General features: G+C 61.0%; 56 protein-coding genes and 1 pseudogene (2 of these 57 cut by a window edge). 36 read left to right on the top strand and 21 right to left on the bottom strand.

Going from position 1 to position 56,734, the window contains the following annotated elements:
- A protein-coding gene (locus LZK81_RS28415) for a class II aldolase/adducin family protein (RefSeq protein ID WP_233957343.1) crosses the window boundary here: on the top strand, window positions 1-761 show its 3' portion. Its footprint begins 52 nt before the window's first position; the window shows 761 of its 813 coding nt (coding positions 53-813); the start codon falls outside the window, past its left edge; it ends in the stop codon at window positions 759-761.
- Between the two features lie 101 nt (window positions 762-862).
- Here LZK81_RS28415 and LZK81_RS28410 read toward each other — a convergent pair whose 3' ends face one another.
- The 5 genes from LZK81_RS28410 to LZK81_RS28390 all read right to left on the bottom strand — a co-directional run bounded on the left by LZK81_RS28410 (window position 863) and on the right by LZK81_RS28390 (window position 5,955).
- Complete coding sequence (locus LZK81_RS28410) at window positions 863-1,846, bottom strand: Bug family tripartite tricarboxylate transporter substrate binding protein (RefSeq protein ID WP_080952516.1); 984 nt, start codon at window positions 1,844-1,846, stop codon at window positions 863-865.
- 83 nt (window positions 1,847-1,929) lie between these two features.
- A complete protein-coding gene (locus tag LZK81_RS28405; RefSeq protein ID WP_233957342.1) occupies window positions 1,930-2,907 on the bottom strand; it encodes a Bug family tripartite tricarboxylate transporter substrate binding protein in 978 nt (325 codons plus the stop codon).
- A gap of 72 nt (window positions 2,908-2,979) precedes the next feature.
- The gene (locus LZK81_RS28400; protein WP_233957341.1) at window positions 2,980-3,963 is read right to left on the bottom strand and encodes a Bug family tripartite tricarboxylate transporter substrate binding protein; all 984 of its coding nucleotides are present in this window, start codon (window positions 3,961-3,963) and stop codon (window positions 2,980-2,982) included.
- 36 nt (window positions 3,964-3,999) lie between these two features.
- Window positions 4,000-5,505 carry a tripartite tricarboxylate transporter permease gene (locus LZK81_RS28395; RefSeq protein WP_046605987.1) on the bottom strand — a complete coding sequence of 502 codons (1,506 nt, stop codon included), beginning with the start codon at window positions 5,503-5,505 and terminating at the stop codon, window positions 4,000-4,002.
- Between the two features lie 3 nt (window positions 5,506-5,508).
- Window positions 5,509-5,955, bottom strand: a complete 447-nt coding sequence (locus LZK81_RS28390) for a tripartite tricarboxylate transporter TctB family protein (protein WP_046605988.1) — start codon at window positions 5,953-5,955, stop codon at window positions 5,509-5,511.
- 469 nt (window positions 5,956-6,424) lie between these two features.
- On the opposite strand from LZK81_RS28390, the gene LZK81_RS28385 reads away from it, so the two are divergent.
- Entirely contained in the window at window positions 6,425-7,645 is a 1,221-nt protein-coding gene (locus tag LZK81_RS28385) for an FAD-dependent monooxygenase (RefSeq protein WP_233957340.1), read from the top strand.
- A 79-nt stretch (window positions 7,646-7,724) separates the two neighbouring features.
- Window positions 7,725-8,903 carry an alpha/beta hydrolase gene (locus LZK81_RS28380; protein WP_233957339.1) on the top strand — a complete coding sequence of 393 codons (1,179 nt, stop codon included), beginning with the start codon at window positions 7,725-7,727 and terminating at the stop codon, window positions 8,901-8,903.
- Window positions 8,904-9,334: 431 nt separating this feature from the next.
- Here the strand turns inward: LZK81_RS28380 and LZK81_RS28375 are convergent, their stop codons facing one another.
- On the bottom strand, window positions 9,335-9,868 hold the full coding sequence (locus LZK81_RS28375) for a VOC family protein (RefSeq protein WP_233957338.1): 534 nt from the start codon (window positions 9,866-9,868) through the stop codon (window positions 9,335-9,337).
- 124 nt (window positions 9,869-9,992) lie between these two features.
- Here LZK81_RS28375 and LZK81_RS28370 point away from each other — a divergent pair, with 124 nt between their 5' ends.
- The 9 genes from LZK81_RS28370 (at window position 9,993) to LZK81_RS28330 (ending at window position 19,867) form a co-directional block, all read left to right on the top strand.
- The gene (locus LZK81_RS28370) at window positions 9,993-10,784 is read left to right on the top strand and encodes a helix-turn-helix transcriptional regulator (protein WP_233957337.1); all 792 of its coding nucleotides are present in this window, start codon (window positions 9,993-9,995) and stop codon (window positions 10,782-10,784) included.
- Window positions 10,785-10,810: 26 nt separating this feature from the next.
- Window positions 10,811-11,539 carry an SDR family oxidoreductase gene (locus tag LZK81_RS28365; RefSeq protein WP_046605992.1) on the top strand — a complete coding sequence of 243 codons (729 nt, stop codon included), beginning with the start codon at window positions 10,811-10,813 and terminating at the stop codon, window positions 11,537-11,539.
- A 112-nt stretch (window positions 11,540-11,651) separates the two neighbouring features.
- On the top strand, window positions 11,652-12,515 hold the full coding sequence (locus tag LZK81_RS28360) for a p-hydroxycinnamoyl CoA hydratase/lyase (protein WP_046605993.1): 864 nt from the start codon (window positions 11,652-11,654) through the stop codon (window positions 12,513-12,515).
- 12 nt (window positions 12,516-12,527) lie between these two features.
- On the top strand, window positions 12,528-14,669 hold the full coding sequence (locus LZK81_RS28355; RefSeq protein WP_233957336.1) for an acetate--CoA ligase family protein: 2,142 nt from the start codon (window positions 12,528-12,530) through the stop codon (window positions 14,667-14,669).
- Between the two features lie 48 nt (window positions 14,670-14,717).
- Window positions 14,718-16,163 (top strand): NAD-dependent succinate-semialdehyde dehydrogenase, encoded by a 1,446-nt coding sequence (locus LZK81_RS28350; RefSeq protein ID WP_233957335.1) that lies wholly within the window; start codon window positions 14,718-14,720, stop codon window positions 16,161-16,163.
- A 25-nt stretch (window positions 16,164-16,188) separates the two neighbouring features.
- Window positions 16,189-17,031: a p-hydroxycinnamoyl CoA hydratase/lyase gene (locus LZK81_RS28345; protein WP_233957334.1), complete on the top strand. Its 843-nt coding sequence runs from the start codon at window positions 16,189-16,191 to the stop codon at window positions 17,029-17,031.
- Window positions 17,032-17,267: 236 nt separating this feature from the next.
- Window positions 17,268-18,425 (top strand): acyl-CoA dehydrogenase family protein, encoded by a 1,158-nt coding sequence (locus LZK81_RS28340; RefSeq protein WP_233957333.1) that lies wholly within the window; start codon window positions 17,268-17,270, stop codon window positions 18,423-18,425.
- 11 nt (window positions 18,426-18,436) lie between these two features.
- Window positions 18,437-19,639 (top strand): acyl-CoA dehydrogenase family protein, encoded by a 1,203-nt coding sequence (locus LZK81_RS28335; RefSeq protein WP_233957332.1) that lies wholly within the window; start codon window positions 18,437-18,439, stop codon window positions 19,637-19,639.
- Between the two features lie 69 nt (window positions 19,640-19,708).
- Window positions 19,709-19,867, top strand: coding sequence for a YqaE/Pmp3 family membrane protein (locus tag LZK81_RS28330; protein ID WP_046605997.1), 159 nt, complete (start codon window positions 19,709-19,711; stop codon window positions 19,865-19,867).
- Between the two features lie 48 nt (window positions 19,868-19,915).
- Here the strand turns inward: LZK81_RS28330 and LZK81_RS28325 are convergent, their stop codons facing one another.
- Complete coding sequence (locus LZK81_RS28325; RefSeq protein ID WP_007771449.1) at window positions 19,916-20,152, bottom strand: hypothetical protein; 237 nt, start codon at window positions 20,150-20,152, stop codon at window positions 19,916-19,918.
- A gap of 335 nt (window positions 20,153-20,487) precedes the next feature.
- Between LZK81_RS28325 and LZK81_RS28320 the strand changes: the two genes are divergently transcribed.
- From LZK81_RS28320 to LZK81_RS28310, 3 genes are all read left to right on the top strand, one after another.
- A complete protein-coding gene (locus LZK81_RS28320; protein ID WP_233957331.1) occupies window positions 20,488-21,273 on the top strand; it encodes a DUF1194 domain-containing protein in 786 nt (261 codons plus the stop codon).
- Window positions 21,274-21,362: 89 nt separating this feature from the next.
- Window positions 21,363-22,259: a TIGR02587 family membrane protein gene (locus LZK81_RS28315; protein ID WP_233957330.1), complete on the top strand. Its 897-nt coding sequence runs from the start codon at window positions 21,363-21,365 to the stop codon at window positions 22,257-22,259.
- Window positions 22,260-22,272: 13 nt separating this feature from the next.
- Window positions 22,273-22,683 (top strand): TIGR02588 family protein, encoded by a 411-nt coding sequence (locus LZK81_RS28310; protein WP_233957329.1) that lies wholly within the window; start codon window positions 22,273-22,275, stop codon window positions 22,681-22,683.
- Window positions 22,684-22,717: 34 nt separating this feature from the next.
- Here LZK81_RS28310 and LZK81_RS28305 read toward each other — a convergent pair whose 3' ends face one another.
- Together LZK81_RS28305 and LZK81_RS28300 are read right to left on the bottom strand one after the other, a co-directional pair.
- On the bottom strand, window positions 22,718-23,425 hold the full coding sequence (locus LZK81_RS28305; RefSeq protein WP_233957328.1) for a phosphatase PAP2 family protein: 708 nt from the start codon (window positions 23,423-23,425) through the stop codon (window positions 22,718-22,720).
- 19 nt (window positions 23,426-23,444) lie between these two features.
- Complete coding sequence (locus LZK81_RS28300; RefSeq protein WP_233957327.1) at window positions 23,445-24,272, bottom strand: DUF1206 domain-containing protein; 828 nt, start codon at window positions 24,270-24,272, stop codon at window positions 23,445-23,447.
- Window positions 24,273-24,542: 270 nt separating this feature from the next.
- Between LZK81_RS28300 and LZK81_RS28295 the strand changes: the two genes are divergently transcribed.
- Both LZK81_RS28295 and LZK81_RS28290 read left to right on the top strand, forming a co-directional pair.
- Window positions 24,543-25,076 (top strand): DUF992 domain-containing protein, encoded by a 534-nt coding sequence (locus LZK81_RS28295; protein WP_046627168.1) that lies wholly within the window; start codon window positions 24,543-24,545, stop codon window positions 25,074-25,076.
- Between the two features lie 191 nt (window positions 25,077-25,267).
- A complete protein-coding gene (locus LZK81_RS28290; RefSeq protein WP_046606004.1) occupies window positions 25,268-26,173 on the top strand; it encodes a S1C family serine protease in 906 nt (301 codons plus the stop codon).
- 48 nt (window positions 26,174-26,221) lie between these two features.
- On the opposite strand, the gene LZK81_RS28285 is transcribed toward LZK81_RS28290, so the two are convergent.
- Window positions 26,222-27,478 (bottom strand): glycerate kinase type-2 family protein, encoded by a 1,257-nt coding sequence (locus LZK81_RS28285; RefSeq protein ID WP_233957326.1) that lies wholly within the window; start codon window positions 27,476-27,478, stop codon window positions 26,222-26,224.
- 151 nt (window positions 27,479-27,629) lie between these two features.
- Here LZK81_RS28285 and LZK81_RS28280 point away from each other — a divergent pair, with 151 nt between their 5' ends.
- Together LZK81_RS28280 and LZK81_RS28275 are read left to right on the top strand one after the other, a co-directional pair.
- The gene (locus tag LZK81_RS28280) at window positions 27,630-27,962 is read left to right on the top strand and encodes a hypothetical protein (RefSeq protein ID WP_233957325.1); all 333 of its coding nucleotides are present in this window, start codon (window positions 27,630-27,632) and stop codon (window positions 27,960-27,962) included.
- A gap of 97 nt (window positions 27,963-28,059) precedes the next feature.
- Complete coding sequence (locus LZK81_RS28275) at window positions 28,060-28,482, top strand: hypothetical protein (RefSeq protein WP_233957324.1); 423 nt, start codon at window positions 28,060-28,062, stop codon at window positions 28,480-28,482.
- Here the strand turns inward: LZK81_RS28275 and pcaQ are convergent.
- Entirely contained in the window at window positions 28,466-29,392 is a 927-nt protein-coding gene (pcaQ, locus tag LZK81_RS28270; RefSeq protein WP_233957323.1) for a pca operon transcription factor PcaQ, read from the bottom strand. The two genes, LZK81_RS28275 and pcaQ, sit on opposite strands and share 17 nt — an antisense overlap.
- 93 nt (window positions 29,393-29,485) lie before the next feature.
- On the opposite strand from pcaQ, the gene pcaD reads away from it, so the two are divergent.
- The 5 genes from pcaD to LZK81_RS28240 are packed head-to-tail and all read left to right on the top strand — an operon-like array spanning window position 29,486 to window position 33,159.
- Window positions 29,486-30,280 carry a 3-oxoadipate enol-lactonase gene (gene pcaD / locus LZK81_RS28265; protein ID WP_233957322.1) on the top strand — a complete coding sequence of 265 codons (795 nt, stop codon included), beginning with the start codon at window positions 29,486-29,488 and terminating at the stop codon, window positions 30,278-30,280.
- Between the two features lie 2 nt (window positions 30,281-30,282).
- On the top strand, window positions 30,283-30,699 hold the full coding sequence (gene pcaC, locus LZK81_RS28260; protein WP_233957321.1) for a 4-carboxymuconolactone decarboxylase: 417 nt from the start codon (window positions 30,283-30,285) through the stop codon (window positions 30,697-30,699).
- Complete coding sequence (pcaH, locus tag LZK81_RS28250) at window positions 30,696-31,436, top strand: protocatechuate 3,4-dioxygenase subunit beta (protein WP_037084842.1); 741 nt, start codon at window positions 30,696-30,698, stop codon at window positions 31,434-31,436. Before pcaC ends, pcaH begins: the two co-directional genes overlap by 4 nt.
- Before the next feature lies 1 nt (window position 31,437).
- Complete coding sequence (gene pcaG, locus LZK81_RS28245) at window positions 31,438-32,055, top strand: protocatechuate 3,4-dioxygenase subunit alpha (RefSeq protein ID WP_233957319.1); 618 nt, start codon at window positions 31,438-31,440, stop codon at window positions 32,053-32,055.
- A gap of 33 nt (window positions 32,056-32,088) precedes the next feature.
- Window positions 32,089-33,159 (top strand): 3-carboxy-cis,cis-muconate cycloisomerase, encoded by a 1,071-nt coding sequence (locus tag LZK81_RS28240; RefSeq protein ID WP_233957318.1) that lies wholly within the window; start codon window positions 32,089-32,091, stop codon window positions 33,157-33,159.
- 58 nt (window positions 33,160-33,217) lie between these two features.
- Here the strand turns inward: LZK81_RS28240 and fabF are convergent, their stop codons facing one another.
- Window positions 33,218-34,516 (bottom strand): beta-ketoacyl-ACP synthase II, encoded by a 1,299-nt coding sequence (fabF, locus tag LZK81_RS28235; protein ID WP_233957317.1) that lies wholly within the window; start codon window positions 34,514-34,516, stop codon window positions 33,218-33,220.
- A 182-nt stretch (window positions 34,517-34,698) separates the two neighbouring features.
- Window positions 34,699-35,286: a TetR/AcrR family transcriptional regulator gene (locus LZK81_RS28230; RefSeq protein WP_233957316.1), complete on the bottom strand. Its 588-nt coding sequence runs from the start codon at window positions 35,284-35,286 to the stop codon at window positions 34,699-34,701.
- Between the two features lie 98 nt (window positions 35,287-35,384).
- On the opposite strand from LZK81_RS28230, the gene LZK81_RS28225 reads away from it, so the two are divergent.
- From LZK81_RS28225 to LZK81_RS28195, 7 genes and pseudogenes are all read left to right on the top strand, one after another.
- Window positions 35,385-36,500: an efflux RND transporter periplasmic adaptor subunit gene (locus LZK81_RS28225; RefSeq protein ID WP_233957315.1), complete on the top strand. Its 1,116-nt coding sequence runs from the start codon at window positions 35,385-35,387 to the stop codon at window positions 36,498-36,500.
- The gene (locus tag LZK81_RS28220) at window positions 36,500-39,610 is read left to right on the top strand and encodes an efflux RND transporter permease subunit (RefSeq protein WP_233957314.1); all 3,111 of its coding nucleotides are present in this window, start codon (window positions 36,500-36,502) and stop codon (window positions 39,608-39,610) included. Before LZK81_RS28225 ends, LZK81_RS28220 begins: the two co-directional genes overlap by 1 nt.
- An 8-nt stretch (window positions 39,611-39,618) precedes the next feature.
- A complete protein-coding gene (locus LZK81_RS28215; protein ID WP_233957313.1) occupies window positions 39,619-40,239 on the top strand; it encodes a TetR/AcrR family transcriptional regulator in 621 nt (206 codons plus the stop codon).
- A gap of 408 nt (window positions 40,240-40,647) precedes the next feature.
- Window positions 40,648-41,673: an MBL fold metallo-hydrolase gene (locus LZK81_RS28210; protein WP_233957312.1), complete on the top strand. Its 1,026-nt coding sequence runs from the start codon at window positions 40,648-40,650 to the stop codon at window positions 41,671-41,673.
- An 81-nt stretch (window positions 41,674-41,754) separates the two neighbouring features.
- Window positions 41,755-42,672, top strand: a complete 918-nt coding sequence (locus LZK81_RS28205; protein ID WP_233957311.1) for a hypothetical protein — start codon at window positions 41,755-41,757, stop codon at window positions 42,670-42,672.
- A 488-nt stretch (window positions 42,673-43,160) separates the two neighbouring features.
- Window positions 43,161-43,301, top strand: a pseudogene (locus LZK81_RS28200) (transposase); the annotation flags it as partial.
- Between the two features lie 239 nt (window positions 43,302-43,540).
- A complete protein-coding gene (locus tag LZK81_RS28195; protein WP_046606016.1) occupies window positions 43,541-43,795 on the top strand; it encodes a hypothetical protein in 255 nt (84 codons plus the stop codon).
- Window positions 43,796-44,464: 669 nt separating this feature from the next.
- On the opposite strand, the gene LZK81_RS28190 is transcribed toward LZK81_RS28195, so the two are convergent.
- A protein-coding gene (locus tag LZK81_RS28190; protein ID WP_233954196.1) for an IS630 family transposase occupies window positions 44,465-45,416 on the bottom strand; the annotation gives its coding sequence in 2 pieces (ribosomal slippage) (window positions 44,465-45,079 and window positions 45,081-45,416; 951 coding nt in all).
- A 266-nt stretch (window positions 45,417-45,682) separates the two neighbouring features.
- Entirely contained in the window at window positions 45,683-46,417 is a 735-nt protein-coding gene (gene hutC, locus LZK81_RS28185; RefSeq protein WP_233957310.1) for a histidine utilization repressor, read from the bottom strand.
- Window positions 46,418-46,622: 205 nt separating this feature from the next.
- Here hutC and LZK81_RS28180 point away from each other — a divergent pair, with 205 nt between their 5' ends.
- The 5 genes from LZK81_RS28180 (at window position 46,623) to LZK81_RS28160 (ending at window position 51,570) form a co-directional block, all read left to right on the top strand.
- Window positions 46,623-47,105, top strand: coding sequence for a hypothetical protein (locus tag LZK81_RS28180; protein ID WP_233957309.1), 483 nt, complete (start codon window positions 46,623-46,625; stop codon window positions 47,103-47,105).
- A gap of 140 nt (window positions 47,106-47,245) precedes the next feature.
- Window positions 47,246-48,283: an ABC transporter substrate-binding protein gene (locus LZK81_RS28175; protein ID WP_233957308.1), complete on the top strand. Its 1,038-nt coding sequence runs from the start codon at window positions 47,246-47,248 to the stop codon at window positions 48,281-48,283.
- A gap of 105 nt (window positions 48,284-48,388) precedes the next feature.
- Complete coding sequence (locus LZK81_RS28170) at window positions 48,389-49,246, top strand: ABC transporter permease (RefSeq protein WP_046606020.1); 858 nt, start codon at window positions 48,389-48,391, stop codon at window positions 49,244-49,246.
- Complete coding sequence (locus LZK81_RS28165; RefSeq protein WP_233957307.1) at window positions 49,239-50,069, top strand: quaternary amine ABC transporter ATP-binding protein; 831 nt, start codon at window positions 49,239-49,241, stop codon at window positions 50,067-50,069. Before LZK81_RS28170 ends, LZK81_RS28165 begins: the two co-directional genes overlap by 8 nt.
- Window positions 50,062-51,570, top strand: coding sequence for an HAL/PAL/TAL family ammonia-lyase (locus LZK81_RS28160; RefSeq protein WP_233957306.1), 1,509 nt, complete (start codon window positions 50,062-50,064; stop codon window positions 51,568-51,570). The genes LZK81_RS28165 and LZK81_RS28160 overlap by 8 nt, the downstream gene beginning before the upstream one ends.
- 281 nt (window positions 51,571-51,851) lie before the next feature.
- Here LZK81_RS28160 and LZK81_RS28155 read toward each other — a convergent pair whose 3' ends face one another.
- From LZK81_RS28155 to LZK81_RS28130, 6 genes are all read right to left on the bottom strand, one after another.
- Window positions 51,852-52,085 (bottom strand): hypothetical protein, encoded by a 234-nt coding sequence (locus LZK81_RS28155; protein WP_233957305.1) that lies wholly within the window; start codon window positions 52,083-52,085, stop codon window positions 51,852-51,854.
- Window positions 52,086-52,480: 395 nt separating this feature from the next.
- On the bottom strand, window positions 52,481-53,188 hold the full coding sequence (locus tag LZK81_RS28150; RefSeq protein WP_046606111.1) for a GntR family transcriptional regulator: 708 nt from the start codon (window positions 53,186-53,188) through the stop codon (window positions 52,481-52,483).
- A gap of 94 nt (window positions 53,189-53,282) precedes the next feature.
- Window positions 53,283-54,080 (bottom strand): alpha/beta fold hydrolase, encoded by a 798-nt coding sequence (locus LZK81_RS28145; protein WP_233957304.1) that lies wholly within the window; start codon window positions 54,078-54,080, stop codon window positions 53,283-53,285.
- Window positions 54,081-54,084: 4 nt separating this feature from the next.
- Entirely contained in the window at window positions 54,085-54,930 is an 846-nt protein-coding gene (locus tag LZK81_RS28140) for a carbohydrate ABC transporter permease (protein WP_046606023.1), read from the bottom strand.
- Between the two features lies 1 nt (window position 54,931).
- Complete coding sequence (locus LZK81_RS28135) at window positions 54,932-55,876, bottom strand: carbohydrate ABC transporter permease (protein ID WP_233957303.1); 945 nt, start codon at window positions 55,874-55,876, stop codon at window positions 54,932-54,934.
- 120 nt (window positions 55,877-55,996) lie between these two features.
- Window positions 55,997-56,734, bottom strand: the 3' portion of a protein-coding gene (locus tag LZK81_RS28130) for an extracellular solute-binding protein (protein ID WP_233957302.1). 189 nt of this gene lie beyond the right edge of the window; 738 of the gene's 927 nt are visible here — the last part of the coding sequence; its start codon lies beyond the right edge, outside the window — the gene reads right to left on this strand; its stop codon occupies window positions 55,997-55,999.

Below are 56,734 nucleotides of genomic sequence, written 5' to 3'. Positions count from 1 at the left end.
AAGTCATTACCGAGTTCGACCGCGCCTCGGTCACCGACGAGGAATGGGCCGTCCGTGTCGATCTCGCCGCCGCCTATCGCCTCGCCGCACTCTACGGCTGGGACGACCTCATCTACACCCATATCTCGGCCCGCGTCCCGGGCACGGAAAACCACTTTCTGATCAACCCGTTCGGGCTCGCCTTCGACGAGATCAAGGCGAGCAACCTCGTTAAGATCGACCACGAGGCGAAGATCATCGGCAAGTCTGACTACCCGGTGAACGGCGCCGGTTTCGTCATCCACCACGCCGTGCACAAGGCGCGTCACGAGCTGAATTGCGTCATGCATCTGCATACCGAGGCAGGCATGGCGCTTTCCATGCTCGATTGCGGCCTGCTGCCGCTCTCCCAGCATTCGATGTTTTTCTACAACCGCATCGGCTATCACGGCTACGAGGGCCTGGCCCTCAACATGGAAGAGCAGGAAAGGCTGATCCACGACCTTGGGGACCACAAGAACATGATCCTCAAGAACCACGGCACGCTGACGTCGGGCGAAAGCGTCGGCGAGGCGTTCGTGTGGACCTTCTGGCTGGAAAAGGCCGCCCGCGCCCAACTCGCCGCCATGGCCGCCCAGCCGCAGGGTCTCACGGTTCCGGCAGAGAAGATCGCCGAACTGACCGCGCATATGTACGAGATGTCGCCGGCCAAGCCGGGACTGAAGGAATGGCCGGCGATGCTGCGCAAGCTGGATCGGATCGATCCGAGCTATCGGGACTGACACGGGGATCTCCTTGCGGGAAGATGCAGGTCTTCCCGTCATTCTCCGCAACGAAAAAAGCCGGCGTTTCCACCGGCTTTTTTTATCTGCTTCAGCAAGTCTTACTGCTGCGGAATCTGGGCGATCGCGACGTAGTCCTTCCACTCCGCGATCGTCTTGATCATCAGAGCCTGGGCTTCGGCCGGGGTAGAGATGTAGGGGTCGCCGCCCTGATCGGCGAGGAATTTCTGGGTTTCCGGCGCCTGCAGAACGGTGTTGAACCAGCCGTTGATCTTGGTGGTGATGTCTTCCGGCGTGCCCTTGGCAACCATGGCACCCCACCAGCCGAGCTGGTCGACGTCAAAGCCCTGTTCCTTCAGGGTTGGAATGTTCGGAGCGCCCTTCATGCGTTCCGGCGAGCCGACGGCGAGAAGGCGGAAGCGGCCTTCGCGCTGCTGGGCGAGGGCAAATACCGGATCGTAGGAGCCGAAGTCCATTGCGCCGCTGGTGATGTCGTTGAGCGAGTCGGCGGCGGTCTTGTACTGGACCGAAACGGTCTCGAGGCCGGCTTTCTGCTTGTAGACTTCGGCCATGACCTTGCCCGAAGTGGCGTTGACGGCATAGGAGCCACCGTCGCCCTTTTCCTTCATGGCTGCGGTCAGTTCCTTCAGGTCCTTGTAGGGCGCGTCCTTGGCGACGGCGATCATGAAGGCCTGCTTGTTGATGGTCGCGATCGTCATCAGGTCCTTACCGACGTCGATCGGCGGCTTCTTCATGATCCACATGTTGCCGGCGATCGAGTTGCCGGAATGGACGAAGATCGTGTAGCCGTCGGGCTTGGAGCGCGACGTGTATTCAGCGGCGATGTTGCTGAGCGCACCCGGCTTGTTTTCGACGATGATCGTGGCGCCGGCGACCTTGGACACCTTGTCCGCGAAATAGCGGACGAGAACGTCGGCGCCGGAGCCTGCAGGGAAGGCGCAGACGAAGGTGATCGTCTGCTCCGGATAGGCGGCCTGGGCGGGCGTAACGTTTGCAATCTGTGCGACCGCCAGCATCGCCATGGCGGCGGTGGCTTGCGCGATCTTCTTAAGCCATTTTGTCACTTTTCATCTCCTGTGGCGGTTCGTAAGGGTCCCTGCGAAAGAACCTGCCGCACTATGGCGAGAGGGTCTTTCGAATCGGTTGATTAATTTTGCGGAATCTTGGCCATGGCCACATACGTCTTCCACTCCTCGACGGTCTTGGCGAGCAGTGCCTGACCCTCGTCCGGGGTGCCGACATAGACGTCGCCGCCGAATTTCGCGAGGAAGGCGACGGTATCGGGCTGGGCCAGGACTTCGTTGAACAGCGCGTTGATCTTGTCGACCACCGGCTTCGGCGTCGCCTTCGGAACGAAGGACCCCCACCAGCCGAGCTGGTCGATGTCGTAGCCCTGTTCCTTGGCGGTTGGGATGTTGGGCAGCGACTTCAGCCGGATCGGCGAACCGGTCGCAAGAATCCGGACGCGCTTCTCGTTGGCCTGCGAGAGGGAGAAAACCGGGTCGTGGACGCCGTAGTCGAGAGAGCCGCTCAGCAAGTCGTTGAGCGAATCCTTGGCGTCCTTGAACGAGACTTCGACCGGATCGACACCGGCGACCTGCTTGTAGATTTCTCCGAGAACCTTGCCGGAGGTGGCAGCCGTGGCGTAGCTGGCGTTGTTGCGCTTTTCCTTCAACACCTTGGTCAGCTCCTTCATGTCCTTGATCGGGCTGTCGTAAGCCACCACGAACATGAAGGCCTGCTTGTTGATGAAGGAGGTGGTCTGCAGTTCCTTGACGACGTCGATCGGCGGAGCCTTGAACAGCGACATGTTGGCTGCCGTCGAGGTGCCGGAATGGACGTAGATCGTATATCCGTCCGGCTTGGCACGGGCGGTGTACATGGCGGCGATGTTGCCGGCGGCACCCGGCTTGTTTTCGACGATCACCGTCTGGCCGGAGACCTTGGCGAACTTGTCGGCAAAGAAGCGGACCAGGACATCGGCGCCGGAGCCCGCCGGGAAGGCGCAGACGAACGTGATCTGGCCGTTCGGATAAGCGCCCTGCGCAAACGCACCAAAAGGCGCGAGCGCGGCCGCCGCGGCAGTCGCCATCATCAGGTTTCTGCGTGAGATTTCAGTGGTCATCGGCACAAGTTCCTCCCTTGAACGCCCCAGTCATTCCCATAAAAGCTTCCCGCGAGGCCCGTTGAACAAGCCTCAGTTTTGCGGGATCTTCGCCAGCGCCACATAGGCACGCCACTCCTCGACGGTCTTCGCAAGAAGCTCGTCGACCTCCTTCGGCGTACCTTTGTAGACGTCCCCACCGAACTTGTTCAGGAAGGCTTCCGTTGCCGGCTGGTCGAGCACGTCCCGGAACAGCGCGTTCAGCTTCAGAACGACATCATCCGGCGTCTTGGCCGGCACGAACACGCCCCACCATCCGAGCTGGTCGACATTGAGGCCATATTCCTTGATGGCCGGAATCTCGGGCGTCGACTTCATGCGCTGCGGCGAACCGACCGCAAGCAGCCGCAGGCGCCCCTCGCGCTGCTGGCTGAGCGCGAAGACCGGGTCGAGCGCCGCGAAATCCAGCTGGCCGCTGGTGATGTCGTTCAGGGAATCCGGGCCGGTCTTGTAGGCGACTTCGGTCGCCGAGACGCCTGCCAGCTGCAGGTAGACTTCGGCGAGAACCTTACCCGAGGTCGCGGTCGAGCCATAGGTGGCGTCGCCCGCCTTGGCCTTCAGATGCTCGGTAAGCTGCTTCATGTCCTTGATCGGGCTGTCCGCCGCGACCGCGATCATGAAGGGCTGCTTGTTGATGAACTGGACGCCGCGCAACGCCTGAGTGACGTCGATCGCAGGTTTCTTGAACAGCGACATGTTCGCCGCGGTCGAGGTGCCGGAATGGACATAGACGGTGTAGCCGTCCGGCTTGGCGCGGCTGACATATTCGGCGGCGATATTGCCGTTGGCGCCCGGCTTGTTCTCGACGATCACCGTCTGCTTGGAGACCGCCGCCACCTTTTCGGAGAAGAAGCGGACCAGAACGTCGGCGCCGCTGCCGGCCGGAAAGGCGCATACGAAGGTGATCGTAGCGTTGGGATAGCTGGATTGTGCGAACGAGACACCGGGGAGAACGGCGGCCATCGTGGCCGCCGCAATCAGGGTGCGTCTTGTCAGTTTCAAATGTTGTTCAGTCATTGGCTCCTCCTCCAAAAAACTGTTGCGGAATGCCCGTTATTCCTCCTGGAACGCCTCCTCGCGTGTCTTGCGGAACTGCGGGAAGATGATCAGGCAGAGCATCAGGACCGTCGCCACCAGAAGCGTGGCCGAGATCGGACGGTCGATGAAGATCGTCGGATCGCCGCGCGAGATGACCAGCGAACGGCGCAGGTTTTCCTCCATCAGCGGGCCGAGGATGAAGCCGAGCACCATGGGCGCGGGCTCGCAGCCGAGCTTGAAGAGGATGTAACCGAAGACCGTGAAGACGATCATCAGAACCATCATGAACGGCTCGGTGCTCGTCGAGTAGACGCCGATCGCGCAAAACAGCAGGATCGCCGGGTAGAGCAGGCGGTAGGGAACCGAGAGCAGCTTCACCCAGATGCCGATCATCGGCAGGTTGATGACGACGAGCATCAGGTTGCCGATCCACATCGATGCGACCATGCCCCAGAAGAGGTCGGGGCGGGTAGTCATGACCGCCGCACCCGGCTGGATGCCCTGGATGATCATCGCGCCCATCATGATCGCCATGATCGGGTTCGACGGAATGCCCAGCGTCAGAAGCGGGATGAACGAGGTCTGGGCGGCAGCGTTGTTGGCCGCTTCCGGGCCCGCGACGCCTTCGACTGCGCCGGTGCCGAACTTGCGCGGGTTCTTCGAGATCTTCTTTTCGAGCGTATAGCTGGCGAAAGAGGCAAGAACCGCGCCGCCGCCCGGCAGGATGCCGAGGAGCGAGCCGAGGCCCGTGCCGCGGAGGGCGGCCGGATAGGCTTCCTTGAATTCCTTCTTGGTCGGCCACATGTCCCGCATGCGGGTGCTGATCGCTTCGCGCGGCGACGGCGGGTTCTCGAGGTTGCGGATGATTTCCACGATGCCGAAGAGGCCGAGAACCAGCGGCAGGAAGTCGATGCCCTCCCACAGGCCCGAAAGGCCGAAGGTATAGCGGGTAAGACCCGTGTTGATATCGGTGCCGACGAGGCCGAGCAGCAGGCCGATCAAGACCATGGCAACGGCCTTCAGGACCGAACCGTGCGCCAGAACGATCGCCATGGTGAGACCGAGCAGCATCAACGCGAAATAATCCGGCGAATTGAACTGCTGGGCGATCGATGCGAGCGGTGGACCGAAGGCGGCGATGAAGACGGTGCCGATCGTGCCGGCGAAGAACGAGCCGAGCGCGGCGATCGCGAGTGCCGCACCTGCGCGGCCCTTGCGGGCCATTTGATGTCCCTCGATACAGGTCACGACCGAGGAAGCTTCACCCGGCATGTTGACCAGGATCGAGGTGGTGGAGCCGCCATATTGTGCGCCGTAATAGATGCCGGCCAGCATGATCAGTGACGAAAGCGGGTCAAGCCCGAAGGTGATCGGCAGCAGGATGGCAAGCGCAGGAATGGGTCCGATGCCGGGCAGAACGCCGATCAGCGTGCCGAGCACGACGCCGATCAGACAGAACATCAGGTTCTCGAGCGAGCCTGCAGCCATGAAGCCGGTTGCGAGGTGTTCAAAGACTTCCATGGATTATCTGCCCCACCAGACGGGCATTGGCTGCCCAAGCGCATATACGAAGATGATAACGACGAACGCCGCCGTGGTGACCGCGAAGATGACGGTCTCGACAGGTTTGACGTCGCGCCGTGCATAGGCGGCGAACATGATCAACAGGATCGAGGAGATCACCGCGCCGATCTCAGCGATCAGGATGCCGAAGGCGGCAATCGCCAGCAGGATGAAGACGATCGGGCGGAACTGGATGCGTTCGATGGCCGGACCTTCGATCGCCAGCGACTTTACCGCGACGATCAGCCCGATCAGTGCGATCAGGCCGCAAATGATCATCGGGAAATAGCCAGGGCCCATGTTGCGGGCGGAACCGAAGGAGAGGTCGGACCCGACATAGAGGCCGACCGCGCCGAAAAGGATGAACAAGATGCCCGCGCCGAAATCCTGCGGACTTTTGATGACCATGGTTTCCTCCCTGAAAACCCGACTATGTGAACCGGTCTGGCTCCCCTTGGGCGCCGGCCAAACCGTCATTATGCATGCTCCCCGGGCCGCGCCTCGAATTCGCAGCCCTGAATTCGTCTATAGGCAACTAGATTTGACTATATACAAGAGTATTCCTCTTGTCAGTCAATCGAATTCCGCAGTCTCCCGTGCCGATCAGATACCACAGCCGCCCGCCGTTTTCGATCCTATCGCATTTATATCAGGAAGCCAGATATCCCAGGTGTAATTTCGTGACATCCTTTCCTGTTTTTGATCCGTGGATTGAAACTTTCAATTGCAGCCGCCGTCTCCCAAGGGCCTGTCCGAAAGCTCGTGCGGGCAGATATGAAATTGGTTTTGAACAAAGTCAATTATACTTTATCAAAAATAGTTGACAGCCGCATGCGCGTCGGGAGAGATTGCCTTCGGGATTTCAAAGGATAACAAAATGAAGATTTCTGTTGTGGGAGGAGGGATCGGTGGGCTGACGGCGGCATTGTCGCTGCTCCGCCAGGGGTTTGACGTCGACGTGTACGAACAGGCGATCGAACTGAAAGAAGTCGGCGCCGGCGTCCAGGTCAGCGCCAACGGCACGCGGGTTCTGTTTTCGCTCGGGCTGGAAGAAGACATCATGTCGATCGCCTCACAGGCGCAGGGCAAGGAGATTCGTCTCTGGAACACCGGGCAGACCTGGAAACTGTTCGACCTCGGTCCGCTCTCCATCGAGCGTTACGGCTTCCCGTACATTACCATCCACCGCAACGACCTGCACCAGACGCTGGCAGCCGGCGTGCGTCGCATCAAGTCCGATGCGATCAAGCTGTCCAAGAAATGCGTCGGGATAACCCAGGACGACAAGGGGGCGACCATCACCTTCGCCGACGGCGCCACCGCCACTTCGGATATCGTGGTCGGCGCCGATGGCGTGCATTCGAAGATCCGCGAGACGCTGTTCGGCCGCGACGACCCGAAATTCACCGGCATCGTCGCCTGGCGCGGCGTCATCCCGGTCGAGCGCTTGCCGGAGCGCATGCTGCGCCCGGTCGGCACCAACTGGATCGGGCCAGGCGGCCACGTCATCCAGTACCTGCTGCGCGGCGGCAAGCTGATGAACTACGTCTCGGTCGTCGAGCGCGCCGACTGGCAGGTCGAATCCTGGTCGGTCGCGGGCACCGTGGAAGAGTGCCTTGCCGACTATGAAGGCTGGCACGAAGACATCCACACGATGATCAAGGCGATCGACGTGCCCTATAAATGGGCCCTGATGCTTCGCCCGCCGATGGACGAATGGACCCGCGGCCGCGTGACGCTGCTCGGCGACGCCTGCCATCCGACCCTGCCGTTCCTCGCCCAGGGCGCAGTCATGGCGATCGAGGACGGTTTCGTGCTCGCCCGGGCGCTCGCCGAAAACAACGGCAATTACGAAGCGGCTTTTGCCGGTTACGAGGCCGCCCGCGTCGAGCGCACCGGCAAGATCGTTCGTGGTGCGGAAGGCAATCTCAGCCGTTTCCACAATGCTGCGCTGAAGGATCCGAAGCTCGCCGAAGACTATGTCAATGCCGAATGGCAGGAAGACAAGGTCAAGCAGCGCTACGAATGGCTGTTCACCTACGACGCCACCTCCGTGCCGGTCGTGGCGGGAAGCAGGTCGCCGGAAGCGGTCGGTTAAGGCACGATCACAGCTCAATCTCGGAAGCCCGTTCGCCGGTACCGCCGGCTGTGCGGGCGAAGCATACGGGTAGGACACCATGACCACCAAGGCGGAATGGCAGCGGATCCCGCTGATTGTCTCCTTTCCGGAGACCGCGAAATATACCGAGACCTACGGCTTTGCCGGTAATTCCGGCAGGGTCAACCTCGAGGGCCAGCTTCTGCGCGGCGCCGACGCGCCGTCGAAGACGGTCTATGTCTTCATGCACCCCACCTCGACACTGCAACTCCTGCCGATGCCGACGGCGCTTGCCGATGCCGGCCTGCACGTGCTCTGCGCCGCAAGCCGTTATCCGAAGAACGACACTGCCCTGATCATGGAGAAGGTGGCGATCGACCTCGGCAAGTGGCTAGATTATGCCAGAGGCGAACTCGGCTACGAAAAGGTCGTGCTGGTCGGCTGGTCGGGCGGCGGTTCGCTGTCGCTGTTCTATCAGGCGCAAGCCGAGAACCCGACGATCACCCACACGCCGGCCGGCGACGAGGTCAACCTCGTCGAAGCGAGCCTGAAGCCCGCCGACGGCGTGATCTTCATCGCGGCCCACCTGTCGCGTGCCGAAACGCTGACCGAATGGCTCGATCCGTCGGTTCTCGACGAACTGGACCCGGATCTGCGCGACCCGGAATTCGACATCTATTCGCCGGACTGCCCGCACCAGCCGCCCTATTCGGCGGAATTCATCCAGCGCTTCCGGGCTGCCCAGGTTGCCCGCAACCGCAAGATCACCCACTGGGCGCTCGACATGCTGGCGGAGCTGAAGCGCCGCGGCTCGTTCGAGCAGGAGCGCGCCTTCGTCGTCCACCGCACCATGTGCGACGTGCGCTGGTTCGACGGCACCATCGACCCGAACGACCGGCCGATCGGCAGGAGCTATATGGGTGATCCGCGCACGGTCAATGTCGGCCCGGTGGGGCTTGCCCGCTTTACGACGCTGCGTTCCTGGCTTTCGCAATGGAGCTACGACCTGTCGAATGCCAAGGGTCCGATGAACGCGGCGCTGATCAAGCGCTCGCCGGTGCTGCAGATCGAGAACAATGCCGACGAGGCGGTCCCGGCGACCCACAATCCGACGATCCGGGCGGCGCTCGCCACCGAGAACAAGGAATATATGACGATCCCGCGCGCGACCCACTATTACCTCGGCCAGCCGGAGCTTCTCAAAGCCTGCATCGACCGGGTGGTGGACTGGAGCAAGCGGCAGGGGCTGCTGGCATGAAAGCAGTCCGGCGTTCGCCGGGAGCGGGCTCCGGATTTTCGGGAGGTTTGACCGTGAGCTTCAAAGAAAAGCACCACCGCCCAGGCTGGATCGGTGGTGTGCGTGTTTCGTCTCTACTCAAGGCGACTACAGATGAGGATGCGAGGCGGCGCTACGGACTCCCCATCTCCCCACTTGCGGGGGAGATGTCACCAGAGGTGACAGAGGGGGGTGGCTCAGCGAACTCATTGGCCGATGGAAAGTGGAGAACCACCCCCCTCTGCCTGCCGGCATCTCCCCCGCAAGGGGGGAGATCGGAAAGACGCGCCGCCTGGCGCGCCATCAAAAGCCCCACCCTTGGGTGCGGCATAGCTCCCTCTCCCCGCCTGCGGGGAGAGGGTCCCGGCAGGGGGGTGAGGGGCAGATCACAATCGCTGCCCCTCACTGCAGCCTCAAGCCACAGCCGACTTCCTGGCGATCATGCCGGCCTTCTTCTGAATCCACGCCTTCATGGCGTCATGGGCTTCGGAAGCGGCCTGTTCCAGATAGCCGGGCTCTTCGGTGCGGGCCGTCACTTCGAGGCGGAGGCCGTTCGGGTCGAAGAAGTAGATCGAGTTGATGAACTCGTGGTCGATGACGTCGGTGGTCTTCACGCCGGCATCCTGAAGGCGCTTCTTCATCTGAAGAACCTCCTCGACGGAATCGACTTCCATGGCGAAGTGCTGGACCCAGTCCGGGGTGTTCGGCGAGGGAAGCGGCAGGATGTTTTCGCCGAGGTCGAAGAAGGCCATGTAGGAGCCGTCGCCGAGTTCGAAGAAGAAATGCGCGTAGGGCTTTTCTTCGCCCGTCGACGGCACCTTGTCGGCGGTCATGCAGTTGACCAGCGGCAGGCCAAGCAGGTCCTCGTAGAACTTGCGGGTCTCCTCGCCATCGCGGCAGGGGTAGGAAAAGTGATAGAGTTTGCGAAGCTTTGGTGCGTCGACCATGGTGGTTCCTCCATATCCAAGCTTGTTGCATTGGCCGTGATGGTAGGCTTTTGCCGACCCTCCCATGTCCACCTTGCAGGTGGACATGCCCCCGACAGATTTGTTCTCAACCCTGGAGGCGTCAATGCCTGCGCTTGATGGAAACAACGTGACCGTCATGGCTGCCCTCATGAACGAGCTCGGCGAGCCCGGCTTCCCCGAAAAAATGCTGGAAACCCTGCGCGGCGTCGCCGGCACCGATTTCTGTTCCGCCTTCCAGGCCGAGGAAGACGGGTCGCTCTCCTATCTCTTCGCCTGCGGTTATCACTCGACCATTCCGGGCTTTGCCGAGCGCGCGTCGCTCGATTACGCCCGCCGCTATTGGCAGCGCGACCGGGTGACCCGCCAGATGCTGAACGGAGGCCCCGGACTTGCCAAGGTGCAGGTGGTGCGCCAGGCCTGGAACGGCATCCGTGACCCCGAATACCGCCGCGACTGTTACGAGCGCGCCCATGTGCTCGAACGCCTGACCATCTATCACTCGGAGGAACCGCGGATCTTCGCCAGCCTCTATCGCACCCGCGAAAGCGGCCCGTTCCCGCTCTCCGCGGTCGAACGGCTGGAAGCCTTCGCACCGCTCCTGATGGCCATGGTCGTCAAGCATGTGCGCCTGCAGGGCCGGCCGCAGACGGTGCCCTTGCATCCGCCGCTGCAGGAGATCGCCGGGCGGCTGCTGCAGGCGGGGTTTGCACTTTCGGGCCGTGAGGCCGAGGTTTCCGCCGGCCTGCTGCTCGGCCGCACGCATCGGGAAATTTCCGAAAAGGTCGGGCTCGCGCTTTCGAGCATCGTCACCTACCGTCAGCGCGCCTATCGCAAGCTCGGGGTCAGCGATCGGCGCGGGCTCGAAGCGCTTTATGAAGGAATTTCGCGCGTCTAACACAACAATTCGAGGAGGGATTTCAGATGATTTCGATCAAGGACCGTATTGCCATCGTCACCGGCGCCAGCTCGGGCATCGGCTGGGGTATCGCCAAGGCGATTGCCACTGAGGGCGCCGTCACCGTGCTTGCCGCCCGCAGCACTGACAAGCTTGAAAAACTGGCGGCCGAGATCGAGGCCGAAGGCGGCCAAGCGTTCGTCGTGCCGACCGACGTTACCGACGACGCGCAGGTCGAAAAGCTGTTCGCCACGGTGAAGGAAAAATATGGCCGGCTCGACATCCTGATCAACAATGCCGGCATTGCCGACCATACGCCGGTCGAAAAGCTCACCAACGAGCGCTGGCACGAGGTGATCGGGGCAAACCTGCACTCGGTCTTCTATTGCAGCCGCGCCGCCTTCGTCATCATGCAGGAACAGAAGCGCGGCCGGATCATCAACATGGGCAGCCTGTCGTCCAAGGTTCCGCGCGGCCATACCGCCGCCTATACGGCGAGCAAGTTCGCGCTCGAGGGCCTCACCCGCTCGCTCGCTGTCGACGGCCGCGAGCACGGCATTGCGGTCTCCATGGTGCATCCTGGCTCGACGGTCAGCTCGCTGGTTCCCGGCGTTACCGACAAGGTCCGACCCGCAACGATGATGCCTCTGGATGTGGCGCGGATCGTCGTGCTGATGGCGACCCTGCCGGACGACGTGAACCTTTACGAAAGCATCATCCTGCCGGTCGAAATGCCATTCCTCGGCCGCGGTTAAGCCGGTTCAGCACGGTGTCAAACGGCTTTCTTTTCGCAAGGCCCGAAACTGAAAGCCGCTTGACGCATATTCGGGTCCCTGATATCCATTTCCCCAGTAGGGAGAATTTGCTATGGAAAACCAGACCGAATCCGCTGCCGCCGGCCAGAACAATGGCAAGTGGGGCGAATATGTTACCGTGGATTTCGACGAGGGCATCGCCTGGGTGACGCTCAACCGTCCAAAGCAGCGCAATGCCATCAACCCGGGCATCGTCTGGGAAATGAACGCGATCATGGACGCGCTGGAAGAAGACGACCGTTGCAAGGTGATGGTCGTCACCGGCGCGGGCGAATCTTTCTCGGCCGGCATGGACCTCAAGGAATATTTCCGCGCTACCGACAAGGTGCCGCCGATCCAGCGCGAACGCCTGTTCCGGGCGAACGCCGCATGGCAGTGGCGTCGGATGATGTATTTCCCGAAGCCGACCATCTCCATGGTCAACGGCTGGTGTTTCGGCGGCGCCTTCCAGTTCCTGGTCGGCTGCGACCTGGCCATCGCCTCGGAAGACGCGATCTTCGGCCTTTCTGAAATCAACTGGGGCATCATCCCGGCCGGTATCGTCACCAAGTCGGTGCTGGAGACGATGAGCTTTCGCGACGCGATGTATTACATCATGACCGGGGAAACCTTCACCGGCCGGCAGGCTGCCGAAATGAAGCTGGTCAACAAGGCCGTTTCGCCGGAAGAACTGAAGGCCGAGACCCGCAAGCTCGCCATGACGCTGATCGGCAAGAACCCCTTCGTGCTGCGCCAGGCCAAGACTGCCTGCCGTTTCACCCGCGATCTCACCTGGGAACAGGCTGGTGAATATCTGATGGCGAAGTCCGATCAGACGGAACTCCGCGACCCGGAAAACGGCCGCAATACCGGCATGAGTCAATTCCTGGACGAGAAATCCTTCCGCCCGGGCCTCGGTGCCTACCGTCGCGACTAAGAAGTGGCTCCCATGGCTGATACGATGACCACCGCTCCCAAGACGCTCGATCCGGCCAAGCCGTTCGATCTTGACCGTCTGCTGCGCCCACGATCGATCGCGATCGTGGGCGCGTCGCCGGATCCCGCTTCGATCGGCGGCGGCGTGCTCGCCAATCTCGAACTCTTCAAATATGCCGGCGACTTGCATCTCGTCAGCCGTTCGCGCGACGAGATCAACGGCCGCCCCTGCGTGAAGACCATCGGCGACCTTCCTGATGGCATCGACGTGGTGATCCTCATCGTGCCCCAGGTGGCGATCAAGGACTCGGTTCTTGCCTGCGTCGAGCGGGATGTGGCGGGCGTCATCGTCTACTCTTCCGGTTTTGCCGAAGCCGGCGAGGAAGGCCGCCGGCAGCAGGATGAGCTTACCGAGATCTGCCGTAAGGCGGGCATGGCGATGCTCGGACCCAACTGCATGGGCTATACCAACTATGTCGACGGCATTCCGCTGACTTTCGAGCCGGTTGACCTTCGAGGCGTCGGCGAGCGCTCCAGAGTCGCGATCGTCGCCCAGAGCGGCGCGACGGCGGCCAATATCCGCTTCGCCATGCATTCCCGCGAAATCGCGGTTTCCTATGTGATCGCCACCGGCAACGAGGCGGTGATCGCCGCCGAGGACCTGGTCGGCTGGCTGATCGAGGACAAGGACAACGCCGTCGTCGCGGTCTATGTCGAACAGGTCAAAAACTCCCAAAAGTTCCTCACCGTCGCGCGGCGCGCCCGCGAGCTCGGCAAGCCGATCGTGATGCTGCATCCGGGCTCAAGCGAGCGCGGCAAGCAGGCGGCGCAATCGCATACCGGCGCGCTTGCCGGCGACCATGCGCTGATGCAGACGGCCGTGCGCAACGAGGCCGTCGCGCTGGTCGAGACGACCGACGAACTGTTCGACGTCACCGCGATCCTGGCGCGTTATCCGTCGCCGCCGCCGGGCGAGGCGGGCATCGTCACCAATTCCGGCGCCATCCGCGGCCTCTGCTTCGATTTCTGCGAACGCGTCAGCCTGCCGATCGCGACGCTGTCGGACGAGGTGCATGCCGAGCTTGCAACGCAAGTGCCGCCTTACGTCCATGTCGACAACCCGTTCGACATCGGCACGACCGGCTTCTCCAATCCCGGTATTTTCGGCACGTCCACGGCGGCTATGCTGAAGGATCCGAATGTGGGCATCGTCTTCCTGTCGCACGCGGGCGGCTCGCGGCCGATGCAGATCAAGAAGTCGGACGCCATCATCCCAGTCGCCGCGACCGCGACAAAGCCGGTCATCCTCAACATCGTCGGCGACGACTATCCGCTCGACCCGACCTTCATGAAGGCGGTGCGCGACAGCGGCATTCCGTTCTTCCGCTCGCCGGAACGCGCCATGCGCGCCATGGCGGTGGTGATGAATTATGCGGCGGCCCTCGCCGCCACGAAGGACCGGGCGCCGGAAGGCGCACGGATCGCCAAACTGCCACCCCCCGGCCTCGTGGTTGAGTATGAAGGAAAGCGGATCCTTACCGACCTCGGCATCCACATCCCGAAGGGCGCCTTGGCCAAATCCGCCGACGAAGCCGCGAAGATCGCAACCGATATCGGTTATCCGGTCGTCATGAAGGCGCAGGCAGCCGAGCTTGCTCACAAGAGCGATGTAGGGGGCGTCATCGTCAATATCGCCGACGAGCCGGCGCTGCGGGCGGCGCATGAAAAGATGTATGCCAGCATTGCCAGGCACAAGCCGGGCCTTAAGCTCGACGGCGTGCTGATCGAGGGCATGGCGCGCCAGGGCCTCGAAATGGTGGTCGGCGCCAAGCGCGATCCGCAATGGGGTCCGGTCGTGCTGGTCGGCCTCGGCGGCGTCTGGATCGAGGCTCTCGCCGATGCCCGCCTGCTGCCGGCCGATATCAGCCGCGAGCGGGCAATCGCCGAGATCCGCAAGTTGAAGGCTTCGAAGCTGCTCGGGGCCTTCCGTGGCCAGCCGGCCCGCGATGTCGAGGCCATCGCCGACGTGGTCGTCAAGCTCGGCGCGCTGATGCGCTCGCAGCCTCAGATCGTCGAAGTCGATATCAACCCGCTCGTTGTCTACGGCGAGGGGGACGGGGCTTTGGCTCTCGACGCGCTATTCGTGGTGCGCTGAGAGCTTCGGCTCCTGCAGTTTTTTAAGGTCGCCGCGAGGGAGGATACCGTGACGCAGACCCAGTCCTATGGTGAATTGAAGCTGTTTGTGGATGGCGAGTGGCTCGGTGCAGAAGGCCGGGTGACGGAAGACGTCATCAATCCGGCCACCGGCGAGCCGATCGGCGCTCTGCCGCATGCGACCGCGGCGGACCTTGAGCGAGCCGTGGCCGCCGCCACCCGTGAATTCAAGGCCTGGAAGGCAACGACCGCCTTCGATCGCGCCAAGATCATCCGCAAGGCAGCCGACATCCTGCGCGAACGGGCGAACGAAATCGGCCGGCGCATGGTGCTCGACCAGGGCAAGCCGCTCGCCGAGGCGATCCCTGAAGTCCATATCTCGGCCGACATTCTCGACTGGACCGCCGACGAGGGCCGCCGCACCTATGGCCGCATCGTGCCCTCGCGCGTGCCCGGCGCCCGCTGGATGGTCACCAGGGAGCCGGTCGGCCCGGTCGCCGGCTTCACGCCCTGGAATTTCCCGGGCGTCATCCCGGCCCGCAAGATCTCGGCCGCACTCGCGACCGGCTGCACCATGGTCATCAAGCCCTCGGAAGAGACGCCGTCGACCGTGCTCGAAATCGCTCGCGCACTGCAGGATGCCGGCCTGCCGAACGGCGTGCTGAACGTTGTGCACGGCAAGCCGGCGGACGTCTCCGAACACCTGATCGCCTCGGACGGCATCCGCAAGATCACCTTCACCGGCTCCACCACGGTGGGCCAGCATCTCGCTGTTCTCGCCGCGCAAGCAGGCGTCAAGCGCGCCACGATGGAACTTGGCGGCCACGCCCCCGTGCTGATCTTCGAAGATGCCGATATCGACCATGCCATCCGCGTCATGGTGCATGCGAAATACCGCAATGCCGGGCAGGTCTGCATCTCGCCGACCCGGTTCTACGTGCATGACAGCGTCCACGACAAGTTCGTCGACGGCTTTGCCAAGGCGGCGTCCGCTTTGAAGGTCGGCGACGGCCTCGATCCGTCGAGCCAGATGGGACCGCTTGCCAACAGCCGTCGCGTGCCGGCGATGGAGCGTATGGTCGCCGATGCCGTCCAGCGCGGCGCCAAGGTGAAGGCCGGCGGCGAGCGCGGCAGCAATCGCGGTTATTTCTTTCAGCCGACGGTTCTCTCCGACGTGCCGCAGGATGCGATCATCATGAATGACGAGCCGTTCGGCCCGGTCGCCGTCACTGCCCGCTTCACCTCCTTTGACGAGGTGATCGAGCAGGCGAACCGGCTGCCCTACGGGCTTGCCTCCTATGCCTTCACCCGGTCGAGCCAGACCGCGGCGATGGTCAGCGACGCGATCGAGGCCGGCATGGTCGGCATCAACAACAACTTCATCTCGATGGCCGAAACGCCGTTCGGCGGCGTCAAGCAGAGCGGTTACGGCTCCGAAGGCGGCACCGAGGGCATGGACGCCTATCTCGTTACCAAAATGACCAGCCTGTCATAAGGTCCCGGACCTTTAGGAGAACATGATGACCATTGAAGCAAGCGATCTGGGCGGAGAGAACGTCAAGGTTGAATTCGAAGACGGCATTGCCTGGGTAAAGCTGAACCGCCCGGACAAGCGCAACGCCATGAGCGTCGGCCTTGCCGAAGACATGATCCGGGTGCTCGACGCGCTTGAAATCGACGACCGCGCCGGCGTCGTCATCCTCACCGGCGAGGGCGACGCCTTCTCAGCCGGCATGGACCTCAAGGACTTCTTCCGCGCCACCGACGGTGTGTCGGACGTCAAGCGCATGCGGGCCTACCGCTCGACCCGCGCCTGGCAATGGCGCCTGCTGATGCACTACGCCAAGCCGACCATCGCCATGGTCAACGGCTGGTGTTTTGGCGGGGCCTTCACGCCGTTGATCTGCTGCGATCTGGCGATCGCCTCGGAAGATGCGGTGTTCGGCCTTTCGGAAATCAACTGGGGCGTCATCCCCGGCGGCGTCGTCTCCAAGGCGATCTCGACACTGATGAACGACCGTAAGGCGATGTACTACGTCATGACCGGCGAAAAGTTCGGCGGCAAGATGGCCGAACAACTCGGCCTGGTGAACGAGGCGGTGCCGGCCGACAAGCTGCGGGAGCGCACCGTCGAGATCGCCCGCGTGCTCCTCGAAAAGAACCCGACCGTGCTCCGCCAGGCCCGCATGGCCTATAAATACGTGCGCGAGATGACTTGGGAAGAGTCGGCCGAATACCTCACCGCCAAGGCCGACCAGACGACGTTCGTCGACCCGGAAAAGGGCCGCGAAAAGGGACTGTCGCAGTTCCTGGATACGAAGACCTACCGGCCGGGGCATGGGGCGTATAAGCGCGAGGAGTGAGGGCTTCTGTGCGCCAGACGCACAAAGCTGATGGAGGCGTGGAGCGGCGCGGCAAGCCGATCTCCCCCTTGAGGGGGAGATGCCCGGCAGGGCAGAGGGGGTGCCGCGGCACGCTCTTCGGCAGTTGAGTTCGCGGCGCCACCCCCCTCTGTCACCTCCGGTGACATCTCCCCCTCAAGGGGGAGATTCGGGAGTTTGCCGCGCCGTCTCACTTCATCTAATCGCGAGAAGCGACCATGGACCTGAACTATTCGGACGAGCAGCTTCTGTTAAAGGAAAGCGCAGAACGTTTCCTCAAGGAACGCTATGACTTCGAGAAGCGCAACAAGATCATCGCATCGGAAACGGGCGTCGATGCCGCGATCTGGTCGGAGATGGCCGATCTCGGCTGGCTTGCGCTGCCATTCGCAGAAGAGAACGGCGGGCTTGGTGGCGGTCCGGTGGAAATCTCGCTGACCATGGAAGCGGTCGGCTGGGCGCTGGTGGTCGAGCCCTATCTCTCGTCCGTCATCCTCGCCGGCGGGCTGGTCGAAAAGCTTGGCTCCGAAGAACAGAGAGCTGAAATCCTCGGTGGCCTGATCGCCGGCACGTCGCGCCCGGCGCTGGCGCATACGGAGCGCCAGACCGGTTTCGACCTCGACAATATTGCCGCAACCGCCACGAAGAGTGTGGATGGCTACACCATCTCCGGTGAGAAGCCGCTGGTTCCCGGCGGCTCCTTCGCGGATGTCTTTCTGGTCTCGGCCACGCTCGACGGGACAGTAAAATTGTTTGTTGTACCTGCGGATTCTGCCGGCCTGACCTCGACCCAAGTGAAACTCGTCGATGGCAGCCGTGCCAGCGATCTCGTTCTCGACAACGTCCCGGTGCTCGCCTCGGCGCTGCTCGGTGCCGCGGCAGATACGCTCGCCGAAATCGAAGCGGCTTACGACCGCGCCAATGCGGCGCTCGCCTCGGAAGCGGTCGGCATCATGGATGCGCTGATGGATGCGACCGTTGCCTATACCAAGGAGCGCGTGCAGTTCGGCAAGCCGCTCGCCGCCTTCCAGGCCCTGCAGCACCGCATGGCCGAGATGGCGGTGAAATGCCAGGAGGCCCGCGGCTCCGCACTGCTCGCGACGCTTTCCGTCGATGCGCCGCGCCCGATGCGCATCCGCGGCGTTTCCGGCGCCCGTGCCAAGATCGGCAAGGTCTCCCGCTCCGTCGCACAGGAGGCGATCCAGTTGCATGGCGCGATGGGCTTTTCGGAAGAGATGCCGATCGGCGCCTGGTTCCGCCGGCTCTACGCGATCGAAAACACGTTTGGCACCACCGCGGACCACCTGAAGCGCTATGGCGAGATCATCCGCGATCCTGCCATGCTCTCCGGCAGCCTGTTGCGCGAGCCCGTCTGAGGAGATTATCCATGGATCTGTTGATGACGGAAGAAGAGGTCCGCTTCCGCAACGAGGTTAGAACCTTCTTGGACACTCATCTGGACGAGGGCCTGAAGCGCGCCGAGCGGCTGAATCCCAGCTTCCTCGCAGACCCCGCCGTCGGCCTCAAATGGCAGGCGAAGCTCAACGACAAGGGCTGGGTCGCCCCGTCCTGGCCGAGGCAATATGGCGGCACCGGCTGGACGCTCGCCGAGCGCTACATTTTCGACCAGGAATGCGAACGCGCCGGCGAGCCGCATTTCCGCGGCGCCTCGATCAAGATGATCGCCCCGGTCATCATGCGCTACGGCAACGAGGCGCAGAAGAGTTTCTACCTGCCGCGCATCCTGAATGGCGAGGATGTCTGGGCGCAGGGCTATTCCGAACCCGGCTCCGGCTCCGACCTCGCATCGCTGAAGACCAGGGCGGTGCTCGACGGCGACCAATACATCGTCAACGGCTCAAAGATCTGGTCGACGCTGGCGCATCACGCCACGCGGATGTTCGCGCTGGTGCGCACTGCCGATACGGGCAAGAAGCAGGAAGGCATCACCTTCATCCTGATCGACCTGAAATCGCCCGGCGTCACCATCCGGCCGATCCGCTCGATCTGCGGCACGCACGAGTTCAACCAGGTCTTCTTCGACGACGTGAAAGTGCCGGTCTCCGACCGCATCGGCGAGGAGGGCGAGGGCTGGGACATCGCAAAGTACCTGCTCGAATTCGAGCGGGGCGGCGCCTTCGCGGGCGGCATGCTGCGCGCCATGCTGGCGCGCCTCCAACGGCTCGCCTCGGAACCACTGCCCGGCGGGCGAAAAATGATCGACGATCCGCTATTCATGGCGCGCTTCGCCGAGATCGCCACGGATGTCGACGCCAATGACATGCTGGAGCTTTCGGCCATGTCCAAGGTCCAGGCGGGTGGCAATCCGGGGTCGGTGCCGTCCTCGACGATGAAGATCGAGCGCAGCCGCATCCGCCAGTCGATCGCCGAACTCGCCGCCTCGATCCTCGGCACGGATGCGCTGCGCTGGGAAGAGCACCGGCCGCTGCACGAACTGCCGGAGGGAAGTGAGATCGACGAAGAGTGCAAGGTTGCCTCCGCCGTCTATTTCAATTCCCGCTCCCAGAGCATTTTCGGCGGCAGCAACGAGATTCAGCTGGAGATCATCGCGAAGACGCTGCTGCGGTGAACGTCTTCTGAAACCATATCCCCCTCCAGCGCGTTACCAGCCGGACCTTATCAACCCGGAGAACGCCCGTTGGATATCATCCGCATTCTGCTCGCCTTCATCCTGCCGCCGCTCGGCGTGTTCCTGCAGGTGGGGCTCGGCCTGCATTTCTGGCTGAATATCCTGCTCACCCTCTGCGGCTGGCTTCCCGGCATCGTGCATGCGCTGTGGGTGATCCTCAAGAAATAACCGGATCGAACCCGCGTCGCCTCTGAAAGAAGCAGCCGGGTCCGGGGGCTAGGCAGCGATATCGGCGATTTCGCCCGACTGCCAGAGAATGCGTGGATCGGACATGTCGCCGCTTTCCATATCGACCTGAACCGAATAGGCCGCGACCCCGACGAAACGGTCGGCCATGGCGCGGGCGATCTTCTCTGCCGAAGCGGCGTTCGACGCCACGCGCATCTCACCAGGCGTCACGTTGCCCCGGACTTTCTTGAACGGCAGCACGATGAATTTTTCTGACCTGGACATGGCGTTTCCTTCTTTGCGCCACTCTGTCGATATGCGTGCTGCGAAGTCAACAGCGGCCATCGGAAATCGCCCTGTCCCTCAATTTGACACGAGTTTGCGCCGCCGGGATAATGGCTCCGTTCCAGCGGGTCCGGTTTGACGGGAGGGAGACTCGGGTCTTCTATCGGCTCGAAGGCGAAAAGCTGAAGGCGCTGGCCGGTCGGGAGTGGCTATTCCTTGCTGCGGAATAAAGTCCCATCACCGAAAGTTGAAGCCAGGCTCGCGGAGGAGAGTCGCCCACGGTCGCCTCTGTGTTACAGTTTTAAGAAATCGATAACGCAGTGATTGGATTGGCAATGCTTACAACACTCGCGATGCTCATGAGCCTTTCCGCCGCTGCCACCGCCCCTATGGTCGCGCAGCAAAAGGGAGGTGAAGTCGATGTGGAACTGGTCCTCGCGGTCGATACGTCCCGCTCGATGGACTACGAGGAAGTCCGCGTCCAGCGCGAGGGATATCTCGAGGCGCTCAAGCACAAGGAATTCATCGACGCGGTGAAGACCGGGCTGACCGGCCGCATCGCCATCAGCTATTTCGAATGGGCCGGCGACGTGGTGCCGGATTCGATCATCGACTGGACAGTCATCGAAAACGAGCAGGACGCGATCAATTTCGCCGCCAAGCTCGAGGCCCGGCCCATCAATACCCAGCGCCGCACTTCGATTTCCGCCGCGATCACCCAGGGCGCAACGATGATCGTCGCCAATTCCTATCGTGGCATGCGTCAGGTGATCGACATTTCCGGCGACGGGCCGAACAATTCCGGCAATCCGGTCGTGCCGGTCCGTGGGAAGGCGCTGGAAGCCGGCATCATCATCAACGGCCTGGCGATCATGCTGAGGCCCTCCGGCGCGCCGGGCGGGCTCGACAAATATTACGGCGACTGCGTCATCGGCGGCCCCGGCTCCTTCGTCCTGCCGGTTCACAAGATCGAGGATTTCGCCGTTGCCGTGCGCCGCAAGCTGGTCCTGGAGATCAGTGGCCTCACGCCGCCGGCAACCGTGCAGAAGGTCGCCACTAACCAGCCTTCCAGCGACTGCCTGGTCGGCGAGAAGCAATGGCAGGATCTGTTCGATCGGTGATGCCTTGTCCCGCGTTCTCGTCCGGGCGGAACATTTGATCCGATTTCAGAGTTTCTTTCCGCTTATCGCAAGAGGGAAAGGAGCCGGCATTGAACGGGGCCAGGGCGGAACGGGGCAATGACGTAGGCGAAAGCCGGGATTTCCTGATCGGCCTCGGACGTGGCGCGGCCGGCGCCATGCTGTTCGGTATCCCGATGTTAATGACCATGGAGCTCTGGCAGCTCGGGTTCTATATCGAACGCTGGCGCCTGTTCCTGTTGCTGATCGCCAATATCCCGCTTCTCATATTGCTCGCCCACCGGATCGGTTTCGAACGCACGTCCACCGCGGCGGAAGCCTGTCGCGACGCCACCATCGCCTATGGCCTCGGCATTATCATAGCCGCAGCGGTCCTCATCATGCTCGGCGATATCAAGCCCCACATGCCGCTTTCCGAAATGCTCGGCAAGATCGCCATACAGTCCGTGCCGGCAAGCATCGGCGCGCTGCTTGGCCGTTCCCAGCTCGGCGGACAGTCCGGGAATGATGAACACGAGGACGACCGGGAGGAGGATGAGGGGCAAGGCGGTGGCGCGGTGCCCGACGAAATTTCCACCAGCTACAGCCGCGAACTCTTTCTGATGGCAGTCGGCGCCCTCTTTCTAAACCTCAACGTCGCTCCGACGGAGGAAATCATCCTGATCGCCTACAAGATGACGCCCTGGCACGCGCTCGTCACCATCGGCCTGTCGATCGCCATCATGCACGGGTTCGTCTATGCGGTCGCCTTCAAAGGCACTCATGAAATTTCGAACGAAACGCCGTGGTGGCACGCCTTCTTCCGCTTCACTTTGCCAGGCTACATGGTCGCCATGCTGATCAGCCTCTACGTGCTTTGGACCTTCGGCCGGCTCGACGATACGGCGCCGACGCAGATGCTGATGTCGGCGATCGTCCTGAGTTTCCCCGGCGCAATCGGGGCCGCCGCCGCCCGCCTCATCCTGTAACGAGTGACCCTCGATGACAACCACAGCCAACAAGCGCCACACCGAAGTCAAGGAGCCACACTGGATCGAATGGGCGACCGGCGCGGTTTCGGCGCTCGTCGTTGTCGCCACCATCTCCTGGGTCGCCTACCAGGCATGGACGCAGGACGACATGCAACCGGAATTCTCAATCGCCATCACGGAGAGGCGCCAGACCGAAGGCGGCTACCGTGTCGCCTTCGATATCGCCAACAAGGCGACGGCGACGGCTGCTGCCGTTACCGTACGAGGCGAGATTCTGGATGGCGGCAACATCGTCGAGGACGCAGACGTCACCTTCGACTACGTGCCGGCGCAATCCAAATCCTCCGGCGCCGTCCTGTTTTCTCAGGATCCGGGGGCTCGCGAGGTGCGGGTCCGGGCGGTCGGGTATATCGATCCGTGAGGGATTGCGGAAATCACCCCGGCAAGTCGCCGGATTACTCCGGCGCCACGGAGATGTAGCGTCTGGCAATCATCCAGCACGCCAGTGCCCAGGTCGCGCCGGCGCACCAGCCGCCAAGGACGTCGGTCGGGTAGTGGACGCCGAGATAGACACGGCTGAAACCGATGATGAATGTCAGGACGATCGCCGCGCCGATCAGGAAGATCCGCGTCGAGCGGTAGGGTTGGGCGCGCGACAGCAGCGCTCCGAGCGTCAGATAGGTGACGGCCGACAGCATTGCGTGGCCGCTTGGAAAACTGAGATCGCTGACTTCGACCAGATGCGGCACGATATCCGGCCTCGGACGTGCCACGCCGAGCTTCAGCAACGAACTCAAAAGCCAGCCGCCGGCGATCGACAGGAACATGAAGAGCGCGATCGCCTTTTGCCGCGACAGCAGGAGGAAGGCCGTTCCCATCACGGTCATCAGGGTCAGCACGGTGACGCCGCCGAGCGCCGTGATGTCTCCCATGGCATGATTGAGCCAATAGGGTCCGAGCGGCGTCGCAAGATCTGTGGCGTTGCGCAGGGCCAGAAGAATCTTCTCGTCGAAGGCATGGGTCTCGCCTTCCAGAACCTCGTCGGTCAACCGGAAGAAGACGAAAAGCCCGCCTGCCAGAAAGGCGACCATCATCAAGCCGATCGGCTCGAAAGTCATGACCCTTTCGACCACTCTGCGTGTCACGCGCTGATGGAATGCCATTCAAACTCCTTGCTCAATTTCAGTTCACGGCCGACCGCATCGCGCGGAGCGGCCGATCCATCGAAGGCGGCTGCACGATCCTGTACCGGGCCTCGATCAATCCATAGAGGCCGAAGGCGAAAAGTCCGATTGCCGCCATTCCATAGAGGATAGCTCCGAACGGAAGCTGGCGCACCCACGCGAGCGCATCCGCCAGGCCGCCGGCCTGGTTCGGATCGACAGCGAAGGCGGCATAGATGAAGAACCCGCCGATAATGAGGAATATGACGCCCCGCGCCAGCAGGCCGTAGGCACAGATGCCATTGAGGACAGCTCGCTGTTCGAATCCGCTTTCGAAAAAGCGAAGATATCCACGTTTGAAGCCCTTGGCCGCCTGGGCGCAGCCGGCACCGATGATCGCAAGGCCGACGCCTGCGACAAGATAGCGACCGAACGGCTGCTGCATCAGCCAGGCGGTCCAGCTTTCGCGGGCTCCGGACGATCCCGCGCCGAAGCCGAGATGCAGGGCCTGCCCGACCGCGTAGAAGGCGAGACCGGTATAGGTGGCGGCGCTGACGAGAAGACCCGCCCTGACCAGATACCCTTTCGCATTGTTCTGATGCCGGTCGGTGTTGAGGATCGATTGCGCCACTCGCCAGAGGATGAAGCCGATCAGGCCCATGCCGATCACGCCGAGCCAGATTTGTCCGAAAGGCTGTTCCAATACGATCTGCAGCGCGGAATTGGAATCGGGCTCTCCACCGCCGAGGGTCGAGAGCGACGCCATGCCGGCGATCAGGACGTATACGGCCCCCCTGGCCGCATACCCGGACCTCGCCAGCCATTCCAGTTTCCTGTCCTTGTCCATTCCGATCTCCTCGAAAGATCGACAGGAACGTGCCTGGATGGCCGCGGTTCCGGAAGGTAGCCGATGCCCCTGTTTCTCCTCCCGGCCAATTCCGCGAACCGCTGACGCAGGGGCGGCGCAATGGGGCCAACTCACGCTTGGAACAATTCGGTGATAATTCGTGTGCAACGGGCGTGGGATCATTCTTCCGCCACATGCGTTTCCCAACGCTGCCAAATCCGCTCGCACGAGTCTCAACAGGGGCGGCTGAATAATTAAAGGAGTACAGGGATGAAGAAGATTGTTGCCGTGGCGCTCGCCGCTTTGCCGGTCGTGACCAGCGCCGGAGCCGCCTTTTCCGCCGATGTGATCGCCCGCCGGGATCGTGTCCCGGTTTATGAAGAACAGGACCAGCGCGGCGGCGTTCGCATCGGTTATCTCGATTGCTCGATCGGCGGCGGCGTCGGTTACGTGCTTGGTTCCGCCAAGGAAGCCGATTGTGTCTTTACGACGGCGATCGGCAGTGAACCGCTCGACCGTTATACCGGTGTGGTGCGCAAGATGGGCGTAGATCTCGGCTTCACGACCCGCTCGCGGCTGATCTGGGCCGTCTTCGCCCCGACCGCCGGTTATCACCACGGTTCGCTGGGCGGCCTCTATCAGGGCGCGACGGCTGAAGCCACCGTCGGTGCCGGCATCGGCGCCAATATCCTCGTCGGCGGTACCGCGGGTTCCATCCACCTGCAGACGGTGAGCGTTACCGGCCAGCTCGGCCTCAACGTCGCCGCAACCGGCACGTCGGTCACCCTGACGCCAGCGGGCTGAGCATTCCACGCTTCCCCTTCCCGGAAGCGGGGAGGGGACCCACATGAGGTAGACACTTTTGCAAGCAGGAGTTTCTCGCCGGCCTCTTGCTCCACGCCGTCCACATTCATACCTTAAAGAGACGGTATGGTTGGCCTTTGCAGACCCTTGCGGGGTTCCGGACCGCGTATTGCCTCATCAGGATTTGCATCATGGATATCGAGAAAAGTTTACGGTCGGTCGTGGCCGTGCGTGCTTCAATTCCGGACAACGCCTTTACGGCCAATACTCTCGGCACCCGCCGGGAAGGTAGCGGCGTGGTGATCCGCGAAAACGGGTTGGTGCTGACGATCGGTTACCTGATCACCGAAGCAGAGGACGTCTGGCTGACACGCCAGGACGGCCGCGTCGTGCCGGCCCATGCGCTGGCCTATGATCAGGAAAGCGGTTTCGGCCTCGTGCAGGCCATGGCGCCGCTGGATCTGCCGGCGCTTCAGATCGGCGATTCCGCGACCGCGACGCTCGGCGATCCAATTATCTTCGCCGATGGCGAGGGAGAATATGTGCGCGGCAACATCGTCGCCAAGCAGGAATTCGCGGGGTATTGGGAATATCTGCTGGATGAGGCGATCTTCATCGCACCCGCCCACCCCTCTTGGGGCGGGGCGGCGCTGATCGATACGGAAGGCAAGCTGCTTGGGGTCGGATCGCTGCGCCTGCAGATGAGCCGCGGCGGCGAGATCGCCGACATCAACATGGTCGTGCCTGTCAACCTTTTGAAGCCTATCCTCGACGATCTCCTCAATCGCGGCGAATTCAACCGCCCGCCACGCCCCTGGCTCGGGGCGATGTCGGCGGAAAGCAATGGCGAAGTCGTGGTCATGAGCGTCACCGAAAACGGTCCGGCGGCAAAGGCGGGGCTCAAGCGCGGCGACGTGATTTCGGAAATCCGCGACGGCGAGGTCGACGGGCTCGCGGACTTCTACCGCAAGATCTGGAACAGCGGGCCTCCGGGTGCCGAAATCCCGATGCGCATTTTGCGCGACGGACGGGAGGCCTGGCTCAGAGTGAAGTCGGCGGATCGGAATGATTTTCTGAGGAAACCGCAGTTGCAGTGATTGCCGCAATTTGGCGGGCAGAGGGCTGCGAGGCCGGCTTCCATCGGGCTACCTCAACAGGATCGCCCGGAAATCATTGACGTTGGTGCCGGTTGGCCCCGTTTCGAATATGTCGCCAATCGCGGCAAATCCTGAAAAGCTGTCATTGCCGTCAAGCAGCTTCCGTCCGTCGAGCCCGGCGGCCCGCAGGCGTCTCGCCGTCGTGCCGTCCGCGAAAGCGCCGGCATTGGTTTCCGAGCCGTCGATCCCATCCGTATCGGCGGCCAGGGCGGTGATGTCGTGGCCGTCGATCGCCAGCGCCAGAGCCAGCACGAATTCGCCGTTGCGGCCACCCTTGCCGCCTTTCGCCCGTAGCGTCACTGTGGTCTCCCCGCCGGACAGCAGAACCGCCGGCTTTGCGAACGGCCGGTCGCGGAGCGATACTTCGCGCGCAAGGGCCGCATGCACCAGGGCCACGTCGCGCGCTTCGCCTTCGACGGAGTCGGAAAGGATATAAGGCGTCACGCCATGGGCGCGGGCGACCTCGGCGGCCACCTCCAGCGAGACGCCGGCCGACGCTATGACAAAATGCTCGTGGCGGGCAAAGACCGGATCGTCCGGGTCCGGTGCGTCGGCGGCTGGCGAGTTCAGATGCGCGATCATCGCCGCCGGCAGCTTCAGTTTGTATTGCTCGACGATGGCGAGCGCATCCTGGCGTGTCGTGGTATCCGGAATGGTCGGGCCGGAGGCGACGAAGGCGGGGTTGTCGCCTGGAATATCCGAGACGATCAGGCTGACGACGCGGGCCTTGGTCGCTGCCGCAAGCCTGCCGCCCTTGATGGTCGACAGATGTTTGCGAACCACGTTCATGGCCGAGATCGGCGCGCCGGAGGCAAGCAGCATCTCGTTCAACGCAATCTCGTCCTCCAGCGTCAGCCCTTCCGGGGGCGCGGGCAGCAGGGCGGAGCCACCGCCGCAGACGAGCGCGATGACGAGGTCGTTTTCCGAGAGGCCGCGGATCGCCTCGACCAGCCGTTTTGCGCCGGCGAGGCCCGCGGCATCCGGTACCGGATGCGACGCCTCGAGAATCTCGATCGACTTCGTTTCGCAGCCATAACCGTAGCGGGTCACGATCACGCCGGTCAGCGGTCCGGTCCACACGTTCTCGAGCGCAGCGGCCATCTGCGCGGCGCCCTTGCCAGCGCCGATGACCACGGTTCGGCCGTTCACGGGCGGGGCAGGCAGGTGTTTCACGATGCCGGTCAGCGGATCGGCGGCCTTCACGGCGGCGGCAAACAGCGCCTCCAGCAATTCCCGGTCGGTCATCGCGTCTCCTCCTCCTGGTCGTCCGCGCCCTTTCGATCACGGTGCTTAACAGCCGTCAACCGGGCTTGTTCATGTATCGGTCCCCTCAACCGGAACAAAGCGAGCGAGTGTCGGTTGTCCCATGGGCTCATCAAACGAAGGAGCGAAAAACGTGACTGAACATCTGAAAGAAGCCGGTTACCCGGGCCAGATCGACATCGGCGGCGACAGGTCCGCCGTAACTTACAAACTGAAGGCCAGCAAGGAGGATGACGGCGCGTTCCATGTGGCCGTGAGTCTGAGCGCCCCGCGCGACTGGCTGCTGAAGCATGGCTTTCGCAACGAAGCCACACTGGTCCGCCAGGGCGGTGTTGAAATGCCGATCCATTTCGAGGAAACGCTTAACGTCGCCGACAATATCTCGGTGACGCTGCGCGCAGACGACGCGGTGATGGCCTCGATGGACGAGTTGCGGCGCGCGTTTCCGGAGCTACGAGCGAACTGAAATCGTCGGTCTCTGTTTGCGCGAAACAACCGCAGCGTATAATCGCAGGCCCGGCCGGTCGTTTGGCCGGGCATTTTGAGGTTGAGGCGGCGAGATCTTGGAGACAGTTGAAAAGACAGTGCGATCCTGCGGCACCTGCACGCTCTGCTGCCGGCTCCCCGAAATCGCGGCGTTGGACAAGCCGCCGGACGCCTGGTGCCGGCACTGTTCGGAAGGGCAGGGCTGCGCAATCTATACCGATAGACCTCAGCTCTGCCGCGATTTCCTCTGTCTGTGGATGACAGATCCGGGTGTTCCAGAGGCCTGGCAGCCTCTGACATCGAAGATGCTCGTCTATGAGCAGGGGTCGCAACTGACCGTACTGGTCGATCCGGACCATCCGGATGCCTGGAAACAGGCGCCTTTTCTTTGCGACCTCGATAGTTGGGCTAAAGCCGCGCAGACGCGCGGCCACTACGTCATCCTGTTTTGCGGCGATGACGTGATGAAGATAGAGCCGGGCTTCACCGCGCCGGCATGATCTCCACAGCGGCCTGGCGGATGGTCTGCATCAGGATCGACAGCGGCGTGGAGGGATTGGCGTCGGCACGAATGGTGAGGCCGACCGGGCCGCGAGTCTCGCTGGTATCGATCGGCAGCGTCGCCAAAACCCCGTCCTCGATGTCGGCGGCGACCACTCCGGCCGAGATGATCCAGATCGCGTCGCTCGATCGAACGAAGGCACGGCCGAAAGCGTCGGAGACGGTCTCCACCTGCGTCGGCAGACTGGCGACGCCGTTGGCGATCAGGAACTGTTCGACCGAAGGCCGGATGATCGAGCCGCGCGTCGGCATCAGCACCGGATAGTCGGCCAAGCCTTCGAATATCGATCGCTTGCCATCGAGCAGCGGGTGGCCGGCGCGGACGGCGAAGACGACCTGCTCCGAATAGAGATGTTCGAAAGACAGGCCGGTCATCTTTTCGGGCAATGCCAGACGACCCACCACGAGGTCGAGCTCGCCAACCCGGAGCTGCTCCATTAAAACGGCATTATCTCCCGTCACGATCTTGACGCGGCTGCCGGTCTTTTCGGCGAGGAACAGCGTCATGGCACGCGGCATCACGCGGGTGGAAACGGTCGGAAGCGCGCCGATCCGGACCGGAGGAGCGGCATCGAACAGTTCCTGCGAGACGGAATCCATGCCTTGGCGGAGTGCCGTCAGCGCCGCGCCCGCATGCCGGAGGAACACCTCGCCGTAGCGCGTGATGCGAATGCCGCGGCCCTCACGCTCGAACACGGCGACGCCCAGCGCCTCTTCGAGCTCGCGGATGGTCTTGGTGACGGCCGGCTGGCTGACATGCAGGATTTCGGCCGCCTTGACCACGCTTTTCTGGCGCGCGACCTCGACGAATGTATGCAAGTGCCGAAACTTGACTCGGGAATTGATCAAGATCAAATAACCCTGGGGTTAGGGGATCATGCTGAAATATCATTTTACCTAACCGGAAACTAGTGCAATCTATCAAGACGGGAGGAGGCGCTGATGCAGTTTGTACACATCAACGACATTGTGATCCACTACGACATCCAGCGCGCGGGCGACGGAAAGCCGGTCGTCGTGTTCATCAATTCGCTCGGAACCGACAGCCGCATCTGGCATCACGAACTGCCCAAGCTTGCCGAGGATTATACGGTCCTGACCTACGACAAGCGTGGCCACGGGCTTTCCGGCCTTGGCAATCCGCCCTATTCGATCGCCGACCATGCGGCCGATCTTGCCGGCCTGCTCGACCACCTGCAGCTCAGCCAGGTCATCATCTGCGGTCTCTCGGTCGGCGGGTTGATCGCCCAAAGCCTGTATGCCACCCGGCCGGACCTCGTGAAGGCGCTGATCTTCTCCAACACGGCCCACAAGATCGGCACGGCCGAGTCCTGGGCGGCGCGCATTGCCGCCGTCGAACAGAACGGCATCGGCAGCATTCTCGACGCGATCATGGAGCGATGGTTCACCGCGCCGTTCCGAAAGCCGGACAACGCCGCCTACCAGGCCTATTGCAACATGCTGGTGCGCCAGCCGACCTCCGGTTACAGCGGCACCTGCGCCGCGATCCGCGATGCGGATTTCACCGAGGCTGCGAAAAAGATCGCGGTGCCGGTGCTCTGCATCGTCGGCCGTGAGGACGGCTCGACGCCACCCGAACTCGTCAAGTCGTTTGCCGACCTGATCCCCGGCGCGCGCTACGAAATCATCGAGGGTGCGGCGCATATCCCCTGCGTCGAGGCACCCGCCGCCCATGCCGCGCTGATCCGCGGCTTCATCGAACAACTCGAGGACTAGATATGGCCGATCCTTCCGTGCCATCGGAACGTTATGCTCAAGGCATGAAGACCCGCCGCGCGGTGCTGGGCGACGCCCATGTGGACCGCGCCCAGGCGAACCAGACACCGTTCGACGGGCCGTTCCAGGAAATGATCACCGAGGGCGCCTGGGGCACGGTCTGGTCGCGCGCGAACTGGAGCAAGCGCGAGCGCTCGATGGTGACGATCGCGCTTCTGGCCGCACTCGGCCATCACGACGAAGTCGCCATGCATATCCGCGCAACCGCCAATACGGGTGCGACAAAGGACGATATCTGCGAAGCTTTGATGCATGTGGCAATCTATGCCGGTGTTCCGGCTGCCAATCATGCCTTCAAGATCGCCAAAGCCACTTATGCCGAAATGGACGCGGACAAGGCCGCGGGAGAGCAAAAATGAAAAACACACCCCCAGAAACCACACCCTTTTTCGCCCGTGACCGGGAATGGCATCCGCCGGCATTCACGCCCGGCTACAAGACCTCGGTGCTGCGCTCGCCCCAGCGCGCCCTGATTTCGCTCGAAGGCACCAAGAGCGAGATCACCGGTCCGGTCTTCGGCCATAACATCATCGGCGAGTTCGACAACGACTTGATCGTCAACTATGCCAAGCCCGGCGAGATGGCGCTTGGCGAACGCATCCTCGTCTACGGCCGCGTCATCGACGAGCGCGGCCGCGGCGTTCCGGGTGCGCTGGTGGAATTCTGGCAGGCCAATGCCGGCGGCCGTTACCGCCACAAGAAGGAAACCTATCTCGCCCCCCTCGACCCGAATTTCGGCGGCTTCGGCCGCACGATCACCGACGAGGACGGCGGTTACGCGTTCAAGACCATCAAGCCCGGCCCCTATCCGTGGCCGAACGGCGTCAACGATTGGCGCCCGGCCCATATCCACTTCTCGGTTTTCGGCCATGGCTTCGCTCAGCGCCTGATCACCCAGATGTATTTCGAGGGCGATCCGATGATCTGGATTTGTCCGATCGTGAAGACCATTCCGGACGAGAACGCGATCAAGGGCCTGATCGCCGCGCTCGACATGCAGAACACCATCCCGCACGACATGCGGGCCTACAAATTCGATATCGTCCTGCGCGGCCGTCGCTCGACGTTCTTCGAGAACCGTAAAGAGGGCAACTGAGATGGTCCAGCCGCTCACCTACTTCAAGGAATCCGCCTCGCAGACCGCGGGGCCGTATGTCCATATCGGCTGCACGCCGAACTTTTCCGGCATTACCGGCGTCTACGACACCGATCTCGGCTCCGGCTCGATGGTCAACGAGCAGACGCGCGGCGAACGCATCACCATTCGCGGCTTCATCTATGACGGCGCCAACACGCCGCTCAAAGATGCGATGATCGAGATCTGGCAGGCGGATGCCGACGGCTATTACAACAGTCCGTCGGAAACCCGTGGCAAGGCCGATCCGAACTTCTTCGGCTGGGCCCGTCAGCCGGGTGACATGGCGACCGGCGAGTTCGCGTTCGAGACGATCAAGCCCGGCAAGGTGCCCTTCCGAGACGGCCGCCCGATGGCTCCCCACGTGACCTTCTGGGTCGTCGCCCGCGGCATCAACCTCGGCCTCAACACCCGCATGTACTTCTCCGATGAGGAGGAGGCCAATGCGGCGGATCCGATCCTGGCGCGCATCGAGCACCGCGTTCGCGTCCCCACCCTGATCGGCAAGCGTGAGGGCAATACCGTCACGTTCAACATCTATCTTCAGGGCGAAAACGAAACCATATTCTTCGATATCTGAGATCGAAGAATCAGGGTCCGCCCGGGAGTAGATATGAGCGTCTCGGCTTTCGAGCATCCATTTTTGTCCGGTCTCGTCGGTGACGACGAGACCGGACAGCTGTTTTCGGTCAAAGCCGAGATCGACGCCATGCTGGCCTTCGAAACGGGCCTCGCCAAGGCCGAGGCGTCCTGCGGCATCATCCCGGCCGAGGCTGCGGAGCGCATTGCCGCAGCCTTGCGGACATTTGAACCGGACATGGCCGGGCTGCGAAGCGGGACCGCGCGCGACGGCGTCGTAGTCGCCGAACTCGTCAAGCAGCTTCGCGATGCCGTCAATCAGCAGGCGGGCGGCGGCGAGGCTGCCAAGCACGTGCATTTCGGCGCGACCAGCCAGGATGTCATCGACACGGCGCTGATGATCCGCCTCAAGCAGGCCTGCTCTCTGTTCATCGAGCGGCTCGCCGCCCTCGAGACGGTTTTTGATGACATCGACAGGCTATTCGGCGGCCGAACACTGATGGGCCATACCCGCATGCAGGCGGCGATCCCGATCACCGTTTCCGACCGTATCCGCGCCTGGAAAGAACCGTTGACCCGGCATCACCAGCGGCTGGATAGGTTCTCCGAGACCGGTTTTGCCGTGCAATTCGGTGGTGCCGCCGGCAGCCTCGAAAAGCTCGGGGACAAGGCCGCCGACGTGCGCAAGGCGCTGGCCTGGGAACTGTTTCTGACCGACGCACCGCAATGGCAGAGCCAGCGCGACCGGCTGGCGGAATTCGCAAATACCCTCACAATGATTTCCGGCTCGCTCGGCAAATTCGGGCAGGACGTGGCGCTGCTCGCGCTGATGGGTGGTGAAATGCAACTCGCAGGCGGCGGCGGCTCCTCCGCCATGGCCCACAAGCAGAACCCGGTGGCCGCCGAAGTGCTGGTGTCGCTCGCCCGCTTCAACGCGGTGCAGCTTTCCGGCATGCAGCAATCGATGGTGCATGAACAAGAGCGCTCGGGCGCCGCCTGGACGCTCGAATGGCTGATCCTGCCCTCCATGGTGATGGCAACGGGCGCTGCCCTGCGGCTGGCAGCGGAACTGGCCGGCAATGTGAGGTCGCTGGGCAAGGGCTGACGGCATCTGCATTGAAGGACGGGCTATTCGAGTATATTTTCGAAGAAAGATACCAGGCTCAGGACCTATTAAATGAGCCACCACTTCCTTCCTTGGGCCAGCGCCGGAAGAGTACGCTAGCATTGACCCCGCCAAAGCCAAAACCGTTGGATATTGCGTATTTAGTATCGACGTGTCGCGATTCTTTCGCGACCAAATTGATACCGTGGGCTTCCGCATCCGGCGCATTCAGGTTCAGGGTCGGTGGTGCGATCTGGTCTCTGAGTGCCATGATTGCGAATATGGCTTCCAACCCTCCGGCCGCACCGAGCAGATGTCCTGTGGCCGATTTCGTAGCGCTGACAGCAATGGTGTTGTCAGAACCGAACACGGTCTTGATCGCTCTGATTTCGCCAAGATCTCCCACCGGGGTCGAGGTGGCATGCGCGTTCAGATGACCGATCTCACGCGGAGAAATTCCTGCCTGAGATATAGCGATCTCCATGGCTCTGCGTGCGCCGCTCCCGTCTTCAGGGCCGGATGTTATGTGATGGGCGTCAGCGGTTGTGCCATATCCGACCAGTTCAGCAAGCGGCGTGGCGCCGCGAGCAAGGGCATGACTCAAAGATTCGATGACGAGCAGGCCGGCTCCTTCGCCCATGACGAAGCCATCGCGTGACGTATCGAAGGGGCGCGATGCCTGGCTCGGCGTTTCGTTGAACCCAGTCGACAGTGATCTGGCAGCTGCGAAACCACCAAGACTGACGATATTCATGCAGGCTTCTGTCCCACCGCAAATCGCAATATCGGCTTCATTGGCGCGGATGAGCCTGGCGGCATCGCCGATTGCCTGAACGCCAGCAGCACACGCTGTAACAGGCGCACCGAGAGGGCCTTTGAAGCCATGGCGGATCGAGACTTGTCCCGCTGCGAGATTGACGAGAAACGACGGTATAGTGAAGGGTGAAAGACGACGTACGCCGCGTTGATCGACGGTTCGGACCGCTTCGGTTATTGCAGGGAAGCCGCCAATGCCAGATGCGATGACCGTCGCGGTTCTCAGCCTGTCTTCATTCGAGGTCGGCTTCCAGTTCGCTTGGGCGAGCGCCTCTTTCGCTGCCGCCAGCGCGAAAATGATAAACCGGTCGACTTTGCGTTGGTCCTTGGGAGCCATGATGGAGTCGGGATCAAAGCCACCTTCCGGATCCTCGGTCAAGGAGGGCACGACACCCCCAATTTTCGAAGGGAGGTCGCCAACGACGTCGTCACCCAGTCGCCGAATGCCACTTCCACCCGCAAGCAAGCGCGACCAGGAGATGCCGACACTCGCACCAAGGGGACTTACAGCTCCCATTCCTGTTACAACGATACGACGCATGTGTTTTCCACCTGTCTTCACTTGAAAATAGACATGCCTTCAGCCTCCCGGCCGACGATGCGGTCAGGGTCGGTCGTTAAACATGCAGGTTACGCTGGGACCTGGGACGCTCTCACGCGGCTCGGGCGACAGCTATATTTTGGCCCTGATCCGCGCCAGGCTCATCGAAACCCGGCAAGCCTTCAGGCAACATCATCGCTGTGTACAATACGCCTGACTTCACCAGCGGCTGCGTCGAGGACGCCTTGCGACAAGCTCTCATCCTCGATGATGCGGGAGAGCGTGACGGCACCCACCATCAGAGACAGTATGGCCATCGCCTTGCCGCTGGGACCTACGCTAGTGGCATTCCCCATCAGTTCATCCAGCACTTCGAAATGAGCCCGGATCCCGTCTTCGAATGGACGTCGAACTTCTGCAGTTTGCCGAGCCGCGTCGGATCCCAACGCCACTATTGGGCAACCTTCTGCCTTTTCTCCCCTGTGATCCTTGGAAAGATAGAACGCCATGACAGCTTCCAAGGGGTCGGAGCCATCTGCGGCCGCGGTTGACCATCTTCTTGTAGCGCTTTCAAGCGCGCGCCGCGATGCCAGCGCAGCAAGGTCGTCCTTCGACGCGAACTGCTTGTAGAACCCACCTTGCGTGAGACCTGCACCCTTCATCAGATCCTTGAGCCCGATGCCATCGAAGCCATGCTCTCTGAAAAGACGGCTTGCGACGTTGATCACCGTTTCACGGTTCTCTTCGGCTTGTGCCCTGCTCACTCTCATATTGGCCTCCGATTAGATTTCATTTGACATCTATAATGTAAATAGAGTTAGATCGCAATCTAAATTATCCGTGTCGCTGGTCAAGAAGAGAACTCAAAATGAAACGCAAACATGTCCTGACTTTCGTAGGCCTCCTGGCAGCATCTGGGGCAGCCGGTGCCTTTCTGCTGGGTTTCGAACCCACCAGGCCGGAAGCCGAGGCTGCGGACCCAAGGACGGCTTCGCCACTGGTAAGAGTGGCGGAGGCGGCAAGGACTGGAACAGCGGAACGCTCGTTTACCGGCGCGGTCGCTTCCCGGATACAGAGCAATCTCGGATTTCGAGTTCCGGGCAAGATCGTCGAGCGGATGGTGGATGTGGGACAGCAGGTCAGGCAAGGTCAGGCTCTGATGCGCATTGACGAGACCGATCTCCAGCTCGCGCTCACAGCGAAGCGCAATACCGTTACCGCAGCACGAGCCGTTCTGGTCCAGGCGCAAGCAGATGAGAAACGCTATGCAGCGCTGGTGAAGAATGGCTTGGCGGCGACGCCACAGCGTTATGAACAGGCGAAGGCGGCCCTCGATACGGCAACGGCACAGCTTGCCGCGGCTGAAGCAGATGCCGAGGTTGCAGAAAACGAAGCAGCATACACGGTGTTGCTCGCAGACGCGGATGGAACCATCGTCCAGACGCTTGGGGACCCTGGACAAGTCGTAGCAGCGGGCCAGACGGTCGTTCAACTGGCGCAGGCGGGGCCGCGTGAAGCTGTTGTCTGGCTTCCGGAGACCTTGCGACCGCAGGTCGGCTCCGAGGCGCAGGCCAGCGTCTACGGTGGTAGTGGGCTCAGCGGGAAAGCCAGGCTGCGGCAGATCTCCGATTCCGCCGATCCCCAAACCCGTACCTACGAGGCGAGGTATGTTCTCGAAGGCGATGCGGCTTCCGCCCCGCTGGGCTCGACTGTGACGATCAGAATTCTCGATGCTGACCGCCAGTCGGAGGTCGCCATACCCGTCGGCGCTATTCTGGACGACGGTAATCGCACAGGCGTCTGGGTCGTGAACGGCGCCACATCGACGGTGAAGTTCACCCCGATTAAAGTTCAGCGGATTGGCGAGGAGACGGTATTTGTCACGGGAATCGGAACTGGCGAGCAGGTTGTAGCACTAGGCGCGCATCTTCTCGCCGACGGCGCGACCGTCAGGGTTGCCTCGCAGCAAGAGGTGACAAAATAATGAACTTCAATCTTTCCGCCATCGCCGTCCGGGAACGCGCCATCACCCTGTTCTTTATCGTTCTACTGGCCGCCGCGGGAGCCTACGCCTTCGTCAAGCTGGGGCGTGCCGAGGATCCGTCTTTCACAATCAAGACCCTGACTGTTACTTCGGTCTGGCCAGGTGCCACTGCGCGTGAAATGCAGGACCTTGTTGCCGAGCCGCTTGAAAAGCGCATCCAGGAGCTCACCTGGTACGACCGCGTCGAGACGACAACGCGACCGGGCTACGCCTTCCTGACGGTCACGCTCAAGGACAACACGCCGGCGTCTGCCGTCGAAGAGGAGTTCTATCAGGCGCGCAAGAAGCTCGGTGACGAAGCCCGAAACTTGCCCCCGGGCGTTATGGGCCCGTTCGTCAATGATGAATACTCCGATGTGAGCTTTGGTCTTTATGCCTTGAAGGCAAAGGGATTGCCGATGCGCGACCTCGTGCGCCAGGCGGAAATCATCCGGCAGGATCTCCTGCATGTTCCGGGCATCAAGAAAATCAACATCGTCGGAGAACGCCCCGAACAGATCTTCGTCGAGTTTTCCTACGCGAAGCTGGCAACGCTTGGCATATCGGCCCAGGATATCGCCGCAGCTTTGCAGAGACAGAACACAGTCACGCCCGCTGGATCGATCGACACGCGCGGGCCGCAGGTCTTCATCCGGTTCGACGGGGCATACAACAGTGTGCAGGCGATTGCCGACACGCCGATCGTGGCCGCCGGACGGACGCTGAAGCTCTCCGATATCGCGGATGTGCGGCGCGGTTATCAGGATCCTGCCACCTATGTCATCCGCCACGAGGGCGAACCGGCGATCATGCTCGGAGCGGTGATGCAGGCGGGCTGGAACGGTCTCGATCTCGGCAAGGCGCTTGAAGCGCGATCCGCTGCGATCGCGCAGACATTGCCGCTGGGGATAACGCTCACCAAGGTTAGCGATCAGGCGGTCAACATCGACGAGGCGGTCGGCGAATTCATGCTCAAGTTCGCGATGGCGCTCGGCGTCGTGCTGTTCGTCAGTCTGGTCGCACTCGGTTGGCGCGTCGGCATCGTCGTGGCGCTCGCCGTACCGCTGACGCTCGCTGTCGTCTTCCTCATCATGCTGGAAACAGGGCGGTTCTTCGATCGCATTACGCTCGGCGCTTTGATCCTTGCATTGGGGCTTTTGGTTGACGATGCCATCATCGCGATCGAAGTCATGGTCGTGAAGATGGAAGAGGGTATGGACCGCATTAAGGCGGCCGCCTACGCCTGGAGCCATACGGCGGCACCTATGCTGTCCGGCACGCTGGTCACGATCATCGGACTGATGCCCGTGGGATTCGCAAAATCAACGGCTGGCGAGTACGCTGGCAATATCTTCTGGGTCGTCGGTTTCGCGCTGATCGTATCCTGGATCGTCGCTGTCACCTTTACGCCCTACCTTGGCGTAAAGATGCTGCCGAACATCAAGCCAGTCGAGGGCGGTCATCACGCCATCTATGATACGCCGAACTACCGTCGCCTGCGTTCCGTCATCGAGCTCGCCGTTCGCCATAAATTTATGGTATGCGCCGTGGTTGGCATCACCATGGCCGTCTCAGTCGTCGGGATGGGTGGCGTGAAGCAGCAGTTCTTCCCGACATCGGACCGTCCCGAGGTGCTGGTTGAAGTGCGCATGCCCGAAGGTACGAGCATCGACGCCACAACATCAGCGGTGAAGAAAGTCGAAGACTGGCTACAGGCTCAGCCAGAGACAAACATCGTCACCAGTTATGTTGGTCAGGGCGCGCCTCGGTTTTTCTTTGCCATGGCTCCGGAATTGCCTGATCCCGCCTTCGCCAAGGTCGTCGCTCTCACGGCCGATGCCCATGCACGCGAAGAACTGAAGCACCGCCTTCGTGCCGTCATATCGCAGGGTCTCGTTCCCGAGGCCTCCGTGCGCGTGACCCAGCTCGTATTTGGACCGTATACGCCGTTCCCAGTCGAGTTCCGGATCATGGGGCCTGACCAGGATAAACTCTATAAGATTTCCGAGCAGGCTCTGGCAATTATGAAAACTGTGCCCGATGTCCGTCAGGCCAACCGGGATTGGGGCAACCGCACGCCGGTGTTACGCTTTATTCCGGATCAGGAGCGACTTAACCTGATCGGTCTTTCACCGTCGGAGGCGGCTCAGCAGATGCAGTTGCTGCTCAGCGGTATTCCTGTCACTCAAGTGCGCGACAACATCCGCAACGTGCCTGTCGTTGCACGCAGCGCAGGCGAAAACCGCCTCGATCCATCACGGCTTGCCGACTTTTCGCTGATGAGCCGGAATGGGCGTCAGGTTCCCCTCGATCAGATCGGGCATTCCGAGATCCGGTTCGAGGAGCCAATCCTGAAGCGTCGCGATCGGACGCCGGTCATCACGATCAGGTCCGATATCAACGAGGCGACACAGCCTCCCGAGGTCTCGCAGCAGGTGATGAAGGCCCTTCAGCCGCTGATCGCATCGCTTCCTGTTGGATACCGCATTGAGATGGGCGGCAACATCGAGGAGTCCCTGAAGGCCAACGTTGCCCTTGTGCAGGTTTTCCCATTGATGATCGCAGCTATGTTGATCGTCATCATCCTGCAGGTTCGCAGTCTATCGACGATGACGATGGTGATGCTGACCGCACCGCTTGGTCTTGCCGGGGTGGTTCCGACCTTGCTCTTGTTCAATCAGCCGTTCGGTTTCAACGCTATTCTCGGATTGATCGGGCTCGCAGGCATCCTGATGCGAAATACGCTGATCCTGACTGAGCAGATCAAGGAGAACCAGGCGGCCGGGCTTGACGACTACCATGCGGTCATCGAAGCGACCGTCCAGCGAACAAGACCTGTAATCCTGACTGCACTGGCGGCGATCCTGGCATTCATACCGCTGACCCACTCAGTGTTCTGGGGGTCGATGGCCTACACGCTGATCGGCGGAACGGCGGCAGGCACCGTGATGATCCTGCTCTTCCTTCCGGCCCTCTATGCCGTGTGGTTTCGGATCAAACCACCCAAAGCCGATGGGAAAGAGGAAGCGGTCGAACATCTGTCGCAGCCAACAGTTCTAGCCGCGGAATAGGGGCGTCCGTGCCACGTATCATGATCCCACAGGGCCGCTCGGGCAAAGAAGTCGAGATGTGGCGCGAGCGTATCCTCGATGTGGCGGAGGAGCACTTTCGCCGCATCGGTTACCAGAAGACATCTGTGGCCGACGTAGCTTCATGCCTTAGGATGAGCAGCACCAATGTTTACCGTTTCTTCCCGTCAAGGGCGGCTATCAACGAGAGCATTTGTGACCGCTTCGTCGAGCAGACTATTCATCTGGCCGCCGCAGTCGCTCGGCAAGATGCGCCGGCCCACGATAGGCTCAGGAGGCTTTTCAATCTTCTCTATGAGGAGAGAAGAAGGCAGTTCATCGAGGAGAAGCACGTTCATGACCTGATTGTCGCAGCGACGACGGAAAACTGGCCGATCATGAGCGCCCATTGCAGTCGTCTCCTGACAATTGTCCGGGAGATTATTGAAGAAGGAATTGAAGCAGGCGATTATTGCGTGAATGATCCAGATGAAGCCGCCCGAAGTGCCATGAACGCTTTCTCGTCGTTTTATCACCCGGTCCTTGTCGAGGCTCGGCTTCGAGAACCCGAGGTCGCCAGACAGGGTCTTGATCAGCAGATCAACTTCATCCTGTCAGCTCTGGGCGGGTGACGCGCCTTGGGGGCGGTTCGGTCATTTAAGCTTGGCCACTCGCGATGAGCCTCGGGAAGGTGCGACGCGGATCGCCCGTGCCAGGAGGGGTTGCTGCTTCGCACGGCCTTGCGGGCCTGTGATGACGCCGTCGAAGCATTCGACCACCCGACCTTTAACATCTCGCGCAATTCTTGCCTGTGCCGGAGCCCGGAGACGTCGCACCGCCTGCCCATGAAACGGCGAACGCACCAAAAAAACGGGGCGTCGGCAGAATCGCTTGAATTAACGAAATAGTACGTTTATTTGTTTGGCAGGGAGGAGAAGCGCGAGCTTCTCAAAGCAACGCTTGGATACAGGGATCGGCAGACTCGCCGATCGCTTACGCGTGTCTTGTTCTCCCTGTCGTTGAATAGTGGAGGAACTCACATGAAATCGACGCGGGTGATCGTGAACCGTAGAAGGAGCTTCGCTCTAGCCGCGGGAATATGCAGTCTCTTGTTCGGACCGGCGCCGCTGAATGCAAGTGAAGGCAGCAGCGTTGCTGACAACTTCCGGAAAGCCTTTGAAGCCGCCGGGACGCAGCATTTCAATCTCTACAACATGCTTTGCCCTCGCATCGAGAATGCGAATGCGGGGAAGATTGGCCAGCCGAAGGAAGCGCGTAAGGAGTCGATCGAAAAAGCCGTCTCGGCGAAAGTCTTCGACAACCTGTACTATGTGGGCGAGTACGCGTTCTGGGAAAGCTCCGCTTCCTCATGGGCCGTAGACACGGGGGAGGGGGTCGTCCTCATTGATACGCTCAATCCTGACTCCGGTCCCATTCTTGTCGAGAAGGGATTGAGGGAACAGGGGCTCGACCCTCAAAATATCAAGTACATTATCGTCGGTCACGCGCATGGTGATCACTACGGCGGTGCCCGCTATCTCCAAGATAAGTATGGCGCACGCATCATGATGTCCGATGCCGAGTGGGATTTCCTCGCCAAGGATAAGCGTGATCCCGCCCAGAAGCCAAAGAAGGACATGGTGATTAAGGACGGCGAGACCTTCCGTCTCGGTTCAGCTTCCTTCACCTTTTACGTGACTCCAGGTCATACCCCCGGCACGGTGTCGACGATCTTCACGGTGAAAGACGGACCGAAGGAGCGGAAAGTTGCACAGTGGGGTGGAACCGGCTTCGGCTTCGGTGGAGCCGAGGGGGAAGAGAAGCTCAACTGGTTCAAAACCTATGTCCAGTCAGCGGAAAGGTTCAAGAACGTCATCAAGGAAAGCGGAGCTGACGTTCTTATTGCCAACCATCCCGGCCTCGACAACACGCTAGAGAAGAACGCAGCGCTTAGCCAGCCGTCCAGCGGGGATAGCAATCCCTGGGTGATCGGCAATGACCGGGTCGTAGCATATGTGCAAACAGCGCAGTCCTGCGCTGCCGCCGGACTCGCTGCATATCAATGAGTATTTTGATGGCCGGGTCTCCGGCCATTTTCATATGCATACCGTTTCGGTCCCTGAAAGCACCAATAGGAGGAGGAGCATATGCTGTCAGTAATCGCGTCCAGAAGTCAGGCGCGCTTCGGTGACAACCAATGTGAGCAAGCAGTTTCAACCGCGTTTGTCGGACAGGGAGATCAGACAATGAAGCGCCTAAAGAATTCCGTAAAAGCCGCCTTATTGGTCGTGTCCGCTCTTTTATGGGCAAGCTCGCCAAGTTTCGCACAGTTAAAACCCGCAGTTCAAACCACGGGAAAAGAGCGTCCTGAATCCATCATCTATATCGGTAATAGTTTCTTTTACTTCAACAACGGGATAAGCGGGTTTATCTCCAGAATCCTCGCAGCGGCTGATCCTGAATACAAGCTACGCTCAGCACAGGTGACAATAAGCGGCTCTGGTTTCGATTGGCACGATGTCGGCTCGTACTTTCGGCCTAACGCCGTGGGGCGTTATACGATCGACAGCAAAAACGTCGTCACCTTCAACAATCCGGAGCGCCTGTTCGACCTGGCGATTATGATGGATTGCAGCCAGTGCCCGGTTCATCCGCAGTTGAAGGGCATATTCTACGAATATGCGAAAAAACACTCTGAGACAGTAAGGAAGAACGGCGCAGAACCAGTTTTCTTTATGTCATGGGCTTACCTCGACAAGCCAGAGATGACCGAACAATTGGCCGAAGCCTACACCCGCATCGGAAATGAAAACAAAGCACTTGTTATTCCTGCGGGATTGGCATTTGCCAGATCGGTCAAAGCGCGCCCTGACATCAGCCTGTATGCCGCCGACAAGCGGCATCCGACGGCGGCGGGGTCGTATCTGGCTGCTTTGACGACCTACGCAGCAATCTTCAAGAAAAACCCGGTGGGACTCAGTTACACAGCTGGCTTTGATGAAGAGGCAGCTAAATTTTTGCAAACCACCGCATGGGAGACGGTAAATGACTACTTGGCCCCCTGATCGCGGGGATCATACGATTTCTTGAGCGGTGTGTACCAAGATCAAGTCAGGGGCCAGCTCATTTGCTGGCCCCTTCTCTATTCGGCGCAGTTGTGTCAAGCGCCTTTTCCAAGTTGCCTTTGACCGGCTTTCGACGTCCATTTGCGGCCCCTGCGTTTCTTCGGGATGAGCACCAGTTGAGCCGCATCATCCGGGCTATGCCGCGGGCATCGTTGCGATCGGTCTTGTTTACCTGCGCGTCCTTTTCTGATGTTTGCGGCTGCTCATACAGACCACGTTCTATCATCAGCTGCGAAGCGCAGCGCCCGGTCGCCGCTGCCAGATATAGGGCGCAAGCCGAATATCCCATCTGGCTCAGAGATATGTCGGAGTAGAGCGGCCTAGTAGCTCGTTACTAGGAGGATCGAGAGCCAAGGCTCAGGACCTATTAAATTGCTTGCGTCGGCCTCCTGCCTTTGATTCATCGGGATCGAAAGGAGGCCGCCGCAATGAGTGATTTGCTGTTGTTGTCGGAGGCGCAAATGCGCCGGATCGAGCCGTATTTCCCACTGTCCCATGGGGTTCCGCGCGTTGATGACCGGTTGATTTTGAGTGGCATCATTTTCGTCCTGCGCAACGGGCTACGTTGGCAGCCTAGCCACTCTGGGGATCATGCAAAATAAACGCGTCAATTCGAGATACGGGCGGTTCATGCGCAAACCTGTGGCAAGATCGCGAGCGTCTTCCCAAAATGCCGTGGACTGAATGACATCGAGGATACGGACAGAGCCTCCGAAACCATTGTCATAATTCAATCGCAGCGCACTATTCTATGCTGGTCATTTTGCAGCGCAACAGATACGGTTCCTTAACATAGGAGATCGGCAGAATGATGACGGTCTATGAAGGTATCAAAGGCGAGCTTTCCAACGGCCCTATTCCGCTCGGTCGGGTCGAATACACGGTCGCGGAATTCCGGGAGGGCGACCAGAGTCGCTTTGAAGGTCTGGTCCACGCCGATCCCTTGGTCCTGCAAGCGGCGTTGGGGGCGACCGCCCTTAGTCTTGATCGGCGCAGGATAATCCTTGGCTCTTTTGTTTCGCAAGGCTGCGCCTCGTTTAACCTCACGGATAGATTTCCATAGCTTGCCAGGCAACTGCCGCCGTCGCGGCTACGCCGCACGTGGGCTCCTTGAAATAGACGGTGCCGCGACGAAGCGGTGCGCATGAAGGCGAGACGCGCCAGCCCGATCTGGCGTCCGGAGATTCCCCAACGGGAAATCGTGGGCAAGAGCCTGATCGATCACCCAAAAGTTCGGCGGCTCGCGCTCGGTCGGATGGCCCCGCGATCCAGACGTTGAGCAACAGCCTGGAGAGGTGCTGAGGCGCACACGCGCTTATTGCGGCGGCGCCGGCAGCCGGCGATTCGACGTGCCGTGCCTATGCGGCCTGCTCCTTGATGCACATCCGCCGCATGTGTCGGCGCTCGACCTTGATCCCTTCGGGGCGGCTGCAGGCGCTGCCGCTCCAAACTCACCAACCGAATGGGCAGTATATGTCGAGGGTTCGGGCTGACGCGTTGGCGAGGGCGGCCGGCTGCTGATGTACGGCGATGCTGACGCAGCGCTCGAACTTTACCGCGGCTGCCCCACCAAACCTTCTGGCCTGCCGCCGATTTCGTGCTACATGCGCTGGCCCATCCAGGTACTTCGCTGACATCGAGGCCGTTGTCGCCAAGGTGAAGGTAGAAGCATTGCCAATGCTGCTGGGGGTTTACGAACGCAGTGCGCTCACGCACCTAAAGCGTGTCGCGTTTAATCTGCCTCGTATCCTGCGGCTTTGAAGTAGTTTCTGCATTCTGTGACGGAGAAGAGATTGCAGATTTCGCCGAGGGCTTGCGTGATGGCATCGAAGCTGCGGGCAGCCCGCTTTCGCAGCAGCGTCTTGAGTTTTGAGAAGGCCATCTCTATGGGATTGAGGTCGGGACTATAGGGCGGCAGAAACAGCAGCCAGGCTCCCTTTGCCCTGACCAGTTCTTCGGCCCGTTCGCTCTTATGAAAGGCGACATTGTCGAGAATGACGACGTCTCCAGGCGACAGGTTCGGCGCGAGTTGGGTCTCTATCCACGCCTCGAAGATGCGGGCGTTCATCGGCCTGTCAACGATCCAGGGGGCAACCATGCCATGGGATCGCAGCCCGGCGATGAAGGTTTGGGATTTCCACGAACCGAAGGGTGAATGCGTTCGATAGCGCTGCCCTCGCGCAGACCATCCCGACCGCTTCGTCAGCTTTGTGTTCGTCGATGTCTCGTCGATAAAAACCAGCCGGGCCAATCCTTTGTTGAAGAAAGGCTTGCGCCGTGCGGTCCACAGTTCACGCGCCCGCGCGATCTCCGGGCGCAACTGCTCGGCGGCCTGCAGGCTTTTTTTTATGGCTCAACCCAAGCCGATGCAGAAGCCGTCCGACACTGGAGCGATGGACGATGACGCCACGTCCGCAAAGTTCCACGCAAAGCTCGTCCAGCGTCAGTTCGCCATTCTGTGCCAGCCGCTCTCCAACCCACGCGTGCTGTGCCGAAAGCTTACCGCCGCCAAGGTGCCCCTGCCGGCGCGGCGAAAGCGAACCTGTCTCGCGCTTCAGGATCACCAGATCGTTCACGAAACGCGGCGACACCCGAAAATGCCGGGCGGCCTCCCGATGCCCATGGCCTTCTTCCACTAACGCTACGACACGCTCACGCAACGCAATCGGATGTGACTTGCCCATGGCGATCTCCCTTCACATCAAAGGGAATCACGGATGGACTGATTTGAGAACCATGAATCGCAAAAACAGCGACACGCTTTAATGACTCACTCGCTGCACTCTGGCAGCCCGGTTGGCCACTGTAACGCGTTGCCGTCGCCGCGGCTCATCGGCTGCGGGAGCGCTTTGCCTAACTCGAAGCGGAACCAACGAACGGGTGCGCGGATCGGATGACTTCCACCGGACATGAGGGGGCGTCGCGAGGCCGCGCGACATTCTCAACAAGTTTATGAGCTGTTTTCCAGCCGGTAGCGGCTGCCGGGGTAGAGAAGGCGCACAGAGGTGACGATCTGGCCGGTTGACCAGGTGCGCCGGCGGATCAGCAGGCAGGCCTCGGATCGCGCAATCGCAAGATGCCTGCATTCCCACGGCTGCGGAGACACCGCCTCAACGAATTGTTCCGTATGCGAGATCGGTGCTATTCGCGTCAGATAGGCATTGGGGGTCATTTCCTGAAAATTCTGATCGAGATAGTCAGGCGCCACGGCAGGGTTGACGAAGCGATCCTCCAGCTGGATCGGCACGTCATCTTCGTGATGAAGGATGACGGAATGGAAGGCCGGCAAGCCGACCTCGATGTTCATGGCTTCCGCGAGCTCATGCCCGCAAACCTCAGTCTGGGCCAGGATGACCTGAGACCTGTGGGTGGAGCCTCGCTCGGCAATTTCGTCGGCGATATTGCGAACGCCCAGAAACGGCGCGCTTCGCTTCTTTTTGGCCACAAAAGAACCGCGGCCCTGGACCCTGACGATGACGCCTTCCATGGCAAGTTCTCGCAAGGCGCGATTGGCCGTCATGCGGCTGACGTTCAGCGTCTGGGCAATTTCATTTTCAGAAGGGACGCGGTGATGAGCGGGCCATTCACCGGTGTCGATCCGGTGCTTTATCTCGGTCTTTAGCCGCTCATAGATTGGCATGTCACGCAGGCTTGGCGCCTGAAGGATCTGCTCGGCCTCGGACATGCTTGGTTCTCCTTCGCTATTGTGTGGAGTGCATACAAAATAGGCAGCAGAAATAAAGTGTAATTTTGCGGCGCCCTACTTGCCGGGTTAAAAAAACTCTGACATGTTCCCTATACAACTTTTTCAGGCTACGCAAATGGCGCCCTCGCGGACATTCTTGTGCAGGCAGATTTTTCTTCGCCGAGGTTGGGCGCCCGACCGGATCTTGACGATCAACGGCGAGGGACTGATTGCAGTCACGAAGACAAGCACGGAGGTGAGGGTAGGCCTTGTTGAAGTGGCTGGACCCATGTTTGCGCGCCTAGTGAACCTGCATTTCCATCACGTCCAGCGGGCGATGGCCGGGATTGTGGATCTGGCGGGATCGACCGATGACAGTTTCTGGACCTGGCGCGACACGATATGCCGGCTTGTAGGCAGGGATGTTTCGGACGACATCGTGGCTGTTGCAAGAAAGTTGTACAGTGAACGTCTCAATGACGGCTTGGGTCGCGCAAGAGCTACGTCTTTTGGAATACCGGCAGAGGTTGCGCCAGCGTCGCTGCGACCGGCTTCCCGGCAGCCCGGGAACGGCGGTATCCAGGACGCCGGTGCTCGACGGCAACAACCCATTTATGGCCCGGCTTCCGGCGATCAGATCCTCGGCCGCCGGCTGTTTGCCTTCCAAGCCGCGTGGTTCGCGACGTGATGACGAGGGGACAATGGGTGGTCCAAAAGGTTGCCATAGGGATGAGGAGGCAATCGACAATGCGTTCAAGGAGGTTCTTCTGCAACTGACCTAAGCTCTTCAACGTGCACCAACTCATGAACAAACAAAAGGGGAATTCCATGCTGAGTGCAAAACTGAAATACACGCTGCTTGCTGCCGGATTGACACTCGGAGGCTTCGCGTCCGGTGCCAACGCTGCTTCCTACTGCGCAGACGGCAAGACCGTCACGTTCGCCGGCATCGATTGGGAGAGCGGCGCCTTGATCACTGAGGTGATGAAAGCGATCCTGTCCAAGGGTTATGGTTGCAAGGTGGATTCGATCCCCGGCAATTCGGTCACACTGGAGCAGGCAACCGCCAACAATGACGTGCAGATCTTTGCCGAGGAGTGGATTGGCCGTTCCGATGTCTGGAATAATGCCGCCGCAGCGGGCAAGGTCACTTCGGTCGGCAAGACCTTTGTCGGTGCTTCCGAAGGCTGGTTCGTGCCGGAATATCTCGTCAAGGGAGACCCAGCACGTGGCCTTAAGCCGCTTGCGCCCGATCTGAAGAGCGTCTCGCAGCTTTCCGAACCCAAAATCGCCGCGCTGTTCAAGGATCCGGAAGAACCTTCCAAGGGTCGTTTCCTCAACTGCCCGTCCGGCTGGACTTGCGAAGGCGTCAACACCGCAAAGCTCGAAGCTTACAAGCTGACCGGTGCCTATGTGAACTTCCGCCCGGGCACGGGAACTGCGCTCGATGCGGCCATCAGCTCCGCTTACCTGCAGAGCGAGCCGGTGCTCTTTTACTATTGGAGCCCGACGGCCGTCATGGGCAAGTTCAAGCTGATTAAGCTTGAAGAGCCCGCTTACAACGAAGCCTGCTGGAAGGATCTGACAAGCGCCAGTGGCAAGCGCGAAGCCGGCTGCGCCTTTCCGGCGGTCGAAGTGGCCTACGGCGTCAACAGCACCTTTGCCAAAGAGGCGCCCGAAATTATCGAGATCCTGGAAAAGGCAACCTTTCCACTAGAAGAGGTGAATGCGAGCCTCGCCTACATGGTCGATCAAAAGGCTGATGCGGTTGCCGCCGCCAGCCAGTTCCTGAAGACCAAGGGTGCTGTTTGGGGCGCCTGGGTTTCGACTGCCGCCAAGGCAAGGATCGAAGCCTCGCTGAAATAGTCTCAAATGGCCGCGCGTGTCACCGCGCGCGGCCATAATCATGCGTCTCGCCGCTTTGATGTTGCGGGCGTCTGCGGCCGGTTTGCCATTTCAAGGACTTGAGCGATGTTTCCCGACAGTTTCCACATCTCCATCCGCGGGCCGATAAATACGGCGGTGCAGTCGCTGGTGGTCAACTACGGCTTTGTCTTCAAGGCGGTTTCACAGACGATCCTGCAGGCCATCCTGTTCATCGAGTGGATCGTGCGCGGTTTGCCTTGGTGGCTGGTGATTATCGCTTTCATGGCGCTGACCTGGCAGGCAACCCGCAAGGCCACGCTTGTCGTCATCGTGGCGGTGATGCTGTTTGTGATCGGAGCGCTCGGTCTGTGGGATCTGGCCATGCAGACGCTCGCTCTGATGTTGATGGCCACGCTGATCTCGGTCGCCATCGGCATACCGATGGGCATATGGCTGGCCAAGAGCCGCCTCATGCGCGGCATTACGCTCCCGGTTCTCGATGTGATGCAGACCATGCCGAGCTTCGTCTATCTCATTCCTGCGATCATGCTTTTCGGGCTGGGCAAGGTACCGGCCGTGCTCGCCACCATTGTCTATGCCGTTCCCCCGTTGATCCGATTGACCGATCTCGGCATCCGCCAGGTCGATGGCGAAGTTGTCGAGGCGGCGACCGCCTTTGGAGGAAGCCCGCGGCAGATCCTGTTCGGCGTCGAACTGCCGCTCGCGACGCCGACTATCATGGCGGGCCTCAACCAGACGATCATGATGGCTCTCTCCATGGTCGTGGTGGCCTCCATGATCGGCGCACGCGGCCTTGGCGAACAGGTGTTGAACGGCATTCAGACGCTTGATGTCGGCAAGGGGCTCGAGGCCGGATTGGGTATCGTTATCCTGGCCATTGTACTCGACCGCATCACCCAAGGCTTCGGCCGTTCCAAGCTGGAGGACGGCCAGAATGGCTGAGATAGAGATCCGCAACGTCTTCAAGATCTTCGGTCGAAAATCACGCGAGGCCCTGGCCATGGCGCGGGATGGTGCCGAGAAGGGCGAAATCCTTGAAAGCACCGGCTGCAGTGTTGGTCTGAACGATATAAGTCTGAAGATTGGGGCGTCACGCATCTTTGTTATCATGGGCCTTTCCGGTTCGGGAAAGTCGACCTTGGTGCGCCATATCAACCGCCTGATCGAACCGACCAGTGGGCAGATCCTCGTGGATGGTCGCAATGTCCTGGACCTCAATCCGCGCGATCTCAGGGAATTCCGCACCCGCCGTGTCAGCATGGTGTTCCAGAGCTTCGGCCTGATGCCGCATCGGACGGTGCTGCAGAATGTCGTCTACGGGCAGCGGGTGAGGGGGCTGAGTAAGGCAGCCACCAATCCCATAGGCATGAAATGGATCGAGACCGTTGGCCTTCTCGGATATGAAAACAAATACCCACATCAGCTGTCGGGAGGCATGAAGCAACGGGTCGGTCTGGCGCGTGCGCTGGCCGCAGACACGGATGTGATCCTGATGGACGAGGCCTTTTCAGCCTTGGACCCGCTGATCCGCAGCGATATGCAGGACCAGCTCCTACAGCTGGAGAAAAACCTCTCCAAGACTATCGTCTTCATCACCCACGACCTCGATGAGGCGCTGCGCATCGGCGCAGAGATTGCCATTCTGAAGGACGGCCGGCTTGTGCAGGTAGGAACGCCGAGCCAGATCCTGAATACGCCGGCAGATGACTACGTCGCTCGTTTCGTGCAGCGTCGCACCGGCGCAGAGGTGGCTCACCATGGCTGACGCTATCGTTCTCGATGAACGTTTGACCTGGAAAGAAGCCGCGGCAATTGCCAACGGCGCCGAGCTGGCTCTTTCTCCCGAAGCCTGGCAGCGCCTTTCCAAGGCGCGCGCGATCGTCGACGCGCTGGTCGAGCGGGAGATCCGTGGCTATGGCATCAATACCGGCGTTGGCGCCCTCTGCGATGTCATCATCGATCGTGATGACCAGCAGGCATTGTCGCGAAACATTCTGCTGAGCCATTCCTGCGGCATCGGCGAGCCGCTCGGCAAGGCGGAGACACGTGCGGTGATGGCCGCGCAGATCGCAAACTTCGCCCACGGCTTTTCCGGCATCAGCGTCGAAGTGGTCGAGGCGCTTCTGGCATTGCTGAATGCAGATTTTCTGCCCGTCATCCCTTCGCGAGGTTCGGTCGGCTATCTCACACATGCCGCCGCGATCGGTCTTGTGCTGATCGGCGAGGGCGAATGCAGGCACGCCGATGAATTGATCTCAGGACGCGAAGCGCTGAAGCGGCTCGGTCTGGACCCGGTCGCGCTGAAGGCGAAGGAAGGCCTGAGCCTCGTCAATGGCACGCCCTGTGCGACCGGGCTGGCCGCGCTGACAGTCTCGCGCTTCTTCCATCTGCTCGACTGGGCGGATGCGGCTGCGGCGATGACATACGAAAACCTCGGTGCTCAGGCTGAGCCGTTTGCCGAAATGCCGCTTTCGCTGCGCCACTCTGCCGGACTGCAACAGGTCGGGCGAAACCTGCGACACTTGCTCGCTGGCAGTCAGCTTCTGACGCAATCGGCCGGAAGCCGGACTCAGGATCCTTTGAGCCTGCGTGCGGTGCCCCAGATCCATGGTGCTGTTCGCGACGTTTTGCGGCAGGCCGTGGACGTCGTCGATCGTGAGCTTTCGAGCGTTACGGACAATCCCATCGTTACCGGCTCGCCCGGAGCGCCACAGGTGCATTCGCAAGCTCATGCCGTAGGCGCCGGATTGGGTCTGGGCATGGACAGCGTGGCGACCGCTGCGGCCGAACTCGCCGCGATATCGGAGCGGCGGATCGACCGGCTAGTGAACCCGCTCGTGAGCAGCCTTCCGGCGTTTCTTGCCGCTGAAAACGGCGTGTGTTCCGGTTTCATGATCATCCAGTACACAGCCGCCGCGCTGGTAGCGGAAAATCGGCGTCTGGCTGCGCCGGCAAGTCTCGATGGCGGCATCACATCTGCGCTACAGGAAGACATTCTGACCCATGCCACGCCGGCGGCCGACAAGGCGCTGGCGATCCTCGACAACCTGCAGACCATCCTCGCAATCGAAGTGATGGCGGCGGCCCAAGCCTATGACCAGCAACCGCAATCAGCGGCGAAAGCGGTGCGAACGGCCGCGCTTTACGCGCGGGCTCGTGGCGAAGTGCCCTTCTACCGCGACGACCGGCCATTGAACGGAGTCGTAGCAAAAATCCGCAGCATGATGGGCACGACCTCGGTCGGCCTGGAAGGCGAGGCGTCATGAGCATGCTGTTGCGCAATGCCAGACTGTGAATCGGCGAGGGGTGCCGATAGCGATTCGCGTAGTAAGCGTTCGTAAGTTCCCCGAAGGGGTTGAGCTACGCTCAAGCAGAACTGGGCGCTATCAGCACTTCCGGCAAATGGCTTTGAAAGCGATGGAGCCGAGACTCTCGGCAGCGCCGCCCCGGGGCGGACGCGCCATCCTAAGGTCATAGCTTGGTCAGGGGGCATTGGGGTGATCCGGGAGCCGTCTTACTGCGGCCTGCCTGACATGATTGGAAGGTTTCACGGAGCCGAGAATTTTACCGTCACGCCGCGCTGCCGAAAGTAGGCCTGCATCAGCTTCCTGCCAGAGCGATTGTTCTGCACGAGCCTAGCCGGATCGAATACGGCTTCTTTCAAACCCGCCCGCGTCAACGCTTCCTTGAGAGCCGCGATATGCATGTCGATGTCGGCATTGTCCGCTTGGAGCGATTCATAAATGCGGTTTGTTGCATCTGCTACGCTGGGTTCGCTCACGGGTGCACTCCTGTTGTTATTTGGCGGCGCTTAGCACATTTTCGGCTTGACCTTATTGTTGTGACCGATGCCATCGTCAATGGGGATGATGAATTTCGGACATTGCCTCCGCTTAAGAAAGGAAGCGGCTACCAGAAGTAGACCAGAGCGACCCGGCCCCGTTACCATCGAGACGACACGGGTATCGCGCCACCTTTCGACTGTCGCTTCAGCTTTTCGGCAATGGCATTCAGAATCATTGGTCCGCTCCGCAACTTTCGGAGCGGCAATTCACTTCTCATGGTCAACACACGGTTAAGAGCGAAAATTTGCGACAGGCCCTCCGGGAAAGCTGCGGACACAAATCGGCGCATCCCATCCCGCAAAGCTGATCGTACGTCTTCGCGATCGGAACGCTATTGCGCGACGCCGATGCGTTGCGGCAGCGAAGAAATGAAGTCGGTCAATTGGTCGCCAAGCAACTGCACGTGATCGCTTGCAGCTTTCTGCGCAGCTTCGGGGTCTCCCGCATCGATCGCGTCCATGATCCGTACATGTTCGGTAAGCGTCCCGAGCATCCGTCCCGGCTGATAGGTGGCGCGCATGCGGTAGGCGCCGATGCGCCGCCGCAGCTGGATTGCCTGCTCCGCGATGAAATGCGTGTGCGCAGCTTCGTAGAGCAGGTCATGGAATTGCTGGTTGACCTTATAGAAGGCGACAGGGTCTCCAGCCTCATAGGCTTTGACGAGTTTGTCGTGGACTGTGCGCATCCCAGCCCGCTCGACAGGCGTTGCGCGACGAGCGGCAAGCTTGGCGCATAGCCCTTCGAGCGAAGCCATGACGTCGAACATTTCTATGATCGCGGGGATAGACAAAAGGGCGACATGGGTTCCCTGACGCCCGCGCGTCTCTATCAGGCCGATCGCAAGCAGCGATTTGATCGCTTCGCGAACCGGCGTGCGAGACAGCCCGAAACGGCGTGACAGCTCCATCTCGTCCAGTCTCTCGCCAGGCGCGAGACGTCCGTCGAGGATCATCTCTTCAAGATGATCACGCAACTCGTCCGATCGTGTCGCCTGACGTGCTGTAACAACACCGGATATGCGAACCGCATCTTGGTTCAATTGGAATGCTCCTTTGCCGGTCTTGCTCGTGACCGGTCGGGCTTTAGTGGCGCGCATATATGTTTATTTCTCTGCTGCATTCAATATCATATAATCAGTATACCAGGCTTGCGATGCAACTTCTGATCTTGTCCACAATCATCGAAGGGGCTTCCACCATGGGAAAGTGGCCGGAATCGTAGGTGGCTATCGGAGTTGCGGCAAAGCAAGGCATGGGATCGGGATGGGCCAGGCGCGCCACATATGGCGAGTTCAGCAGCATTTTCGGGCAGTTCACCAGCGGCCAGCGATCCTCCGCATTCCAGGCGAACAGGTCGTCCTTGATATCAAGCGCGAAGTCGCCCGGTGCCGCGGCAAGCATACCGTGGTTGATCTCTACCCGCATGGCTTCCGTGGAGCTCGGATGAACGATCATATCCACCATCGCCCGCATGCGGGCCGGATAATCCATCTGGAATTCCTCGTGCCGGCGCCGGATCTCCTCATCCGGGACACGTCCGTAATAATCCCGGTCGGACAGTGTATCCAGACCGATCACCGCGGCCACTCTTTGCGGCGCGGCAATCGCCGTCTCGGTGGCGATCGGCCCGCCCATGGAGTGGCCGACGAGGATGGCGCCTGAAATGCCGAGGTGATCAAGCACATGGGCAACCGCCGCGCCCATGGCCGCGATCGTCTGGCCGCTCGCGGGCGGCGGCGCGGTGCCGCCGAAGCCGGGATGCGATAAAACCAGAACCCGGAAATCGCGGGCCAGTTCAGGCCCGATGATATCCCAGTGACCGGCGCTGCCGCACCAGCCATGGATGAGCACCAGCCAGTCACCGGCGGTGCCGAGCGTACGATGGCCGATCTGCCCGCCGAAAGGTGCGTCCAGCAGATGAAGATTGTTCATCCGCTCAGCCCTTTATGCCGCTGGTGGCCATGCCCTGGGTGAAGTATTTCTGCAGGACCAGGAAGAGCAGGATGAGCGGCACCGTGGCGACCGTCGCTCCGGCAAAGGTCTCGCCCCAGTTCGGCAGCTGGGTCGGCGAACCCTGCTGGGCGATTGCCACCTGGATGATCTGGCGTGCGGGATCCTGGACGATGACCAGAGGCCATAGGAAGCTGTTCCAGCAGAACAGGAACGTGATGAGCCCAAGCGTCACCATCGGCACCTTGACGTTCGGCAGGACGATGGAAAAGAAGATGCGGACATGCCCGGCACCGTCGATGCGGGCAGCGTCCTCCAGCTCGGTAGGCAGTTCCTCGAAGGCCTGTTTCAGCAGAAAGAGGCCGAAGGGGCTGGCGATCCAGGGGATCATGATCCCGACCAGCGTATTGGAGAGACCAAGTCCGGAAACCACCTGGTAGAGGGGCACCATCATCGCCTCGATCGGCAACAGGAAAGTCAGGAGGATCAGCATGAAGACGATGTTGGCGCCGGGAAACTTGATGCGGGTCAGCGCATAAGCGGCCATCGAGCAGAGAAGCAGGGTGAACGCGACCTGCCCGATCGCGACGATCGCGGTGTTCAGCAAGGCTCTCAGGATATTCGTGCGCTCGAACAGCGACACATAGTTCTCGATCGTCGCGCCGACCGGCACGAATGCGCGCCAGGATAGCGGCGTGACGTCGCCGAACACGGTGAACTGGTTCTTCAAGGACGACGCTACGACCCAGGCATAGGGTGCCAGAAAACAGGCGATAATCAGCAGGATGATCACCAGGGTGAGGGCGGTGCGGCGGATGCGGGTCGTTCTCATGTCAGTAGTTCCAACGGGATCGCAGGAGAGCCATCTGGACCATCGAGATGGCGAGGACGACGAGCAGCAGCACGACGGAAAGCGCCGAGGCATAACCAGCCTGCTGCATGATGAAGGCGGTATTGTAGATGTGGTAGACGATCAGGTTCGTTGCTTCCTGCGGCCCGCCCTGGGTCATCAGGAAGGCGGGCGCGAAGGCCTGCAGCGAAAACACTGTCATGATCACCACCACGAACAGCGTGGTGCGCGACAGGAGTGGTATCGTGATATTCCACAGCACCTGCCACCGCGTGGCGCCATCGATACGGGCGGCTTCGCCGAGTTCGGAAGGCACACCCTGCAGGCCGGCCAGAAAAAGGATCGCCCCGAACCCGACCTGTTGCCACAGCGTCATGGCGATGAGCGACGGCAGTGCCTGGGTGGTGCTGGTCAGAAACGGTTGCCGGGCGATGCCGACGATATCCAGCGCGCCGTTGATCAATCCGTTCGACGGGTCGAGCAGGAAGGACCACATCGTCGCGATCACCACCGAGGACGTGACGACCGGCAGCATGATCATGGTGCGGACGAGGCCGCGCGCCGGCAGTTTCGAATTGAGGAAGAGTGCGAGCGCGAAAGCGATCGGTATGACGAACGCAACCACACCGAACGCGAACAAGAAGGTGATGCCGAAGCTCCTGCCGGCATCATCGTATTCGATCATGTCGGTGAAATTGCGCAGGCCGACAAATTTCTCCGCTGCCGGATTGAGCAGCGAATAGTCGTAGAAGCTGTTGCGGGCCATGACCAGAAGCGGAACGTATTGGAAGATCAGCAATAGCAGCATGAAAGGCGCGAGAAAGCCGACGGCCACCAGACGCTCCTGCTTTTGCCGCCGGGTGGCGGCCTTGCGCGGCCGGGTTTTTGCACCCGCCGAAGCGGTGAGTGTTTGTTCGCCTGTCGACATTCTCGCGTCCATTGTCATTATCGGTCGAGGATACGCTGAACCTTCTTCTCGGCATCCGCCATCAGCGCAGCCGGATCGCCGCCGAAGGCAACGCCACGAAGCGCCTCGCTGACGATCTTGTCATACTGGGCGAACTTCTGGGCCAGGCGGGCGCGGCTGGCCCCAGGACTGAAGCTGATCGACAAATACCTTCATCGGATATTTGTTGTAGACGTCGAAACGGGGGAACAGGCTCTTCAATGTCGGCAGGTTGCCGCGCTGGCTGACGTTCATATAGGCATATTCGCCCACTGACATGTCTACCACGAACTTTGCGGCGATCTCCGGATGCTTGGATCGGGCCGTCGCGCCGAATGTGGTCGAGCCCGTATGCACGACCGGCGTCTTGAAATACGGCAGCGGAGTGATGCCCCATTCGATCTTCGGATCCTTGATCAGCGCGTTGCCGGCGGCCGGAGTATCGATGTAGAAGCAGGCCTTGGCATCGAAGAAGGCGTTTGGAATGCCGACCTTCGGCGCAACGCCTTCAGCGTTGAACATCGACTGGTAGAATTTCAGCGCTTCAACTGCTTCAGGCGTATTGAGATAACCTTCAGCGGTCTTGCCGTCCGGCGCGAACGCCCAGAAGGTCTTGTAGGCGCTGCTGGTCGGGGCTGCCTTGGGGTCGCCGGCGGAGCGCTGGTAGGTCAGATCCTGATAGACGAGACCAGGCTGGCCGTTGCCGAAGCGGGTCGGGCCGAGGCCCCAGACCGTGGCGGCGCCGGCTGGACCCTGCTGGCACTTCTTGAAGGCTTCCAGCGCCTGAGGCCATGTCCATGCATCGGCAAGCGTCTGCGGCGGCTTTACACCTGCGGCTTC

Origin of the sequence: Neorhizobium galegae, assembly GCF_021391675.1 — a bacterium.
Classification (GTDB): Bacteria; Pseudomonadota; Alphaproteobacteria; order Rhizobiales; family Rhizobiaceae; genus Neorhizobium; species Neorhizobium galegae_B.
This window is presented reverse-complemented; position numbering and strand designations above follow the sequence as displayed.

Excerpts from the sequence above, each read along its gene's own strand:
- LZK81_RS28175 (WP_233957308.1), top strand. The coding sequence starts at position 47,246 with ATGCTGAGTGCAAAACTGAAATACACGCTGCTTGCTGCCGGATTGACA.
- LZK81_RS28285 (WP_233957326.1), bottom strand. The coding sequence starts at position 27,478 with ATGACCGACCGGGAATTGCTGGAGGCGCTGTTTGCCGCCGCCGTGAAG.
- LZK81_RS28210 (WP_233957312.1), top strand. The coding sequence starts at position 40,648 with ATGAAATCGACGCGGGTGATCGTGAACCGTAGAAGGAGCTTCGCTCTA.
- LZK81_RS28295 (WP_046627168.1), top strand. The coding sequence starts at position 24,543 with ATGAAGAAGATTGTTGCCGTGGCGCTCGCCGCTTTGCCGGTCGTGACC.
- LZK81_RS28380 (WP_233957339.1), top strand. The coding sequence starts at position 7,725 with ATGACCACCAAGGCGGAATGGCAGCGGATCCCGCTGATTGTCTCCTTT.
- LZK81_RS28325 (WP_007771449.1), bottom strand. The coding sequence starts at position 20,152 with ATGTCCAGGTCAGAAAAATTCATCGTGCTGCCGTTCAAGAAAGTCCGG.
- LZK81_RS28345 (WP_233957334.1), top strand. The coding sequence starts at position 16,189 with ATGACCATTGAAGCAAGCGATCTGGGCGGAGAGAACGTCAAGGTTGAA.
- LZK81_RS28355 (WP_233957336.1), top strand. The coding sequence starts at position 12,528 with ATGGCTGATACGATGACCACCGCTCCCAAGACGCTCGATCCGGCCAAG.
- LZK81_RS28160 (WP_233957306.1), top strand. The coding sequence starts at position 50,062 with ATGGCTGACGCTATCGTTCTCGATGAACGTTTGACCTGGAAAGAAGCC.
- LZK81_RS28170 (WP_046606020.1), top strand. The coding sequence starts at position 48,389 with ATGTTTCCCGACAGTTTCCACATCTCCATCCGCGGGCCGATAAATACG.
- LZK81_RS28205 (WP_233957311.1), top strand. The coding sequence starts at position 41,755 with ATGCTGTCAGTAATCGCGTCCAGAAGTCAGGCGCGCTTCGGTGACAAC.
- LZK81_RS28390 (WP_046605988.1), bottom strand. The coding sequence starts at position 5,955 with ATGGTCATCAAAAGTCCGCAGGATTTCGGCGCGGGCATCTTGTTCATC.
- LZK81_RS28400 (WP_233957341.1), bottom strand. The coding sequence starts at position 3,963 with ATGACTGAACAACATTTGAAACTGACAAGACGCACCCTGATTGCGGCG.
- pcaC (WP_233957321.1), top strand. The coding sequence starts at position 30,283 with ATGGCCGATCCTTCCGTGCCATCGGAACGTTATGCTCAAGGCATGAAG.
- LZK81_RS28340 (WP_233957333.1), top strand. The coding sequence starts at position 17,268 with ATGGACCTGAACTATTCGGACGAGCAGCTTCTGTTAAAGGAAAGCGCA.
- LZK81_RS28335 (WP_233957332.1), top strand. The coding sequence starts at position 18,437 with ATGGATCTGTTGATGACGGAAGAAGAGGTCCGCTTCCGCAACGAGGTT.
- LZK81_RS28290 (WP_046606004.1), top strand. The coding sequence starts at position 25,268 with ATGGATATCGAGAAAAGTTTACGGTCGGTCGTGGCCGTGCGTGCTTCA.
- pcaD (WP_233957322.1), top strand. The coding sequence starts at position 29,486 with ATGCAGTTTGTACACATCAACGACATTGTGATCCACTACGACATCCAG.
- pcaG (WP_233957319.1), top strand. The coding sequence starts at position 31,438 with ATGGTCCAGCCGCTCACCTACTTCAAGGAATCCGCCTCGCAGACCGCG.
- LZK81_RS28135 (WP_233957303.1), bottom strand. The coding sequence starts at position 55,876 with ATGTCGACAGGCGAACAAACACTCACCGCTTCGGCGGGTGCAAAAACC.
- LZK81_RS28375 (WP_233957338.1), bottom strand. The coding sequence starts at position 9,868 with ATGGTCGACGCACCAAAGCTTCGCAAACTCTATCACTTTTCCTACCCC.
- LZK81_RS28320 (WP_233957331.1), top strand. The coding sequence starts at position 20,488 with ATGCTTACAACACTCGCGATGCTCATGAGCCTTTCCGCCGCTGCCACC.
- LZK81_RS28195 (WP_046606016.1), top strand. The coding sequence starts at position 43,541 with ATGATGACGGTCTATGAAGGTATCAAAGGCGAGCTTTCCAACGGCCCT.
- LZK81_RS28225 (WP_233957315.1), top strand. The coding sequence starts at position 35,385 with ATGAAACGCAAACATGTCCTGACTTTCGTAGGCCTCCTGGCAGCATCT.
- LZK81_RS28365 (WP_046605992.1), top strand. The coding sequence starts at position 10,811 with ATGATTTCGATCAAGGACCGTATTGCCATCGTCACCGGCGCCAGCTCG.
- LZK81_RS28145 (WP_233957304.1), bottom strand. The coding sequence starts at position 54,080 with ATGAACAATCTTCATCTGCTGGACGCACCTTTCGGCGGGCAGATCGGC.
- pcaH (WP_037084842.1), top strand. The coding sequence starts at position 30,696 with ATGAAAAACACACCCCCAGAAACCACACCCTTTTTCGCCCGTGACCGG.
- LZK81_RS28395 (WP_046605987.1), bottom strand. The coding sequence starts at position 5,505 with ATGGAAGTCTTTGAACACCTCGCAACCGGCTTCATGGCTGCAGGCTCG.
- fabF (WP_233957317.1), bottom strand. The coding sequence starts at position 34,516 with ATGCGTCGTATCGTTGTAACAGGAATGGGAGCTGTAAGTCCCCTTGGT.
- LZK81_RS28370 (WP_233957337.1), top strand. The coding sequence starts at position 9,993 with ATGCCTGCGCTTGATGGAAACAACGTGACCGTCATGGCTGCCCTCATG.
- LZK81_RS28240 (WP_233957318.1), top strand. The coding sequence starts at position 32,089 with ATGAGCGTCTCGGCTTTCGAGCATCCATTTTTGTCCGGTCTCGTCGGT.
- LZK81_RS28165 (WP_233957307.1), top strand. The coding sequence starts at position 49,239 with ATGGCTGAGATAGAGATCCGCAACGTCTTCAAGATCTTCGGTCGAAAA.
- LZK81_RS28300 (WP_233957327.1), bottom strand. The coding sequence starts at position 24,272 with ATGGACAAGGACAGGAAACTGGAATGGCTGGCGAGGTCCGGGTATGCG.
- LZK81_RS28140 (WP_046606023.1), bottom strand. The coding sequence starts at position 54,930 with ATGAGAACGACCCGCATCCGCCGCACCGCCCTCACCCTGGTGATCATC.
- LZK81_RS28310 (WP_233957329.1), top strand. The coding sequence starts at position 22,273 with ATGACAACCACAGCCAACAAGCGCCACACCGAAGTCAAGGAGCCACAC.
- LZK81_RS28305 (WP_233957328.1), bottom strand. The coding sequence starts at position 23,425 with ATGGCATTCCATCAGCGCGTGACACGCAGAGTGGTCGAAAGGGTCATG.
- LZK81_RS28405 (WP_233957342.1), bottom strand. The coding sequence starts at position 2,907 with ATGACCACTGAAATCTCACGCAGAAACCTGATGATGGCGACTGCCGCG.
- LZK81_RS28230 (WP_233957316.1), bottom strand. The coding sequence starts at position 35,286 with ATGAGAGTGAGCAGGGCACAAGCCGAAGAGAACCGTGAAACGGTGATC.
- hutC (WP_233957310.1), bottom strand. The coding sequence starts at position 46,417 with ATGTCCGAGGCCGAGCAGATCCTTCAGGCGCCAAGCCTGCGTGACATG.
- LZK81_RS28220 (WP_233957314.1), top strand. The coding sequence starts at position 36,500 with ATGAACTTCAATCTTTCCGCCATCGCCGTCCGGGAACGCGCCATCACC.
- LZK81_RS28385 (WP_233957340.1), top strand. The coding sequence starts at position 6,425 with ATGAAGATTTCTGTTGTGGGAGGAGGGATCGGTGGGCTGACGGCGGCA.
- LZK81_RS28360 (WP_046605993.1), top strand. The coding sequence starts at position 11,652 with ATGGAAAACCAGACCGAATCCGCTGCCGCCGGCCAGAACAATGGCAAG.